General features: G+C 64.9%; 53 protein-coding genes and 4 tRNA genes (1 of these 57 only partly in view). 28 read left to right on the forward strand and 29 right to left on the reverse strand.

The features are described from left to right. Window positions 1–166: 166 nt before the first annotated feature. The 4 genes from xdhA to guaD all read left to right on the forward strand — a co-directional run bounded on the left by xdhA (window position 167) and on the right by guaD (window position 6421). Window positions 167–1630 (forward strand): xanthine dehydrogenase small subunit, encoded by a 1464-nt coding sequence (xdhA, locus tag PNI01S_RS01790; protein WP_084357318.1) that lies wholly within the window; start codon window positions 167–169, stop codon window positions 1628–1630. Then, window positions 1623–4013, forward strand: a complete 2391-nt coding sequence (xdhB, locus tag PNI01S_RS01795; RefSeq protein ID WP_084357319.1) for a xanthine dehydrogenase molybdopterin binding subunit — start codon at window positions 1623–1625, stop codon at window positions 4011–4013. Before xdhA ends, xdhB begins: the two co-directional genes overlap by 8 nt. Before the next feature lie 192 nt (window positions 4014–4205). Continuing rightward, the gene (gene xdhC / locus PNI01S_RS01800) at window positions 4206–5057 is read left to right on the forward strand and encodes a xanthine dehydrogenase accessory protein XdhC (RefSeq protein WP_024763906.1); all 852 of its coding nucleotides are present in this window, start codon (window positions 4206–4208) and stop codon (window positions 5055–5057) included. 59 nt (window positions 5058–5116) lie between these two features. Beyond that, complete coding sequence (gene guaD, locus PNI01S_RS01805) at window positions 5117–6421, forward strand: guanine deaminase (protein WP_084357320.1); 1305 nt, start codon at window positions 5117–5119, stop codon at window positions 6419–6421. A gap of 194 nt (window positions 6422–6615) precedes the next feature. Here guaD and PNI01S_RS01810 read toward each other — a convergent pair whose 3' ends face one another. After that, window positions 6616–7038, reverse strand: coding sequence for a universal stress protein (locus PNI01S_RS01810; RefSeq protein WP_024763904.1), 423 nt, complete (start codon window positions 7036–7038; stop codon window positions 6616–6618). Window positions 7039–7202: 164 nt separating this feature from the next. On the opposite strand from PNI01S_RS01810, the gene PNI01S_RS01815 reads away from it, so the two are divergent. The 4 genes from PNI01S_RS01815 to PNI01S_RS01830 all read left to right on the forward strand — a co-directional run bounded on the left by PNI01S_RS01815 (window position 7203) and on the right by PNI01S_RS01830 (window position 12391). Beyond that, window positions 7203–8126, forward strand: a complete 924-nt coding sequence (locus PNI01S_RS01815; protein WP_037017040.1) for a LysR family transcriptional regulator — start codon at window positions 7203–7205, stop codon at window positions 8124–8126. Window positions 8127–8289: 163 nt separating this feature from the next. Beyond that, on the forward strand, window positions 8290–9873 hold the full coding sequence (locus PNI01S_RS01820; protein ID WP_084357321.1) for an MFS transporter: 1584 nt from the start codon (window positions 8290–8292) through the stop codon (window positions 9871–9873). Window positions 9874–9884: 11 nt separating this feature from the next. Beyond that, window positions 9885–10952: an HlyD family secretion protein gene (locus tag PNI01S_RS01825; RefSeq protein ID WP_084357322.1), complete on the forward strand. Its 1068-nt coding sequence runs from the start codon at window positions 9885–9887 to the stop codon at window positions 10950–10952. Continuing rightward, window positions 10949–12391 carry an efflux transporter outer membrane subunit gene (locus PNI01S_RS01830; protein ID WP_084357323.1) on the forward strand — a complete coding sequence of 481 codons (1443 nt, stop codon included), beginning with the start codon at window positions 10949–10951 and terminating at the stop codon, window positions 12389–12391. The genes PNI01S_RS01825 and PNI01S_RS01830 overlap by 4 nt, the downstream gene beginning before the upstream one ends. Window positions 12392–12530: 139 nt before the next feature. Here PNI01S_RS01830 and PNI01S_RS01835 read toward each other — a convergent pair whose 3' ends face one another. Then, a complete protein-coding gene (locus PNI01S_RS01835; RefSeq protein WP_037017034.1) occupies window positions 12531–13307 on the reverse strand; it encodes a GntR family transcriptional regulator in 777 nt (258 codons plus the stop codon). A gap of 395 nt (window positions 13308–13702) precedes the next feature. On the opposite strand from PNI01S_RS01835, the gene PNI01S_RS01840 reads away from it, so the two are divergent. Beyond that, entirely contained in the window at window positions 13703–15049 is a 1347-nt protein-coding gene (locus tag PNI01S_RS01840) for an NCS2 family permease (protein WP_037017031.1), read from the forward strand. A gap of 97 nt (window positions 15050–15146) precedes the next feature. Here PNI01S_RS01840 and PNI01S_RS01845 read toward each other — a convergent pair whose 3' ends face one another. Both PNI01S_RS01845 and uraH read right to left on the reverse strand, forming a co-directional pair. Next, window positions 15147–16940 (reverse strand): ATP-binding protein, encoded by a 1794-nt coding sequence (locus PNI01S_RS01845; RefSeq protein ID WP_084357324.1) that lies wholly within the window; start codon window positions 16938–16940, stop codon window positions 15147–15149. A gap of 163 nt (window positions 16941–17103) precedes the next feature. Next, window positions 17104–17457: a hydroxyisourate hydrolase gene (gene uraH / locus PNI01S_RS01850; RefSeq protein ID WP_037014064.1), complete on the reverse strand. Its 354-nt coding sequence runs from the start codon at window positions 17455–17457 to the stop codon at window positions 17104–17106. Between the two features lie 408 nt (window positions 17458–17865). Here uraH and puuE point away from each other — a divergent pair, with 408 nt between their 5' ends. The 5 genes from puuE to PNI01S_RS01880 all read left to right on the forward strand — a co-directional run bounded on the left by puuE (window position 17866) and on the right by PNI01S_RS01880 (window position 23001). Continuing rightward, window positions 17866–18801 (forward strand): allantoinase PuuE, encoded by a 936-nt coding sequence (gene puuE / locus PNI01S_RS01855; RefSeq protein ID WP_024763898.1) that lies wholly within the window; start codon window positions 17866–17868, stop codon window positions 18799–18801. Continuing rightward, on the forward strand, window positions 18798–19313 hold the full coding sequence (uraD, locus tag PNI01S_RS01860; protein ID WP_015477806.1) for a 2-oxo-4-hydroxy-4-carboxy-5-ureidoimidazoline decarboxylase: 516 nt from the start codon (window positions 18798–18800) through the stop codon (window positions 19311–19313). Before puuE ends, uraD begins: the two co-directional genes overlap by 4 nt. 69 nt (window positions 19314–19382) lie before the next feature. Next, window positions 19383–19889: an ureidoglycolate lyase gene (locus tag PNI01S_RS01865; protein ID WP_024763897.1), complete on the forward strand. Its 507-nt coding sequence runs from the start codon at window positions 19383–19385 to the stop codon at window positions 19887–19889. 53 nt (window positions 19890–19942) lie between these two features. After that, window positions 19943–21280 carry a urate hydroxylase PuuD gene (locus tag PNI01S_RS01870; protein WP_024763896.1) on the forward strand — a complete coding sequence of 446 codons (1338 nt, stop codon included), beginning with the start codon at window positions 19943–19945 and terminating at the stop codon, window positions 21278–21280. Window positions 21281–21654: 374 nt separating this feature from the next. Further along, complete coding sequence (locus PNI01S_RS01880; RefSeq protein WP_024763895.1) at window positions 21655–23001, forward strand: nucleobase:cation symporter-2 family protein; 1347 nt, start codon at window positions 21655–21657, stop codon at window positions 22999–23001. Window positions 23002–23108: 107 nt separating this feature from the next. Here the strand turns inward: PNI01S_RS01880 and PNI01S_RS01885 are convergent, their stop codons facing one another. After that, the gene (locus PNI01S_RS01885; protein ID WP_420902299.1) at window positions 23109–24752 is read right to left on the reverse strand and encodes a methyl-accepting chemotaxis protein; all 1644 of its coding nucleotides are present in this window, start codon (window positions 24750–24752) and stop codon (window positions 23109–23111) included. Between the two features lie 64 nt (window positions 24753–24816). After that, on the reverse strand, window positions 24817–25158 hold the full coding sequence (locus tag PNI01S_RS01890; protein ID WP_084357326.1) for a hypothetical protein: 342 nt from the start codon (window positions 25156–25158) through the stop codon (window positions 24817–24819). A gap of 180 nt (window positions 25159–25338) precedes the next feature. Here PNI01S_RS01890 and dusA point away from each other — a divergent pair, with 180 nt between their 5' ends. Continuing rightward, window positions 25339–26343, forward strand: coding sequence for a tRNA dihydrouridine(20/20a) synthase DusA (dusA, locus tag PNI01S_RS01895; protein WP_084357327.1), 1005 nt, complete (start codon window positions 25339–25341; stop codon window positions 26341–26343). Between the two features lie 62 nt (window positions 26344–26405). Then, window positions 26406–27326, forward strand: a complete 921-nt coding sequence (gene tal / locus PNI01S_RS01900) for a transaldolase (protein ID WP_024763891.1) — start codon at window positions 26406–26408, stop codon at window positions 27324–27326. A gap of 65 nt (window positions 27327–27391) precedes the next feature. Here the strand turns inward: tal and rssC are convergent, their stop codons facing one another. The 4 genes from rssC to PNI01S_RS01920 all read right to left on the reverse strand — a co-directional run bounded on the left by rssC (window position 27392) and on the right by PNI01S_RS01920 (window position 30826). Continuing rightward, complete coding sequence (gene rssC, locus PNI01S_RS01905) at window positions 27392–27874, reverse strand: anti-sigma factor antagonist RssC (RefSeq protein ID WP_017517513.1); 483 nt, start codon at window positions 27872–27874, stop codon at window positions 27392–27394. After that, a complete protein-coding gene (gene rssB, locus PNI01S_RS01910; RefSeq protein WP_024763890.1) occupies window positions 27871–29055 on the reverse strand; it encodes a two-component system response regulator RssB in 1185 nt (394 codons plus the stop codon). Before rssB ends, rssC begins: the two co-directional genes overlap by 4 nt. A 181-nt stretch (window positions 29056–29236) precedes the next feature. Next, window positions 29237–29941 (reverse strand): MlaA family lipoprotein, encoded by a 705-nt coding sequence (locus PNI01S_RS01915; RefSeq protein WP_084357328.1) that lies wholly within the window; start codon window positions 29939–29941, stop codon window positions 29237–29239. A gap of 168 nt (window positions 29942–30109) precedes the next feature. Further along, window positions 30110–30826: a UTRA domain-containing protein gene (locus tag PNI01S_RS01920; RefSeq protein ID WP_037014071.1), complete on the reverse strand. Its 717-nt coding sequence runs from the start codon at window positions 30824–30826 to the stop codon at window positions 30110–30112. A gap of 112 nt (window positions 30827–30938) precedes the next feature. Here PNI01S_RS01920 and pcrP point away from each other — a divergent pair, with 112 nt between their 5' ends. The 3 genes from pcrP (at window position 30939) to PNI01S_RS01935 (ending at window position 32602) form a co-directional block, all read left to right on the forward strand. After that, entirely contained in the window at window positions 30939–31682 is a 744-nt protein-coding gene (pcrP, locus tag PNI01S_RS01925) for an HAD superfamily inactivated hydrolase PcrP (protein WP_065085064.1), read from the forward strand. Beyond that, the gene (locus tag PNI01S_RS01930; RefSeq protein ID WP_024763886.1) at window positions 31679–32260 is read left to right on the forward strand and encodes a phosphonate degradation HD-domain oxygenase; all 582 of its coding nucleotides are present in this window, start codon (window positions 31679–31681) and stop codon (window positions 32258–32260) included. The genes pcrP and PNI01S_RS01930 overlap by 4 nt, the downstream gene beginning before the upstream one ends. 78 nt (window positions 32261–32338) lie before the next feature. Further along, on the forward strand, window positions 32339–32602 hold the full coding sequence (locus PNI01S_RS01935) for a DUF4404 family protein (RefSeq protein ID WP_024763885.1): 264 nt from the start codon (window positions 32339–32341) through the stop codon (window positions 32600–32602). A gap of 70 nt (window positions 32603–32672) precedes the next feature. Here the strand turns inward: PNI01S_RS01935 and queF are convergent, their stop codons facing one another. From queF to PNI01S_RS28580, 5 genes are all read right to left on the reverse strand, one after another. Next, window positions 32673–33503, reverse strand: a complete 831-nt coding sequence (gene queF / locus PNI01S_RS01940) for an NADPH-dependent 7-cyano-7-deazaguanine reductase QueF (protein ID WP_084357329.1) — start codon at window positions 33501–33503, stop codon at window positions 32673–32675. Between the two features lie 213 nt (window positions 33504–33716). After that, window positions 33717–34424 (reverse strand): copper resistance protein B, encoded by a 708-nt coding sequence (locus tag PNI01S_RS01945; protein WP_024763883.1) that lies wholly within the window; start codon window positions 34422–34424, stop codon window positions 33717–33719. A 9-nt stretch (window positions 34425–34433) separates the two neighbouring features. Then, window positions 34434–36113 (reverse strand): copper resistance system multicopper oxidase, encoded by a 1680-nt coding sequence (locus tag PNI01S_RS01950; protein ID WP_084357330.1) that lies wholly within the window; start codon window positions 36111–36113, stop codon window positions 34434–34436. Window positions 36114–36123: 10 nt separating this feature from the next. Continuing rightward, the gene (gene copI / locus PNI01S_RS01955) at window positions 36124–36666 is read right to left on the reverse strand and encodes a copper-resistant cuproprotein CopI (RefSeq protein ID WP_024763881.1); all 543 of its coding nucleotides are present in this window, start codon (window positions 36664–36666) and stop codon (window positions 36124–36126) included. Window positions 36667–36837: 171 nt separating this feature from the next. After that, a complete protein-coding gene (locus tag PNI01S_RS28580) occupies window positions 36838–36969 on the reverse strand; it encodes a co-regulatory protein PtrA N-terminal domain-containing protein (RefSeq protein ID WP_256576505.1) in 132 nt (43 codons plus the stop codon). Between the two features lie 126 nt (window positions 36970–37095). Here PNI01S_RS28580 and PNI01S_RS01960 point away from each other — a divergent pair, with 126 nt between their 5' ends. Together PNI01S_RS01960 and PNI01S_RS01965 are read left to right on the forward strand one after the other, a co-directional pair. After that, complete coding sequence (locus PNI01S_RS01960) at window positions 37096–37776, forward strand: heavy metal response regulator transcription factor (RefSeq protein WP_024763880.1); 681 nt, start codon at window positions 37096–37098, stop codon at window positions 37774–37776. Then, the gene (locus PNI01S_RS01965; protein ID WP_084357331.1) at window positions 37773–39089 is read left to right on the forward strand and encodes a heavy metal sensor histidine kinase; all 1317 of its coding nucleotides are present in this window, start codon (window positions 37773–37775) and stop codon (window positions 39087–39089) included. The genes PNI01S_RS01960 and PNI01S_RS01965 overlap by 4 nt, the downstream gene beginning before the upstream one ends. Window positions 39090–39292: 203 nt before the next feature. Here the strand turns inward: PNI01S_RS01965 and PNI01S_RS01970 are convergent, their stop codons facing one another. The 4 genes from PNI01S_RS01970 to PNI01S_RS01985 all read right to left on the reverse strand — a co-directional run bounded on the left by PNI01S_RS01970 (window position 39293) and on the right by PNI01S_RS01985 (window position 42514). Beyond that, window positions 39293–40072, reverse strand: a complete 780-nt coding sequence (locus tag PNI01S_RS01970) for an ABC transporter permease (RefSeq protein ID WP_024763878.1) — start codon at window positions 40070–40072, stop codon at window positions 39293–39295. Continuing rightward, entirely contained in the window at window positions 40069–41001 is a 933-nt protein-coding gene (locus PNI01S_RS01975) for an ABC transporter ATP-binding protein (RefSeq protein WP_084357332.1), read from the reverse strand. The genes PNI01S_RS01970 and PNI01S_RS01975 overlap by 4 nt, the downstream gene beginning before the upstream one ends. A 106-nt stretch (window positions 41002–41107) precedes the next feature. Next, the gene (locus PNI01S_RS01980) at window positions 41108–41725 is read right to left on the reverse strand and encodes a glutathione S-transferase (RefSeq protein ID WP_065085070.1); all 618 of its coding nucleotides are present in this window, start codon (window positions 41723–41725) and stop codon (window positions 41108–41110) included. Window positions 41726–41854: 129 nt separating this feature from the next. Further along, window positions 41855–42514 (reverse strand): transglutaminase-like domain-containing protein, encoded by a 660-nt coding sequence (locus PNI01S_RS01985; protein ID WP_084357333.1) that lies wholly within the window; start codon window positions 42512–42514, stop codon window positions 41855–41857. Window positions 42515–42754: 240 nt separating this feature from the next. Between PNI01S_RS01985 and PNI01S_RS01990 the strand changes: the two genes are divergently transcribed. The 4 genes from PNI01S_RS01990 to PNI01S_RS02005 all read left to right on the forward strand — a co-directional run bounded on the left by PNI01S_RS01990 (window position 42755) and on the right by PNI01S_RS02005 (window position 46933). Continuing rightward, a complete protein-coding gene (locus tag PNI01S_RS01990) occupies window positions 42755–45247 on the forward strand; it encodes an acyl-CoA dehydrogenase (protein WP_084357334.1) in 2493 nt (830 codons plus the stop codon). Between the two features lie 119 nt (window positions 45248–45366). Continuing rightward, window positions 45367–45783, forward strand: coding sequence for a PA2816 family glutamine-rich protein (locus PNI01S_RS01995; protein WP_024763872.1), 417 nt, complete (start codon window positions 45367–45369; stop codon window positions 45781–45783). 74 nt (window positions 45784–45857) lie between these two features. Further along, window positions 45858–46268, forward strand: coding sequence for a PA2817 family protein (locus tag PNI01S_RS02000; RefSeq protein WP_024763871.1), 411 nt, complete (start codon window positions 45858–45860; stop codon window positions 46266–46268). A gap of 143 nt (window positions 46269–46411) precedes the next feature. Then, window positions 46412–46933, forward strand: a complete 522-nt coding sequence (locus tag PNI01S_RS02005; RefSeq protein WP_065085072.1) for a DUF3592 domain-containing protein — start codon at window positions 46412–46414, stop codon at window positions 46931–46933. 54 nt (window positions 46934–46987) lie between these two features. On the opposite strand, the gene PNI01S_RS02010 is transcribed toward PNI01S_RS02005, so the two are convergent. The 6 genes from PNI01S_RS02010 to PNI01S_RS02035 form a co-directional block, all read right to left on the reverse strand. After that, window positions 46988–48028, reverse strand: a complete 1041-nt coding sequence (locus PNI01S_RS02010) for a TerC/Alx family metal homeostasis membrane protein (RefSeq protein ID WP_084357335.1) — start codon at window positions 48026–48028, stop codon at window positions 46988–46990. Window positions 48029–48083: 55 nt separating this feature from the next. Continuing rightward, window positions 48084–48767, reverse strand: coding sequence for an HAD-IB family phosphatase (locus tag PNI01S_RS02015; RefSeq protein ID WP_256576506.1), 684 nt, complete (start codon window positions 48765–48767; stop codon window positions 48084–48086). Window positions 48768–49133: 366 nt separating this feature from the next. Next, window positions 49134–49209, reverse strand: a tRNA-Gly gene (locus PNI01S_RS02020). Window positions 49210–49282: 73 nt separating this feature from the next. Continuing rightward, window positions 49283–49358: transfer RNA gene (locus tag PNI01S_RS02025), tRNA-Gly, on the reverse strand. Window positions 49359–49443: 85 nt separating this feature from the next. Beyond that, window positions 49444–49519 (reverse strand) — tRNA-Gly (locus tag PNI01S_RS02030). Window positions 49520–49521: 2 nt separating this feature from the next. Further along, a tRNA-Glu gene (locus PNI01S_RS02035) sits at window positions 49522–49597 on the reverse strand. A 215-nt stretch (window positions 49598–49812) separates the two neighbouring features. On the opposite strand from PNI01S_RS02035, the gene PNI01S_RS02040 reads away from it, so the two are divergent. Continuing rightward, the gene (locus tag PNI01S_RS02040; protein ID WP_024766963.1) at window positions 49813–50583 is read left to right on the forward strand and encodes a hypothetical protein; all 771 of its coding nucleotides are present in this window, start codon (window positions 49813–49815) and stop codon (window positions 50581–50583) included. Between the two features lie 48 nt (window positions 50584–50631). Beyond that, window positions 50632–51294 carry a glutathione S-transferase family protein gene (locus PNI01S_RS02045; RefSeq protein ID WP_084357337.1) on the forward strand — a complete coding sequence of 221 codons (663 nt, stop codon included), beginning with the start codon at window positions 50632–50634 and terminating at the stop codon, window positions 51292–51294. Window positions 51295–51350: 56 nt separating this feature from the next. Here the strand turns inward: PNI01S_RS02045 and msrC are convergent, their stop codons facing one another. After that, a complete protein-coding gene (gene msrC, locus PNI01S_RS02050) occupies window positions 51351–51833 on the reverse strand; it encodes a free L-methionine (R)-S-oxide reductase MsrC (protein WP_084357338.1) in 483 nt (160 codons plus the stop codon). Continuing rightward, the gene (locus PNI01S_RS02055; protein WP_084357593.1) at window positions 51830–52726 is read right to left on the reverse strand and encodes an ATP-binding protein; all 897 of its coding nucleotides are present in this window, start codon (window positions 52724–52726) and stop codon (window positions 51830–51832) included. Before PNI01S_RS02055 ends, msrC begins: the two co-directional genes overlap by 4 nt. A gap of 93 nt (window positions 52727–52819) precedes the next feature. Between PNI01S_RS02055 and PNI01S_RS02060 the strand changes: the two genes are divergently transcribed. After that, window positions 52820–55186: an ATP-binding protein gene (locus PNI01S_RS02060; RefSeq protein WP_084357339.1), complete on the forward strand. Its 2367-nt coding sequence runs from the start codon at window positions 52820–52822 to the stop codon at window positions 55184–55186. A 1-nt stretch (window position 55187) separates the two neighbouring features. Here the strand turns inward: PNI01S_RS02060 and PNI01S_RS02065 are convergent, their stop codons facing one another. Then, window positions 55188–55658, reverse strand: coding sequence for a MarR family winged helix-turn-helix transcriptional regulator (locus tag PNI01S_RS02065; RefSeq protein WP_037014219.1), 471 nt, complete (start codon window positions 55656–55658; stop codon window positions 55188–55190). Further along, window positions 55658–56101: the 3' portion of a glutathione peroxidase gene (locus PNI01S_RS02070; protein ID WP_084357340.1), read on the reverse strand. It continues 39 nt past the right edge of the window; the window shows 444 of its 483 coding nt (coding positions 40–483); its start codon lies off the right edge, out of view; the stop codon is at window positions 55658–55660. The genes PNI01S_RS02065 and PNI01S_RS02070 overlap by 1 nt, the downstream gene beginning before the upstream one ends.

Genomic DNA, 56101 nt, shown 5'->3' on the forward strand with positions numbered 1-56101 from the left:
TCCGCTGACCTTGTAGGAGCGAGAAGCCACTCTCTCCCTACCACTTGTCATGCCGGAAAAACTTTCTGACTATTCGGACAGAAATTTTATTGACTCAAAAGTCAGCTTTCCATAAATTCGCCATCCAGTGCCCTACCAAAAACAAGAATCAGCCTGGAGGCAAGCCTTGATCAGGTTCCTGCTCAATCGCGAGCTGCGCGTCGAAGACCGCCTCGATCCCAATCTCACCGTGCTCAACTACCTGCGCCAGACCCTGGGCAAAACCGGCACCAAGGAGGGTTGCGCCTCCGGTGACTGCGGCGCCTGCACCGTGGTGGTCGGCGAGCTGGTCGGTGAAGAAGGTGCCGAGCGCATCCGCTACCGCACCCTCAACTCCTGTCTCACCTTCGTTTCCTCGCTGCACGGCAAGCAGCTGATCAGCGTCGACGACCTCAAGCACCGCGGCGAACTGCACGGCGTACAGCAGGCCATGGTCGACTGCCACGGCTCGCAGTGCGGCTTCTGCACCCCCGGCTTCGTCATGTCGCTGTTCGCCCTGCAGAAGAACAGCGCGGGCGAAACCGCCGACGAGCGCAAGGCCGAAGCCCATGAAGCGCTGGCCGGCAACCTGTGCCGCTGCACCGGCTACCGCCCGATCCTTGATGCCGCCGAGCAGTCCTGCTGCCAGAAGCAGCCCGACCAGTTCGACGTCGCCCAGCCGGAAATCATCGCCCAGCTCAAGGCCATCGCGCCCAACGAAACCGCCGAGCTCAACAGCGGCGACAAGCGCTGCCTGCTGCCGCTGACCATCGCCGACCTGGCCGACCTCTACACCGCCAACCCGCAAGCACGGCTGCTGGCCGGCGGCACCGACCTGGCCCTGGAAGTCACCCAGTTCCACCGCGAACTGCCGGTGATGATCTACGTCGGCCATGTCGAGGAAATGAAGCGCGTCGAAGTCTTCGACGACCGTATCGAGATCGGCGCGGCGACTCCGCTGACCGACTGCTATGAAGCGCTTTCCCGCGACTACCCGGACTTCGGCGAGTTGCTGCACCGCTTCGCCTCGCTGCAGATCCGCAACCAGGGCACCCTGGGCGGCAACATCGGCAACGCATCCCCCATCGGCGACTCGCCGCCGCTGCTGATCGCCCTCGGCGCGCGCCTGGTGCTGCGCAAGGGCGCCGAACGCCGCGAACTGCCGATCGACGAATACTTCATCGACTACAAGGTCACCGCGCGCCAGGAAGGCGAGTTCATCGAACAGGTGATCATCCCCCGTCCGCAGGCCAACCAGGCGTTCCGTGCCTATAAGGTCTCCAAGCGCCTGGACGACGATATTTCCGCCGTGTGCGCCGCCTTCAGCGTCACCGTCGAGAACTGCAAGATCACCGCCGTACGCACCGGTTTCGGCGGCATGGCCGCGATTCCGAAGCGCGCCAAGGCCTGCGAGGCTGCGCTGCTCGGCCAGACTTTCAACAGCGCCACCTTCGAACGCGCCGCCCAGGCTCTGAGCGAAGATTTCGCGCCGCTCACCGACTTCCGTGCGAGCAAGGAATACCGCCTGCTCACCGCGCAGAACCTGCTGCGCAAGTGCTTCCTGGAGCTGGAAGCCCCTCAGGCCGTGACCCGGGTGACCCACTATGCATAAGCCGCAAAAAAGCCAGGAAGAACTCACCGCGCTGTTCCGCGCCGACCTCACCACCGGCGTCGGCCGCAGCGTCAAGCACGAAAGCGCGCCCAAGCACGTCAGCGGCGAAGCGCAGTACATCGATGACCGACTGGAATTCCCCAACCAGCTGCACGTCTACGCCCGCATGAGCGACCGCGCCCACGCGCGCATCACCAAACTGGACGTCAGCCCCTGCTACCAGTTCCCCGGCGTCGCCATCGCCATCACCAAGGATGACGTGCCCGGCCAGCTGGACATCGGCCCGGTGGTCGCCGGCGACCCGCTGCTGGCGGACGGCAAGGTCGAGTACGTCGGCCAGATGGTCATCGCCGTCGCCGCCGACAGCCTGGAAACCGCGCGCAAGGCGGCCATGGCCGCGATCATCGAGTACGAGGACCTGGAACCGGTGCTCGACGTGGTCGAAGCGCTGCGCAAGAAGCACTTCGTGCTCGACAGCCACCAGCACAAGATCGGCGACTCCGAGGCCAAGCTCGCCACCGCGCCGAACCGCATCCAGGGCACCCTGCACATCGGCGGCCAGGAGCACTTCTACCTGGAGACGCAGATTTCCTCGGTGATGCCCACCGAAGACGGCGGCGTGATCGTCTACACCTCCACGCAGAACCCCACCGAAGTGCAGAAGCTGGTGGCCGAAGTGCTGGGCATCTCCTTCAACAAGGTGGTCATCGACATGCGCCGCATGGGTGGCGGCTTCGGCGGCAAGGAAACCCAGGCGGCCGCTCCGGCCTGCCTGTGCGCCGTGATCGCGCGCCTGACCGGCCGCCCGACGAAGATGCGCCTGCCGCGCGTCGAAGACATGCAGATGACCGGCAAGCGCCACCCGTTCTATGTCGAGTACGACGTGGGCTTCGAGGACGACGGCCTGCTGCACGGCATCAACATCGAGCTGGCCGGCAACTGCGGCTACTCGCCGGACCTCTCCGGCTCCATCGTCGACCGCGCGATGTTCCACTCGGACAACGCCTACTTCCTCGGCAACGCCACCGTGAACGGTCACCGCTGCAAGACCAACACCGCGTCGAACACCGCCTACCGCGGCTTCGGCGGCCCGCAGGGCATGGTCGCCATCGAGGAGATCATGGACGCCGTCGCGCGCCATCTGGGCAAGGATCCGCTGGACGTGCGCAAGCGCAACTACTACGGCAAGGACGAGCGCAACGTCACCCACTACTACCAGCAGGTGGAACACAACCTGCTGCAGGAGATGACCGAGGAACTGGAAGCCAGCGCCGAGTACGCCAAGCGCCGCGCCGAGATCCGCGCGTTCAACGCCAGCAGCCCGGTACTGAAGAAAGGCCTGTCGCTGACCCCGGTGAAATTCGGCATCAGCTTCACCGCCACCTTCCTCAACCAGGCGGGCGCGCTGATCCACATCTACACCGACGGCAGCATCCACCTGAACCACGGCGGCACCGAGATGGGCCAGGGCCTGAACACCAAGGTCGCCCAGGTGGTCGCCGAGGTCTTCCAGGTCGACATCGACCGCGTGCAGATCACCGCGACCAACACCGACAAGGTCCCCAACACCTCGCCCACCGCCGCGTCCTCCGGTGCCGACCTGAACGGCAAGGCCGCGCAGAACGCCGCCGAAATCCTCAAGCAGCGCCTGGTGGAATTCGCCGCCAGGCACTGGAAGGTCACCGAGGATGACGTCGAGTTCCGCAATAACCAGGTGCGCGTGCGCGACCTGATCCTGCCCTTCGAGGAACTGGTGCAGCAGGCCTACTTCGGCCAGGTATCGCTCTCCTCCACCGGCTTCTACCGCACGCCGAAGATCTACTACGACCGCAGCCAGGCGCGCGGCCGGCCGTTCTACTACTTCGCCTACGGCGTGTCCTGCTCGGAAGTGATCGTCGACACCCTCACCGGCGAGTACAAGATGCTGCGCAGCGACATCCTCCACGACGTCGGCGCCTCGCTGAACCCGGCCATCGACATCGGCCAGGTGGAAGGCGGCTTTGTCCAGGGCATGGGCTGGCTGACCATGGAAGAACTCGTCTGGAACGCCAAGGGCAAGCTGATGACCAACGGTCCGGCCAGCTACAAGATTCCGGCCATCGCCGACATGCCCATTGACCTGCGGGTGAAGCTGGTGGAGAACCGCAAGAACCCGGAGCAGACGGTGTTCCACTCCAAGGCTGTCGGCGAGCCGCCGTTCATGCTGGGCATCTCGGTGTTCTGCGCGATCAAGGACGCCGTGGCCAGCCTGGCGGACTACCGCGCCCAGCCGCAGATCGACGCCCCGGCCACCCCCGAGCGCGTGCTCTGGGGCGTGGAGCAGATGCGCAAGCTGAAGCTGGCCCAGGCCGAGAAAGCACCGGCTCAGGTCGAGCCGGCGTGATGTGACCATGGGGCACCGCTGGCAGGGAGAGACGTCCCCACTTCCGTCCTCCGCCCTGCCAGCGGTGCCCCACCCTAACTCCAAATTGTAGGAGCGAGCTTGCTCGCGAACCGCCAAGCCACAGAGCTGCCGGGAAACCCGTTCGCGAGCAAGCTCGCTCCTACAGAAAAGCCACCTCCGAGGTTCGATACGATGAACTGGATCAGTGCCCTCGCCGACCTGCAACAGCGCGCCGAAGCCAGCGTGCTGGTGACCATCATCGAAGAACGCGGCTCGACTCCGCGCAACGCCGGCTCGAAGATGGTCGTCAGCGCCGACAAGATCTACGACACCATCGGCGGCGGCCACCTCGAATTCAAGGCCATGGCCATCGCCCGCGAGATGCTGCTGGCTCGTGAGCGCGAGCCGAAGCTGGAGCGCTTCAGCCTCGGCGCCAGCCTCGGCCAGTGCTGCGGCGGCGCCACCGTGCTGCTGTTCGAACCCATGGGCCAGCCCCAGGCGCACATCGCCGTGTTCGGCGCCGGCCATGTCGGCCGCGCCCTGGTACCGCTGCTTGCCAGCCTGCCGTGCAAGGTGCGCTGGATCGACTCGCGAGAGGCCGAATTCCCCGGCCATATCCCCGAGGGTGTGACCCGTGTGATCAACGAGGATGTGATCGACGAGATCGACGAAATGCCTGCCGGCAGCTACTTCATCGTCATGACCCACAACCACGCCCTGGACCTGGAGCTGACCGCGAAGATCCTCGAGCGCAACGACTTCACCTACTTCGGCCTGATCGGCTCGGACACCAAGCGCGCCAAGTTCGAACACCGCCTGCGCGACCGCGGTTTCGCCGCCGACACCGTGCAGCGCATGCGCTGCCCCATGGGCATCGGCGAGGTGAAGGGCAAGCTGCCAGTGGAGATCGCCGTGTCCATCGCCGGCGAAGTCATCGCCACCTACAACGCCACCTTCGGTCAGCAGACCAGCCAGGGCGAGAACACCGTGGCCAAACTGTTACCCACGAGCCGCCGTGCACGCACTGCCGAAAGCGGCGCCTGAAATTTCCGCCCCGGCGCCCACACGCGCCCCGGCCCCGAAACACGACTGAAGAGAGATCGATGAGCACTCAAGCCAAAGCCTACCGCGCCAGTATCCTGCACAGCGTCGCCGACCCGGCCGAAGTCGGCGTGGAGCAGTCCTACCAGTATTTCGAGGACGGCATCCTGCTGGTGGAAGACGGCAAGGTCGCCCGCCTCAGCCATGCCGCCGAACTACTGCCGCAACTGGGCGGCGTGGAAGTGGTCGAGTATCGCGATGCGCTGATCACCCCCGGCTTCATCGACACCCACATCCACTACCCGCAGACCGGCATGATCGCCTCCTACGGCGAGCAGCTGCTGGACTGGCTGAACACCTACACCTTCCCCACCGAGAAGCAGTTCGCCGACCCGGCCCACGCCGCCGATGTGGCCGGTATCTTCCTCAAGGAACTGCTGCGCGCTGGCACCACCACCGCGCTGGTGTTCGGCACCGTGCACCCGCAGTCGGTGGACGCGTTGTTCGGCGCTGCGGAAAAGCTCGACCTGCGTCTGATCGCCGGCAAGGTGATGATGGACCGCAACGCCCCGGACTACCTGACCGATACCGCCGAAAGCAGCTACACCGACAGCAAGGCCCTGATCGAGCGCTGGCATGGCAAGGGCCGCCTGCTCTACGCCGTGACCCCGCGCTTCGCCCCCACCAGCACCCCGGAACAGCTCGACGCCGCCGGCCGACTCCTCAAGGAATTCCCGGGCGTGTACCTGCACACGCACCTGTCGGAAAACCTCAAGGAAATCGAGTGGGTCAAGGAGCTGTTCCCGGAGCGCAAGGGCTACCTGGACGTCTATGACCACCACGGCCTGCTCGGCCCGCGCTCGGTATTCGCCCACGGCGTGCACCTGTGCGACGGCGAATGCCAGCGCTTGGCGGAAACCGGCTCGGCCGTGGCCTTCTGCCCGACCTCCAACCTGTTCCTGGGCAGCGGCCTGTTCGACCTGGCGAAGCTGGAGAAGCACAAGGTGAAAGTCGGCCTGGGCACCGACGTCGGCGCCGGCACCAACTTCTCCCAGCTGCAATCGCTGAACGAGGCCTACAAGGTCATGCAGCTGCAGGGCATCAAGCTCGACCCGTTCAAGTCGCTGTACCTGGCCACCCTCGGCGGCGCCCGCGCGCTGGAACTGGAAGACAAGGTCGGCAGCTTCGCCCAGGGCAACGAGGCCGACTTCGTGGTCCTCGACTACAAGGCCACCCCGCTGCTGGGCTACCGCCTGCAGCAGGCGAAAACCCTGGAGGAGAAACTCTTCGCACTGGTCATCCTCGGCGACGACCGTACCGTGAAGGAAACCTTCGCGCACGGCCGCAACGTGCATCGCCGCGGTTGACCCCTTACGGCTTCGGCGCCGGGTCCTCGCTCAGGACCAACCCGGCGCCGGGGCCGCTTTTCTTTCTGTTTCGCACACCCCTCTCCCACAGGGGTGCCGCTCTCCCCGGCCAGCGCAGGAGCGGACTCTATCCGCGCTTGGCCTGTCGAGCGCTGCGTTGGGCGGGTTCGCACGGCCCAGAGCCAACAGGTACGCTACTCCCGCACCTCGACTAGCACCGGACACGGCGCCCGCTCGATCACCCGCTGCCCCACCGATGGATCGAGCAAGCGCTCGATGCGCCCCAGGTGACGATGGCCGATCACAATCAGGTCGCACTCCAGCCGCTCCGCCTCGCGCAGGATCGCCCGCGCCGGATCACCGGCCACCACCGCTCCCGTCGCCACGCACGGCTGCAACTGCACCACGGCATCATCCACCAGCGCCTGGGCCTCGTGCTGCTCCTGCTCCGCCGGCGGGTACTCCAGCGCATCCTGGCGCGGCATGGCGAAAGCGCGGTCCACGGCGCATACCACATGCACCACCGCATCACTGCACCGCGCCAGCTCGGCGGCGCTGGCAATGATCCGCGGCGACTGCGCCGCGCCGTCGATGGCCAGAAGAATCCGCTTGAACATGCCTTTCTCCTTCATGAAACGAAATCCGCCGCCATTCTTCGGGCCAGGGCGCGCACCGTAAAGGCACGCAAAACGTAATTAACCATTGCGTCAAACGCACGCTTGCCCATCAAGCCCGTCGCAATGGAACATGAATAGCAACGCGCCCATCCTTCGGAGTCACCATGGCCCTGCCCGATCTCAACCTGCTGGTCGCCCTCAACATCCTGCTCGAAGAAGGCAGCGTGGTCGGCGCCGCGCGGCGCATGCACCTCAGCCCGCCGGCGATGAGCCGCACCCTGTCGCGCATCCGCGAAGCGGTGGGCGACCCGATCATGGTTCGTGCCGGGCGCAACCTGGTGCCGACGCCTCGCGCACTGCAGTTGCGCGAGGAAGTCAGCGACCTGGTGGAACACGCCATGCGCCTGTTCAACGCCAAGGAAAACCTGCGCATGGACCAGTTGGAGCGCTGCTTCGTGCTGCGCTCCAACAACGTGCTGGTGGGCGGCTTTGCCTCGCGCATGCTGGCGGTGATGAAGGAAGAAGCGCCTCGCTGCAGCCTGCGCATTGCCCCGGAAGCGGACTTCGATGACGAAGCCCTGCGGCAGAACCGCATCGACCTCTATATCGGCGCCACCTCGACGCTGGAGCCGGAAATCCGCACGCAGACGCTGTTCACCACCAACTTCGTCGGCCTGGCGCGGCGCGACCACCCGATATTCGACGACGAGATCACCCCGGAACGCTTCGCTTCCTTTCCTCAGATCAGCGTGTCCCGCCGCGGCCGAGCCATCGGGCCGATCGACGAGGAACTGGCGAACCTCGGCCTGCGCCGCGAGATCCGCCTGACCGCGCCGACTTTCCACTCCTCGATCTTCGCCCTGCTGGAATCCGACCTGGTACTGCCCATCGCCGAGCATTCGCTGTGGCGCCTGGACCGCCTGGGCTTCGCCCTGCGCCAGTTCGACATCCCGCTGCCGCTCAAATCCGTGGTGATCCTCCAGGCCTGGCACCCGCGCTTCGACAACGACCCGGCGCACAGCTGGCTGCGACAGACGGTGAAGCGTGTGTGCATCGAATTGCGCGAGAGCTCCGGCCTGCTGAGCTGATTGCGCGACAAGTGCGCTAAACGCACTGATTAGCTGCAATCATTTCAATTTCCACAGCTATCGACCTTCCCTAGACTCGGTCGCAAATACCCGAGTTGATTCCTATGCCTTGCACCGAACCGCCTGCCGGCGGCGGCATCGGCCACCCCCGTGGAGGCCGGCCATGACCGCGCTCGCCCCGATTTCCGCTGCCCATCCGCAACCGGCCAAGCCAGCCACGCCAGCTGCTGCCCAGCCGTTCGGCCTGCGCATCGTGGTCGGCATGCTCGGCGTGCTGATCGCCTCCCTCAGCGCCGGGCTCAACGAGAAGGTCACGGACCTGGCCATGACCGACGTGCGCGGCGCACTGTCCATCGGCCATGACGAAGGCACCTGGCTGCTCGCCCTGTATTCGGCGGCGCAGGTCGCCGCCATGGCCTTTGCGCCCTGGTTCTCGGTCACCGTCTCGCTGCGCCGCTTCACCCTCGGCGCCATCGCCGCCTTTGCCCTGCTGGCACTGCTCTGCCCCTTTGCGCCGAACGTCGAGACGCTCTACCTGTTGCGCCTGCTGCAAGGCTTCGCCGGCGGCTGCATGCCGCCAATGCTGATGACCGTGGCGCTGCGCTTCCTGCCGCCGGGTATCAAGCTTTACGGCCTGGGTGCCTATGCGCTGACCGCCACCTTCGCGCCCAATCTCGGCATGCCCCTGGCGGCGCTGTGGACCGAATTCGTCGGCTGGCACTGGGTGTTCTGGCAGGTCATTCCACTCTGCGCCGTGGCGCTCGCTGCCGTCGCCTGGGGCATCCCGCAGGACCCGCTGCGCCTGGAACGCTTGCGTCAGTTCGACTACCTGGGCCTTTCACTTGGCTTGCCGGGCATCCTCATGCTGGTGATCGGCCTCTTGCAGGGCGAGCGCCTGGACTGGTTCGAGTCGGACCTGATCACCCTGCTGGTGATCGGCGGCGCCGGGCTGCTGGCGGCGTTCTTCGTCAACGAGTGGACGCATCCGCTGCCGTTCTTCCGCCTGGACATCCTCAAGCGGCGCAACTTCACCCACTCGCTGATCACCCTCGCCGGCGTGCTGGTGGTGCTCGGCGCGTGCTCCGGCGTGCCGGCGTCGTACCTGGCCTCGGCCCACGGTTATCGCCCGCTGCAATCGGCGCCAATGGCGCTGCTGGTGGCGCTGCCGCAGCTGATCTCCCTGCCGCTGGTGGCCGCGCTGTGCAATATCCCACGCGTGGATTGCCGCTGGGTGCTGGCCATCGGCATCAGCCTGTGCGGGCTCTCGGCCTTCGGCATGAGCCAGCTGACCAGCGAGTGGACGCGGGAGAACTTCTACACCCTGCTGGCGCTGCAGATCATCGGCCAGCCGATGGCCGTGGTGCCGCTGCTGATGTCCGCCACCAGCGTCGTCGCGCCCATCGAAGGGCCGTTCGCCTCGGCCTGGTTCAACAGCGTGCGCGGCTTCTCCGCAGTGCTGGGCAGCACCATCGTCACGTTCCTCATGACCTGGCGCGAGCACTACCACTCAAACCGCCTGGTCGACCACCTGGGCAACGCCTCGCAAGCCCTCGGCCTGCGCCTTGAACAACTGGGCGGCGCCGAGAACGTCAGCCGGCTGGCCGGGCAGGTGCGCGGTCAGGCCGGCGTGCTCGCCGCGTCCGAAACCCTGCTGGCGATGTCCTGGCTGGCCGCCGCCCTGCTCGTCCTGATTCCCCTGATGCCGCTGCGGGTCTACCCGCCGCGCCCCGTCGTTCCTGCTCATTGAAAGGTCTGCCCATGTCGAAACTGAATTCCCGTCGCGGCAGTCTGGCCCTGGTTGCCGTGCTGCTGCTCGCCCTTGTCGTCTACCTGCTGCTGCGCCTGCTCGGCCCGAGCCGTGAGCAGAGCACGGACGATGCCTACGTCCACGCGGACTTCACCCTGGTGGCGCCGAAGGTCGCCGGATTCATCGAGGAAGTGCTGGTGGACGACAACCAGTCGGTGAAGGCGGGGCAGGTCCTGGCGCGCATCGACGCCCGCGACTACCGCACCGCGCTGGCCGCTGCCGAAGCCGACGTGCTGGCCGCCGAGGCGCGTCACCACCACGTCGCTGCCGACCTGGAACGCCAGCAGGCAGTGATTGCCCAGACCGCGGCCCAGGTACAAGCCGACCTGGCCGCGCTGACCTTTGCCTCGCAGGAACTCAACCGCTACCAGCACCTCGCCAGCCAAGGCGCCGGCACCTTGCAGAACGCCCAGCAGGCGCGCTCGCGTGTCGACTCGGCGAAAGCCGTGCTCGACAAGAACAAGGCCGCCGCCCTCGCCGCCCGCAAGCAACTCGACGTGCTGCTGGCCCAGCAGGCCGAAGCCCTCGGCGCGCTGAAACGCGGCCAGGCGCAGTTGCAGCAGGCGCAACTGAACCTGTCGTATACGGAAATCCGTGCCCCCTTCGACGGCATGGTCGGCCGCCGTGCCGTGCGCGTGGGCGCCTACACCACGCCGGGTAATGCATTGCTGGCCGTGGTGCCGCTGCAGGATGCCTATGTGGTCGGCAATTTCCAGGAAACCCAGCTCACCGACGTGCAGCCCGGCCAGTTGGTCGAGATCAGCATCGACACCTTCCCCGGCGAGAAACTGCGCGGCCACGTCGACAGCATCGCCCCGGCCACCGGCCTGAGCTTTGCGCCGATCGCGCCGGACAACGCCACCGGCAACTTCACCAAGATCGTCCAGCGCATCCCGGTGAAGATCGTCCTCGACGCCGACCAGCCGCTGCGCGACAAGCTGCGCGTGGGTATGTCGGTCATCGCGCGGATCGACACCGGCAAGCACGCAGACGGTGAGCAGAAGGTGGCCGTGCAATGATCGCCACACGCGCGCCTCTCTTTCTGGCTCTGCTCGCACTCGGCGCCTGCAGCGTCGGCCCGGACTTCCAGCGCCCGGACGATGCCGACGCAGTGAACTGGTCCGCCCGGCGTGGTGATACACCGAGCCAGGCACTCAATGCGCCGCTGGAAGCGCAGTGGTGGACGCTGCTGGGCGACCCGCAGCTCAACGACCTGCAACGCCGAGTGGCGAATGCCAACCTCGACCTGCGCGAAGCCGATGCGCGCCTGCAGCAGAGCCGGGCGATCCGCCAGGCACTGGGCGGCGATGCCGTGCCCAACATCGGCGCAGACCTGGGCTACCAGCGCAAGCGCAACAGCGAGGTCGGCCTGAACGACCCGTCCGGCAAAGCCGGCAAGGACAACTTCAACCAACTCGACGGTGGCTTCGACCTGTCGTGGGAGCTGGACTTCTGGGGCCGCGTGCGCCGCGAGCTGGAGACCGCCGACGCCAACGTGCAGGCCACCGAGGCAAGCCGCCGCGACGTACTGGTTTCGGTGCTCGCCGAGACCGCACGCAACTACCTGCAACTGCGCGCCGAGCAAGACCTGGAAGCCATCATCCGCAGCAACCTCGAGATCGCCCAGCGCAGCCTGGACCTCACCCGCCTGCGCCGCGCAGACGGCGTCGCCACCGGGCTGGACGTGGCCGAAGCGCTGACCCAGGTGGCCAGCATCGAGGCACGCCTGCCCGACAGCCAGAAGCGCCAGGCGCGAATGATCAACGCCCTGGGCTACCTGCTTGGCGAAGCGCCCGGCGCACTGCAAGCTGAGCTCGCCCAAGCCAAGCCGGTGCCGCAGCCACCGCGCAACGTGCCAGTCGGCCTGCCCTCGGAACTGGCCCAGCGCCGCCCGGACATCCGCCGTGCCGAGGCAACGTTGCACGCCGCTACCGCCAGCATCGGCGTGGCCAAGGCGGACTTCTACCCGCGCATCAGCCTCAATGGCAGCTTCGGTTTCCAGGCGTTGCAGTTGTCGAACTTCGGCGACTGGAACAGCCGCACCTTCGGCATTGGCCCGAGCCTGTCGCTGCCGATCTTCGAAGGCGGCCGACTGAAGGGCATGCTCGCCCTGCGCGAGGCGCAGCAGCAGGAATCGGCCATCGCCTACCGCCGCACCGTGCTCAACGCCTGGCGCGAAGTGGACGATGCGCTCACCGACTACGCCGCCGACCAACGCCGCCTGGCCAGCCTGGACAGCGCTGCCGAACACGGCCGCACCGCCCTGGCCAACGCCCGCGAACAATACAAGGCCGGTGCGGTGGACTTCCTCAACGTGCTCAGCGCCCAGCGCGAACTGCTGGCCACCGAGGAACAGCAGGTGCGCGGCCGCGAAGCCGTGGCGACCACCCTCGTGCTGCTCTACAAGTCACTGGGTGGTGGCTGGCAGCAGGCCGAGGAAAGCGCCCAATCCCTGTAGCAGCGAGCTTGCTCGCGAACGCATCGCACCTTGAGACGCCGGCGTGCGTCGGATTGGCGAGCAAGCTCGCTCCTAGGAAAGCGCCCCGTGCAGAAACGAAAAAGCCCCGCAGATGCGGGGCTTCTTTCTGGCTCGGCGATCAGGCCGCCGAGTCGGCGTCCGCCTTGCTGCGGCGCGGCTTCTTCTTGCCGGCCAGCAGGTGCGAGAAAACCGCGTGCAGGTCGCCGGAGGCGCCGTCCACGTCCAGGTTCAGCTTGTCGTCGATGTGCGCCATGTGGTGCATCATCAGGGTCACGGCCTTTTCCTTGTCGCCCTTCTCGATGGCGTCGAGGATTTCGTTGTGCTCGTCGAACGAGCAATGCGAGCGGCCGCCACTTTCGTACTGGGCGATGATCAGCGAGGTCTGCGACACCAGGCTGCGCTGGAACACCACCAGCGGGGCGTTCTTCGCCATCTCGGCCAGCTTGAGGTGGAATTCGCCGGAGAGGCGGATGCCGGCGCCACGGTCGCCACGGGCAAAGCTGGACTGCTCCTGCTTGACCATGTCGCGCAACTCGGCCAGAGCGTCACCGCTGGCGTTGTCCACGGCCAGTTCGGTGATCGCGCGCTCGACGGTGCGGCGGGCGAAGAGGATCTGCCGGGCTTCGTCGATGCTCGGGCTGGCCACCACCGCACCACGGTTCGGGCGCAGCAGCACGACCTGCTCGTGGGCCAGGCGCGACAGGGCGCGACGGATGATGGTGCGACTAACGCCGAAGATTTCACCCAGGGCTTCTTCGCTCAGCTTGGTACCGGGCGCCAGACGCTGCTCGAGGATGGCGTCGAAAATATGCGCGTAGACGATTTCGTCCTGAGTGCCGCTGCGCGCCTTGCCATTGCGCGGCTGCTTCCTGATCTGTTGCAACTGGTCGGTCATCGGAGTCGAACCCTGCTCAGCCGGTGCGAACCGGCGCGAAATCCGTGGGGGCTGGAGTGAAGCTGGCCGCGGGCCAGGCATGGCGCACAGTGTACACAAAGTGGCCACTATCGTGCAGCCGTCATGATCGACTCGCCGGCAACCCCAGAGCCCCAGGGCACAGGAGCTTGGCCAAGGCCAACCTGCGACCATTCCGACGCTTTGCTTGTAAAAATCTTTCAGCAAGACACTAAACATTATTTGAACTTTTTGTACACAACTGCATAATCGCGGCGTGACTTCCTGACCCAAAGGTCAACATTCACACCCTCACAACTCTTTCCGTTAGCGCAAGGGACGCAGGTGAACCAGCCGACGGCAAGGGACCAACAACAAGAGCGTTGAGGAGTACCGCTGTGGAAAGCACCAAACAAGAACAACAAGCCTTTGCATCCAGTCCCCCCGCCACCGGCCTGCTCGAACGCCTGTTCAAGCTGAGCCAGCATGGCACCACCGTGAAGACCGAACTCGCCGCGGGTCTCACGACTTTCATCACCATGGCGTACATCATCTTCGTCAACCCCAACATCATGGCCGACGCGGGCATCGATCACGGCGCCGCCTTCGTGGCTACCTGCCTGGCCGCCGCGCTGGGCTGCTTCCTCATGGGCCTGTACGCCAACTGGCCGGTGGGCCTGGCGCCGGGCATGGGCCTCAACGCTTTCTTCACCTACACCGTGGTCAAGACCATGAACTACAGCTGGGAGATCGCACTGGGTGCAGTGTTCATCTCCGGTATCGCGTTCATGATCCTGACCTTCTCGCGCATTCGCGAGTGGCTGCTCAATAGCATCCCGGTCAGCCTGCGCTTCGCCATGGGCGCCGGCGTCGGCCTGTTCCTCGGCCTGATCGGCCTGAAAACCGCCGGCATCGTGGTTGCCAGCCCCGCCACCCTGGTTCACCTGGGTGACCTGACCAGCCCCGGCCCGCTGCTCGCCGCCATCTGCTTCCTGATGATCGCGGTGCTGGAATACCGCCGCGTGTTCGGCGGCATCCTGATCAGCATCCTCACTGTCACCGTGGCCGGCATCGCCTTAGGGATAGTCAAGTTCGGCGGCGTGTTCTCCATGCCGCCGAGCCTGGCGCCGACCTTCCTGGCGATGGATATCTCCGGCGCGTTCAACGTGACCATGATCAGCGTGATCCTGGCCTTCCTCTTCGTGCATATGTTCGACACCGCCGGCACCCTGATGGGCGTAGCCCAGCGCGCGCACCTGGTGCGCGAGGACGGTCGCATCGAGAACCTGTCGAAAGCGATGAAGGCCGACAGCACCTCCAGTGCCTTCGGCGCGGTGCTCGGCGTACCGCCAGTGACCAGCTACGTCGAGAGCGCGGCCGGTGTCGCCGCCGGTGGCCGTACTGGACTGACCGCCGTGGTAGTCGGCGTGCTGTTCGTCGCGGCGATGTTCTTCGCCCCGTTGGCCGGCATGATCCCCGCCTACGCCACCGCCGGCGCGCTGATCTACGTTGCGATGCTGATGATGGGCGGTATGGCCCACATCGACTGGAACGAGCACACCGAGACCATCCCGGCGATCGTCACCGTGATCATGATGCCGCTGACCTTCTCGGTCGCCGACGGTATCGCGCTGGGCTTCGTGACCTACGTGGCGATGAAGGTATTCACCGGCCGCCACAAGGACGTGACCATCAGCCTGTACGCGCTGTGTGCGATCTTCGTGGCGAAGTTCATCTTCCTCTGAGCCGCCGCCGCGTCTGATAGAAACTAAGACCCCGGCGATTGCCGGGGTTTTGGTTTCCGTTCGCGGCCTGATCAAATCCTGAACCGCTGTATCGTGATCAGGACGAGGCGTCAGGGACCCTCACTTTGAAACTGAACTCCGTGCCGACGCCCAGGCGACTCTTGACGCTAATGTCGCCCCCCATCAGTGTCACCAGGCTTTTGCACAAGGCCAGCCCCAGTCCAGACCCCCCTTGTCCGATACGCAGCCCATCGAGATCATAGGAAAACGGCTCGAAAAGATGCGCCAACTCGACATCGGAAATGCCAACTCCCGTGTCGATCACATCCACCTGAACCTCTACCATTCCCTGGCCCTTCCCCCTGGCGCAAAGCCGCACAATCACGCTTCCCTGCTCAGTGAACTTGACCGCGTTGCCCAACAGATTCTCCATTATCTGCCGCAGACGTGGCGCGTCGCACCAGACTCGCGGCTGCAGAGCAAGGTCGAAGTTGGTTTCCAGGCTTATTCCCTTGGAGGCGGCAGAGTCGGCTACCGATTCAACCTGACGGGAGACCAGCGTTCGTAAATCGGTCTCTTCCATGTTCAATTGAAGCCGCCCGGATTTGGCCCGATTGAGTAACTGCAGGTCGTCCAGAACATGCAACAGATTGCTGGCCTGCGAGCGGGCGACCAGCAGGGGTTCGCGCCGGCGCCTGGCGTCGTCCTGATTCAGTGCAAGGTCAATCATGGCGACAATGGTCTGGATAGGTCCCTGCATCTCGCTCCCCATCCCCGCCAGGAACTGCGTCTTTCCCCTGCTGATGGATTCAATGCGGGCATTGGCATTGCGCAACGCGCGGACCAGATCATCCTGGTCGGTGATATTGATCGCCCCGCAAATAGCACCCAGCAACGTTCCGGTGCCGTCTCGATACGGCCGCCCCCAATGATGGAATACCCTGCGGCCCTTGACCGTACGCAACTCGACATCCGAGTCGTAAGGTTCGCCTCGCGCAATATTCGCAATCATCCTTTCGCGAAGAAAGTCCCACTCATTGGAGTCGCTAAAAACCCCCAACTCGCCGACCCAACTGCCAACGACGGCCTCCAGGGGCAACCCCAGATAGCTCAACGCCGTTGCATTGCAGTAGCGCACCCGACCATCCAGCCCACGCACGCTCATCGGGTAGGGAAGCGAGTCGATCATGTGGCGCAGAAGCTCGAATTCCCGCTTCTGCTCATCGTCAAGCTCCGATTCACCTCCCCCCTCTTCCTTTGCGCCTCCCTCGACCAGCCCGTGGCGCCGGCCGATATCGACCAGCTCCACCAGCGATTTGGCGTGCAGCTTCTGCATAAGACGCACCTTGTAGGTGCTCACGGTCTTGTCGCTGATGGACAACTGATCGGCGATGGCAATGTTGCTCAAGCCTTGGGCCAGCAATTGCAGCACGCTCAGTTCACGCACCGAAAGGTCCTTGAGCAGACCGCCATGCCCCGCCTCCTCCGCAGCATTCACACTGCCCAGGGCGTGGCTGGGGAAGTAGCTGTGCCCCTGGGCGATGGCTCGCACCGCCTCGCGCACGGCCTGCGGGTCCTCCTGCTTGCTGACGAAGCCGGCAGCGCCGGCCGTCAGGCAGCGGCCGGCGAAATACTCGGAGTCCTGGGAAGTGAGCACCAGCACCTTGACCGGCGACTCCTGGGCCACCAGGCGTTGCAGTACCTCCAGGCCACCCAGCCGCGGAATCGACAGTTCGAGGATCATCAGGTCCGGCTTGCACAGGCGCGCCTGGTGCAACGCATCGGGGCCGTTGTCCGCCTCGCCGACTACCTCGTGCCGGTCCGCCTCCATCATCAGGCGCAGCGCATGGCGGGTAACCGGTTGTTCATCGACGATCAGGATTCTGCTCATGCCACTTCTCACGAATTCGGTATCTCTCCTTCTAGTCCAACTACCGCGTTTGCGCCCATAAAACCCAGGCATATTGCTGAATGACGGGCAAAAAAAAGCCCGCAGTGTGGGCGGGCCGAGGAAGACTCCACGAAGAGTCCGGGGGAAGACCTACGGGCGGGGACTAGCTACCGCGATAGGTGGAATAGCTGTAGGGGGAAATCAGCAGCGGCACATGGTAGTGGTCGCTTTCCGAGGCAATGCCGAAGCGCAGCACGACCTGGTCGAGGAACGCCGGCTTGGGCAGCTCCACGCCACGGGCGCGGTAGTAGTCGCCGGCATTGAACAGCAGCTGGTAGACGCCGGCGCGGAAATCCTCGCCCTGCAGCAGCGGCTCGTCGCAGCGGCCGTCATCATTGGTCACGCGGGTGGCGATCAGCTCGAGCTGCTGGCCCTCGACACGGAACAGTTCGATCTTGATGCCATGGCCCGGGCAGCCGTGGGCGGAATCCAGTACGTGAGTGGTCAAGCGTCCCATGGGCTATCGGTGTCTGACGGCGGCGCCGGCGGACACCTTCCTCCTCTGTCTTGTTGATCGATATCGGCGCACTGCTCCATTGAACAGTACGCGGGTGCTTTTGGTCGGACCGAATATACCCAGCGACATGATCAATTGTATACAAAAAAGTGTTCCATCACGGCAAAAAGCAGCTTTTCCCGAACCTGTACCGGCGTGCAGAAGCAGCCAACCATCAGCCGCAGACTGCGCCATTGCATGGCATCCAGCGCATTCGCAGCAACCGCGGGGGAGGCCGATGGATTGAAACGACCGTTGCGCGGATTGTATTTACAGACCGCCCGACATTTTGTATACAATGCACACATCACGGCAGCGCACGGTCTACCGACCCGGCGCCGACCGCCAACCACAAGAAGGAACACTGCAGTGAGCGCTGACTATCCACGCGACCTGATCGGTTACGGCAACAACATTCCCCACCCGCACTGGCCGAACGATGCGCGCATCGCCCTCTCCTTCGTCCTCAACTACGAGGAAGGCGGCGAGCGCAACATCCTGCACGGGGATGCCGAGTCCGAAGCCTTCCTCTCCGAGATGGTCGCCGCCCAGCCGCTCAAGGGCGAGCGCAACATGTGCATGGAATCGCTCTACGAATACGGCAGCCGTGCCGGCGTATGGCGCCTGCTCAAGCTCTTCAAAAAGTACGACCTGCCGCTCACCGTGTTCGCCGTGGCCATGGCCGCCCAGCGCCACCCGGAAGCGATCCGCCAGATGGTCGCCGACGGCCACGAGATCTGCAGCCACGGCTACCGCTGGATCGACTACCAGTACATGGACGAGGCGCAGGAACGCGAACACATGTTCGAGGCCGTGCGCATCCTCACCGAGCTGACCGGCCAGCGCCCGCAGGGCTGGTACACCGGCCGCCTGGGCCCGAACACCCGCCGCATCGTCCGCGAGGACGGCAACTTCCTCTACGACTCCGACACCTACGACGACGACCTGCCCTACTGGGACCCGGCGAGCACCGCCGAGAAACCGCACCTGGTGATCCCCTACACGCTGGACACCAACGACATGCGCTTCACCCAGGTGCAGGGCTTCAACAAGGGCGACGACTTCTTCGAATACCTCAAGGACGCCTTCGACGTGCTCTACGCCGAGGGTGCCGAGGGCGCGCCGAAAATGCTCTCCATCGGCATGCACTGCCGCCTGCTGGGCCGTCCGGCGCGCATGGCCTCGCTGGAGCGCTTCATCCAGTACGTTAAGGGTCACGAGAAGGTGTGGATCACCCGCCGCGTCGACATCGCCAAGCACTGGCACGAGAACCACCCGTTCAAAGCGCAGGAGAACAAGGCATGAGCCGCTTCCAGACCCTGACCCCGGCCAGCCTCGACCGCGCCGCCTTCGTCGCCACCTTCGCCGACATCTACGAGCACTCCCCGTGGGTCGCCGAGAAGGCCTATGACCTGGGCGTCGACGACAGTCTGAACGACATCGAACTGCTGCAGCAACGCATGGCCGACATCCTCCTGTCCGCCAGCCATGAAGCGCAGCTGGCGCTGATCAACGCGCACCCGGACCTCGCCGGCAAGGCCGCGATCCGTGGTGAGCTGACCGCCTCCAGCACCGCCGAACAGGCCGGTGCCGGTATCCAGGACTGCACCGCCGAAGAATTCGCCCGCTTCACCGAACTCAACGATGCGTACAAGGCCAAGTTCGGCTTCCCCTTCATCAAGGCGGTGAAGGGCAGCAACCGCCACCAGATCCTGGCTGCGTTCGAAGAACGCATCCACAACACGCCGGAGCAGGAGTTCCAGACCGCCCTGGCGGAGATCAACAAGATCGCGATGTTCCGCCTGCAGCAGCTCTGAGCCAGCGGACCTTCACTCCCCCTCCCCTGGGAAGGGGCCCATGCGAATAACGAAATAAGAAGACCAGCCATGCGTACCCTGAAGATCGAGCCATTGACCAAGGAAGCCTTCGCCCCGTTCGGTGATGTCATCGAGACCGAAGGCAGCGACTTTTTCATGATCAACAACGGCTCCACCCGCCGTTATCACAAGCTCGCCACCGTCGAAACGGCGCAGCCCGATGACCAGGCGATCATCAGCATCTTCAGCGCCGAATCCCTGGAGATGCCCTTGCGCATCCGCATGCTGGAACGTCACCCGCAGGGCAGCCAGGCGTTCATTCCGCTGCTCGGCAACCCCTTTCTGATCGTGGTCGCGCCCCTTGGCGATGTACCTGTATCGGGCCTCGTCCGCGCTTTCCTGTCCAACGGCAAGCAGGGCGTCAATTACCACCGCGGCGTCTGGCACCACCCGGTGCTGACGATCGAAAAGCGGGATGACTTCCTGGTGGTCGATCGCAGCGGTTCTGGCAACAACTGCGACGAGCATTTCTTCACCGAGGACGAACAGCTCCTCCTCGACCCCCAAGCAAACTAATAAGAGAGGCCCGCCTGCCGCGACGGCGGCACCCGGGCAAGAGGTAAAAAACTGTGGAAGCACATCTCATCGAATGGCTGAACCTGCTGGTCCGCTGGGTCCACATGATTGTGGGCATTGCCTGGATCGGCGCTTCGTTCTACTTCGTCTGGCTGGAGAACAACCTCAATCGCGCCAACCCGCGCGAGGGGCTTTCCGGTGATCTCTGGGCGATCCATGGTGGCGGCATCTACCACCTGGAGAAGTACAAGCTCGCCCCGCCGAAAATGCCGGACAACCTGCACTGGTTCAAATGGGAGGCCTACTCCACCTGGATGTCGGGTGTCTGCCTGCTGACCATCGTGTTCTACCTGAACCCGACCCTGTACCTGATCGCCCCGGGCAGCGACCTGGCTCCGGCCGCCGCCGTGGCCATCGGCATCGGCTCGCTGATCGCCGGCTGGTTCGTCTACAGCACCCTGTGCGATTCGCCGCTGGGCAAGAAACCCGCCCTGCTCGGCGCCATCCTGTTCGGCCTGCTGGTCCTCGCCGCCTACCTGCTCAGCCAGGTGTTCAGCGGTCGCGGTGCCTACCTGCACGTGGGCGCCATCATCGGCACCATCATGGTGGGCAACGTGTTCCGCGTGATCATGCCGGCCCAGCGCGCGCTGGTTAAGGCCATCGAGGAAGGCCGCGAGCCCGACCCGGTACTACCGGCAAAAGGCCTGCTGCGTTCGCGCCACAACAACTACTTCACCCTGCCGGTGCTGTTCATCATGATCAGCAACCACTTCCCGAGCACCTACGGCAGCCACTACAACTGGCTGATCCTGACCTGCATCGCGGCTCTGGCAGTGATCGTGCGTCACTACTTCAACACCCGCCACGAAGGCAATGGCATGGCCTGGGCCCTGCCCGCCGGCGCCGTCGGCATGATCGCCCTGGCCTTCGTCACCGGCCCGAACTGGCCAACCAGCGACGCCTCCTCTACCGCGCAAGCTCAGAAGATCGAGTACCAGCCGCTGCCGGAAACCGCCGTTGGCGGCAAGACCCCGGCCGAACGCGCCAAGGACGAGGAAGCCGCCAAGGCCGCTGCCGCCCAGCAGGCTCAGGCCGCTCCGACCCAGGCGTCCACCGCCGCGGGCTCGACCGAAGGCTTCGACAAGGTCCATCACGTCATCCAGGAACGCTGCGCCGTCTGCCACTCGGCCAAGCCGACCAGCAATCTGTTCAGTACCGCGCCGGCCGGCGTGATGTTCGACACCCCGCAGCAGATCCAGCAGCTCGCCCCGCGCATCCAGGCGCAGGCCGTGGCTTCGCAGGTCATGCCGCTGGGCAACATCACGCAGATGACCCCGGAAGAGCGCAAGCTCGTTGGAGACTGGATCTCCAAGGGTGCCCAGGTTAATTGAGCCTGCGGCACGGCCAGAAGAACCGCACCTTCGGGTGCGGTTTTTTTATGTCTGTACAAAAGTCCGGCATGGCTCGGCGGGTCCGCGATTGCCATCCGCTGCCCCCTTGAAACAAAAAATGTAGTCCACTCGACCAATGGCTACAGAATTGCTGAAACCAGGAAACACGCGACCTAGAGCCATCCAGCACTGCAGAGACAAAACATGACCGACGAGTTGTATACAAAAATCGATTGAACGTAATACACATCGCGTTTATAAAGTCCCGCACCGCTTCACCCGCTCGGCCCCGGGGGTGAGATCGGCCAGTACTTCCCGGTTGTCGTGCCCGTCCGGCAACCAGCGACTGACAACAATAAAAACCGAGGTGTTGCATGTCCGTGGTAACTGAGCGCTCCCCTACCGGCTCGCCCGTCGACCAGCGTTTGCCCTTGCTGCAGCTGCTGCTGGTCGGCTTCCAGCACGTTCTCCTGATGTATGGCGGCGCCGTCGCCGTACCACTGATCGTCGGCCAGGCCGCCGGTCTCTCCCGTGAAGAAATCGCCTTCCTGATCAACGCCGACCTGCTGGTCGCCGGCATCGCCACGCTCGTGCAATCGCTCGGCATCGGCCCGGTGGGCATCCGCATGCCGGTGATGATGGGCGCCAGTTTCGCCGCCGTGGGCAGCATGGTCGCCATGGCCGGGATGCCCGGTGTGGGCATGACCGGCATCTTCGGCGCGACCATCGCCGCCGGCTTCTTCGGCATGCTCATCGCGCCGTTCATGAGCCGCATCGTGCGCTTCTTCCCGCCGCTGGTAACCGGCACCGTGATCACCTCCATCGGCATGTGCCTGTTCCCGGTGGCGATCAACTGGGCCGGCGGCGGCAAGGCAGCCGCCAACTTCGGCGCCATCGAATACCTCGCCCTGTCCTCCTTCGTGCTGGCAGTGATCCTGCTGATCAACCGCTTCCTGAAGGGCTTCTGGGTCAACGTCTCGGTGCTGATCGGCATGCTGCTGGGCTACATCATCGGCGCCAGCATGGGCATGGTCAGCCTGGACGGCATCGAGCAGCGCCCGTGGTTCGACATCGTCACGCCGCTGCATTTCGGTGCCCCGGAATTCCACCTGGCTCCGGTGCTGTCGATGTGCCTGGTGGTGGTGATCATCTTCGTCGAGTCCACCGGCATGTTCCTCGCCCTGGGCAAGATCACCGAGACCGAAATCTGCCCCAACCGCCTGCGCCGTGGCCTGTTGTGCGATGCCAGCGCGTCGTTCGTCGCCGGCTTCATGAATACCTTCACCCATTCCTCGTTCGCCCAGAACATCGGCCTGGTGCAGATGACCGGCGTGCGCAGCCGCTACGTCACCGCCGCCGCCGCGCTGTTCCTGATCGCCCTGTCGCTGCTGCCCAAGGCCGCCTTCCTGGTCGCCTCGATTCCGCCCGCCGTCCTGGGCGGCGCCGGCATCGCCATGTTCGGCATGGTCGCTGCCAGCGGCATCCGCATCCTTCATGAGGCGGACATCGTCGATCGCCGCAACCAGTTGCTGGTGGCGGTGAGCATCGGGATGGGAATGGTGCCGGTGGTACGCCCGGACTTCTTCGCCGCGTTGCCCCAATGGATGGAGCCGATCACCCATAGCGGCATCGCGATGACCGCGATCTGGGCCGTGGTGCTGAACATCCTCTTCAACATACTCGGCGAACAAGGCCGCGACGCCCTCTGCGGGCATCACTGAAACCCTTTTGCGGGCGCCCCGGGCGCCCGCACCCAAGCCGCGTCCAACTCCTTCGCGGCTTTTTTTCGCCTGCGATTCTTAGTAGGAACGGGCTAGCCCCTGGAGCCTCAGGCTTCCGGCCGGTAGCCCAGGCGCAGGCCGCCCCACTGGCGCCCACGCACGTAGATCGGCACCGAGAGGTCGTGCATCAGCTCGCCGGTATCGCGGCAGTAGGTCTGTAGCAGCATGGGCTGGTTGTGGCTGCCGCAGCGCACCCCGGTGCGGTCGTTGAACAGGCGCTTGCTGCGGCTCTTCAGCATGTCCACCTGCAGGTCGCCGCTGGGCGGATGGCTGAACGCCTGGTTGTGCGTCGGCACGTAACCCTCGGCGGTACAGGCGATGGCGAACACCAGCCCTTCATGGCGTTGCAGCAGGTTTTCCTGGATGCGCGGCAGCACCTCATCGGTGTAACGGTCGAAACGCGTACGGAATTTCTGCGGCCGAGTGCCCGGCATCGGCTGGTAGTCGCGGTCGAACAGATCCTCCGGGCCGATGCGCCCCGTGTCGATATCCGCCTCGAAACGCGCACCGATGGCCTGCGCACCGGCGCGGGCAAGGTCATAGACGCGCTGGTGATAGTCGTCCAGCGCCACCTCAGCCAGGCGCTCGCTGATCATCTCCGCCTGGGTTTCCAACTGCACCGCCGCGTCCGCCAACCGGTGCGTCTGCTCGTCGCTGGCGCGCAGGTCGCCGCGCACCTGCTCGACGGCGGCGAACAGGCTGTCCAGCTGGTTACGGTTGATCTCCGCGCCTTCGGCAATCTCGGTGATCTGGGTCTCCACCGTGGCGGCCAGCCCGGCGATGTCCTGCAACTGCCGGCCAGTACTTTCCACCTGGCTGACGCCCAGGCCCAGGTCATCGGTGAGCTGGCGAATCTGCTCCACCACCTCGCCGGTCTGGCGCTGGATATCCTCGATCATCTGCCCGACTTCGTCGGTAGCCTCGGCGGTGCGTCCAGCCAGGCCGCGCACCTCTTCGGCGACCACCGCAAAGCCGCGCCCATGCTCGCCCGCGCGAGCCGCCTCGATGGCGGCATTGAGCGCGAGCAGGTTGGTCTGGCTGGCGATGGACTGGATCACCTGGGTCACGCGCTGGATGTCCTCGCTGCGCGCATTCAGCGTCTCGATCAGCACGCGGCTGGCACTGGCGCGCTGGCTCAGCTGGCGCATGCAATCGATAGCGGCGTGCAACTCGCTGCGCCCGGCATCGCTGCCGGCGCGGGCGAGCGTGGCTGCCTCCTTCGCCTGGCGGGCCAGGTTCGACGTAGCCCGCTCGGTATGGATCATCACCTCGGCGCTGCCGACAATCTGCTCGGCCGCCACCACCTGGGACTCCAGCTTCTCCACCAGGCGCTGCACCGAGAAGGACACCCCGGCGGCGGACAGCGCATTGCGACTGGTGCCCTGGGACAGCTCGCGGGTCAGCTCCGCGACATCCGGCAGCACCGCCAGCGCACCGGCCGGCGCCGCCCGCTCGGGAACGAACCATGGCCCCCAGAGCAGCACCGCGGCCAGCAGCAGGCACAACGACAACGGCCAGCCGCCCAGCGCCTGGGCGATGAACAGCAGCACCAGGCCGCACGTCTGCAGGGTAAGGATGAGGACGATACGCGGGCGCGCGATATCCATGGCGGCAGCTCTCTTCTGGCGGGCCCTACCGCTGCACAGCGCAGGCACGCTGCCGGGAAGCCCGATTATTCTTGTCAGAGCCATTAGGCCGCCTGCTTCACGCGGCGGCTATCGTTCCTTAGTGGTAGACGAGGCGCTGCTTGAGTCGCTACAGGCAGCTGCGCGCCGCCAGGATGATCGCATCGTCCGGGCTCGGCGAATGGTGGCGATAGAGCACCACATCACTCCCCTTGTCCGCTGCCGTAGCCTCCAGCAACGCCTCGGGGCTATCGCTCGCTGTGGCCGGCATCACCAGCCGGTAGCCAAAGCGGATTTCCTTCACCGACGACGACGAGCGGATCTCCCGCCATTTCGGCAACAGGCAGGTCATATAGACCGAGGGCGACTTGGCGCTTTCCATCCGCAACCCTGGCGCCTCCTCCTTCAGCTTGCCCGGCGAGGAACAGGCCGCCAGCAGGATCAGCGGGAGCATCAGCAATAGGCGTTTCATCGAATGAGATCCTTCTGTCAGGAACCCAGAGGGTAGCAGCTGCGTCGATGCTGACCGCTAGGCCAAGACAGACCGCCCGCCGGTTTCCGTGCGCGGAGCGGGCAACCCCGGTAAAATCTCCGCCCTTTCCGCGGTGCGAACGATTTCGCGCCCCCAAGCGAAGCCAGATACGAAGCACCGATGACCACTGCCGCTCCGACCGCCACTACCCGCCCCGAGCCTTCCCGCCGCTTCAGCGTGGCGCCGATGATGGACTGGACCGACCGCCACTGTCGGTTCTTCCTGCGCCAGCTCTCCAGCCATGCCTTGCTCTACACGGAGATGGTCACCACCGGCGCCATCCTCCATGGCGATGCCGCGCGCTTCCTGCGTCACGACGAGTGCGAGCACCCGCTGGCCCTGCAACTGGGCGGCAGCAATCCGGCGGACCTGGCGGCGGCGGCGAAGATGGCCGAAGCAGCTGGCTACGACGAAGTGAACCTGAACGTCGGCTGCCCCAGCGACCGCGTGCAGAACAACATGATCGGCGCCTGCCTGATGGGCCACCCGGCGCTGGTGGCGGAGTGCGTGAAGGCCATGCGCGATGCGGTATCGATCCCGGTAACGGTCAAGCACCGCATCGGCATCAACGGCCGCGACAGCTACGAAGAGCTCTGCGACTTCGTCGGCCAGGTGCGCGACGCCGGCTGCCGCAGCTTCACCGTGCACGCGCGCATCGCCATCCTCGAAGGCCTGTCGCCCAAGGAAAACCGCGAAATCCCACCGCTGCGCTACGACATCGCCGCGCAGCTCAAGCGCGACTTATCGGAACTGGAAATCGTCCTCAACGGCGGCATCAAGACCCTGGAAGAATGCCGCGAGCACCTGCAGGTGTTCGATGGCGTGATGCTCGGCCGCGAGGCTTACCACAACCCCTACCTGCTGGCCCAGGTGGACGCCGCGCTGTATGGCTCGTCGGAGCCGGCCATCACCCGCGCGCAAGCCCTGGCGCGAATGCGCCCGTACATCGAGCGGCACATTGCCGAAGGCGGCGCAATGCACCATGTGACCCGCCACGTCCTTGGCCTGGCGCAGGGATTCCCTGGCGCACGGCGCTTCCGCCAACTGCTCTCGGTGGACGTTCACAAGACCAAGGATTCGCTGGGGTTGCTTGATCAGGCGGGAGAACTTCTCGCCGGTCACTGAGTCCCGTTGAGTGGCGCATCGGCCTCGGGTAAGGTCGATGCACTCTCTACGGAAGACGCGCCATGACCTCCAAGCTGGAACAACTCAAGCAATACACCACGGTTGTCGCCGATACCGGCGATTTCGACGCCATTGCCCGCCTGAAGCCGGTGGATGCCACCACCAATCCGTCGCTGCTGCTGAAGGCTGCCGCCCTGCCCCGCTACGCCGAGCACCTGGCACGCGCCACCGAAGGCGCGCAGGGTGACGCCGGCCTCGCCTGTGATCGCTTCGCCGTCGCCGTGGGCAAGGACATCCTGGGCGTGATTCCGGGGCGCATCTCCACCGAGGTTGACGCCCGCCTGTCCTTCGATACCGAAGCCACGCTGCAGCGCGCCCATCGCCTGATCGACCTGTATGACCAGCAAGGCATCGGCCGCGACCGCGTGCTGATCAAGATCGCCTCCACCTGGGAAGGCATCCGCGCTGCCGAGCAACTGGAGCGCGAAGGCATCCAGACCAACCTCACCCTGCTGTTCTCCTTCGCCCAGGCCGCCGCCTGCGCCGACGCCGGTGTGTTCCTGATCTCGCCCTTCGTCGGGCGCATCTACGACTGGTACAAGAAGGCCAATAACCGCGACTACGTCGGCGCGGAAGATCCAGGCGTGCAGTCCGTTTCGCGCATCTATCGCTACTACAAGGCCAACGGCTACGACACCGTAGTGATGGGCGCCAGCTTCCGCAACCTCGGCCAGATCGAGCAGCTCGCCGGCTGCGACCGCCTGACTATAAGCCCGGACCTGCTGCAGCAATTGGCAGATGCCCAGGGCGAGCTGCCGCGCGCGCTGCAGCCCGGTGGTGGCGAGGCGCGCCAGGTTCTGGACGAGAGCACCTTCCGCTGGCAAATGAACGAAGACGCCATGGGCACCGAGAAGCTGGCCGAAGGCATCCGCCTGTTCGCCCGCGACCAGGAAAAGCTCGAGGCGCTGCTCGCCAACCGCTGAAAACTGCGGACGAGCAAATGCAAACCGGCGCCCCAGGGCGCCGGTTTGCATTTCAGCTCATCGAATCAGTGGCGCTCGAGCGCGCTCACCAGATCGTGGAAGGCCTCGCGGTTGGTCTCGTTCAGGCCCATCAGGATACGGTGGGCCTCGAGCACCTTGCCGCGCACCACCTCCTCGGACTGGTCCTGGGGAGGCAGATCGGTCAGGCAATCCGAGCACGGAATCGGGCGATCAACGATGTTGAACACCTGATCGAAGCCCATCGACTGCAGCAACCGGGTGATGTCCGCGTTGGTGGTGACCAGCGTGGGCAACAGTCCGACCTTCTGCCGCGAGAGAATCGACAACTTCGCCAGGAGGCCCAGCGTGGTGCTGTCGATGCTCTGGGTTTCCGTGAGATCGATGATGATCGCCGAGAAATTCAACGCGGCGAAGATTTTTTCAATGGTGGCATCCAGCGCCGAACACAGGGTCAGTCGGACTTCGCCCACGAACTTCAGGACGAATGAGCCATCCTGCTCGGCGAACTGGATTTTACCGGTACTCATGCAAGGTTCCTGCTCAACACCAGCAAGGCAATATCATCCGGCATCTCGGACAACTTGGCCAGTCCGAAGACTTGACGCAGGCCATCCAGAGTTCCGCCGGCGGCGACGACCTGCTCGGGCAGTGCCGTCTCCTTTTCTTTCAGCGTAGCTCCCGGAAGGACATCGAGAATGCCGTCCGAGAACAGGGAAAGACTGAAGGATTTGGGAAGATCGAGGACATGATCCTCGTAAGTCGCTTCGTCGAACAGCCCAACCGGCAGGCCTCTGCCTTCCAGGTAACGGGCTTCGCCGTCGACATAGAGCACAGGCAACGGCAGGTGCCCGCCGATGCTGTAGGTCAGGCGGTCGGTATCCAGGTCGATCACGCCGCCGAGCATGGTCACGTGCTTGCCCAGGTTGCAGTTGATCAGCCCGCGGTTGATGTGGCCGAGGACGTCCGACGGCTTGAATTCCGGCAGCATGTCGTTGCGCTTGGACTCGTACAGCAGCCGCGTGGTCATGAACTTCAGCAGCACGGTGACGAAGGCGGACGAGGCGCCGTGCCCCGAAACGTCGGCGAGATAGAAGCCGATGCGGCGGGCGTCGACACGGAAGTAATCGACAAAGTCACCCGACAGATACAGCGACGGGATGATCTGGTGGGAAAACGCCAGTCCTTCGGACTCCCAGGGCGTTTCCGGCAGCATGTTCATCTGCACCTGGCGACCGGCGTTCTGGTCTTCCTGGAGCAGGTTCAGGCTGGCCTGCAGTTCGCGGTTGGCGGTTTCCAGCTTTTCGCGATAGCGGCGGTTTTCCGAGCGCAGGAAGGCGCGGTCCAGGGCACGGCGTACCGAGTGTTCCAGGACGGCAAGGTCTTCCAGCGGCTTGATCAGGTAGTCGGCGGCACCCAGGCGCAGGGCTTCGACGGCATCGCTCATCACACCGGCACCGGACAGCACGATCACCGGGGTTTCCACCGCCATCTCGCTGACGCGACGGATCAGCTCGAGGCCGTCCATCTGCGGCATGCGCAGATCGCAGATCACCAGGTCGGGGAGTTGGTGTTCGAAGACCTTCAGGCCTTCCAGGCCGTTGGTGGCCTGTGTGACCTTGAATCCGCTGTCTTCCAGGTAGGCGGCGAGGCTTTCGCGGACGACGTCGTCGTCATCGATAATCAGCAGCGAGGCACTGGCTTTGTGCATGGGTCATCCAGGCAAACGGCGCCGGGGTTGTGGTTTGGCGCTCATTCTAGGGAACAGCGGCGCGGGTCGGTCGCGACAAGGCGCAGACAGTACTCCCATCCGCTCAAGGGTTCAAGCAGCCGCAGCCCGCGCCACGAAAGGCGGGGGCTGGAGGACAGGAGCGGGCTGCGGGCAAGGCGGATCAGAAGTCGTCTTCGACCTCGCCGTCCTTGACCTTGAACTCGCGGTTCTGCAGGTAGGCGTTGCGTATGAAGGTGTATTTGTCGCCGCTGATCAGCTTCTCGGACTTGAGCAGGTCGGCGCGGGTATCGACCACGTTGACGCCGCGCAGGCTGTTACGCACCGATACATTGTCGATGTAGGGATACGGGCCGGTGTAGGCATCCGGGATCAGCGAAGGCGCATCGCGCAGGGTGCTCGGGCCCAGCAGCGGCAGCATCACGTAAGGGCCGCTGCCCACGCCGTAATGGCCGAGGGTCTGGCCGAAGTCTTCGTCGTTGCGGCGCAGGCCCATGTGGGTCGCGACGTCGATGAAGCCGGCCAGGCCGAAGGTAGTGTTGAACAGCAGGCGGCTGGTGTCGACGCCGGCATCGCGGAACTTCAGTTGCAGCAGGTCGTTGACCAGGTTGCGCACGTCACCGATGTTGCCGAAGAAGTTGTGCACGCCGTCTTGCACGACGTTCGGTGTGACGTACTGGTAGCCCTGGGCCAACGGCTTGAGGGCGTAGGTGTCCAGTGTGTCGTTGAAGGTGAAGATCGGGCGGTTGACGCTTTCCCACGGGTCGTCTTCGCTGGCGGCCTGTGCCAGGTACGGGATCGTGGCCAGACCGGCGGCGGCGAGCAGGCTGAAGCAGCGTTTCGTCCATTGGACGCCTAGTGGGCGCATCGGGAGTTCTCCAGTGAATGTCTTTCGGGCCAGCCATGGCGGCCCCGCTGTGCGGGCAGATTATATAGAGGCCGAAGAGTTTTGCGGACCCGAACCGATCTCGCAGGATTTCGATTTGGATCACGCTCTGCCGTTTCGCTTGCCTTCAACAGAAAGCATAGTGCCACTTCAGTCCGGATACCGTGCGTCGATGACAATTTCCAGTGCATCGGAACGCCAGAACTCCTGGTCCCACTCCACCATCCGGCCACCGTCGACAAAGCTTGCGCGCTCCACGTGCAGTCCTGGCGCGCCCGGCGTCAGTTGCAGCGGTGTCGCCCGCGCAGCCACCAGCGCCGTGGAATGCATGGCCAGCTCGGAACGTGACAGGCTGAGTCCCAGCTCCTCGCGCAGTACGCGGGTAAGCGAGGTGTCCAGACCATGGTCGAGCAACCCGGGGCACCAACTGGCATCCAGGGTGATTTCCTCCAGCATTACCGGGCGTTCGTCGACCCAGCGTCGGCGCAGGATATGAAACACCTCGGCCCCTTCATCCAGCCCCATGCGTCGAGCGATAGCGGGCCCGGCGGTACGGCGTTCAGCCGCCAGCACTTCGGTACGCGGCACCCGCCCCTGGGCCTGAACGTAATCCATGAAGCCCGTGGTACGGGTCGGGTTGTAGCGGATGCGCGGCGGTGAGACGAACCAGCCGCGGCGATTCTCGCGGTAGAGCACGCCTTCTGTTTCCAGCTGTTGCAGCGCCTCACGCAGGGTTACGCGGGTGCAGCCGAAGCGTTCGGCCAGCTCGCGCTCGGCGGGCAGGCGCTCGGTGAGGGTGTCGTTGGCGATGTCCTGCGCCAACTGGTCGCGAATGCGCAGGTAATGGGGCATGGGTTCGACCGGCATGGGTGTCTTCCACAAAAAGGCGCGGCGATTATAACGGGCAGCAGGGGGACTTCATCGGACCGTCACAATGGCTCGCTAGTCTGGCCTAGACCAATTATCAGAAAAGCCCACCATGCCTGCGACTGCCGACCTTCCGCGCTTCACCACCCTGCTGTTCGGACTGTCCGGTGATCTGGTGGACTTCGGCGCAAGGACGCTGCCGGTTGCCCTGCAACGTAGTTGCCCCGATTGTCCGCCGGAGCGCCTGACCTCCGCCCTCGCCCTGCCCCCGCAGCAGGCGCTGGATCTGGCCCTGGGCCACGATGCCGACGCCCCCGAGTGCGACTTGTTCCAGTCGGCCCTGGACGAAGCCGCCCAGGCCCACGCCGAGGTGACGCCCGGCGCGCTGGATGCCTTGCAGTCACTGCACCGGCGCGGTATTCCCTGCGGCTGGCTGGATGAGCTACCCAGGGCCACCACGCTGCATCTTGCTGCCGCGCTGGACGAACACCTTGCCACCGGCCTGGATATCGCCGGCCGCCAGTGGCCGGCGCCAGACTCCTGCTGGCAGGCACTGATGCAGCTTGGCACGCCATTACTGGACGGCTGCGTGCTGGTCAGCGGCCAGCCGCGCCTGCTCCAGGCAGGCCTGAACGCCGGCCTGTGGACCATCGGCCTGGCCGCCAGCGGCCCACTGTGCGGCCAGGCGCCGGGAGACTGGGACGCCCTGGGCAACCTCGACCGCGACCGCCTGCGCGCACAGGCCACGCTGGGCCTGTACCGGCTCGGTGTGCACTCGGTCATCGATCACCTGGGCGAGCTGGACTCCTGCCTGCAGGACATCGCCGGCCGCCGCCTGAAAGGAGAAAAACCATGAAGCACGAACGCCACCGCTTTCTCGACGAGCTGGCCGAGCGCTTCGCCAGCCACGGCGCCGAACCTTACGGTGAGGCCGTCAGCCAGGCCGAGCACGCGTTGCAGTGCGCCACCCTGGCCGAGCGCGCCGGCTGTTCCGACAGCCTGGTGATCGCCGCCCTGCTCCACGACATCGGCCACCTCTATGAAGATCCGCAACTGATCGATGAACAGGACCAGCGGCACGAGGAGTTCGGCGCCAACCTGCTGCGCGAGCTGTTGCCCGAAGCCGTCTGGCAGCCGATTCGCCTGCACGTAGCCGCCAAGCGCTACCTCTGCGCGGTGGACCCGGCCTACCACGCCGGCCTGTCCACGGCCTCGCGGCAGAGCCTGGCGCTGCAGGGCGGGCCGTTCGATGAACGCGGCTCCAGCGCCTTTCTCAACGCGCCCTTCTCCCAGGACGCGCTGACGCTGCGCCGCCTGGACGACCTGGGCAAGGACCCGGCCATGCGCACGCCGGAGCTGGAGCACTTCTTCCCGCTGCTCGAACGTCTCCTGCGCGTTGATCGGCATCAGGCAAGGGTGCGCGCGGCGAGTTAAGCTCAAAGGCATGGCGATGGACCTTTTCCCCGTCGGGCGAGGTCCATCTTTGGGTACGTACCGCAGAAGGACACCACCATGCCGACACAACGCCTCCAGGAAGAACTTCAGGCCCTGCGCGACCAGCTGGAGCGCCAGCCGCCGTTGAACGCGGAGGAGCGCGAATCGCTGCAAGCCCTGATCAAGGACATCGAATTGCAGCTGGCCAACGAAGAGGCGCTGGCCGACGAGACCCTGATGGACAACGTCAACCTGGCCGTCGAGCGCTTCGAGGCGAGCCATCCGACCTTGGCCGGCACGCTTCGCTCCATCGTGCAGAGCCTGGCGAACATGGGCATCTGAAGCTCCCAGACATGAAAAACCCGGCCATGGCCGGGTTTTTTGTATCCGCGATTGACAGGCGCGCCAGCAACTACTGACGCACCAGCCGGCGATTGTCCGGCTGCACGGCTTCGCTGCTGCGGTACGGGTTGATGTCCAGCCCACCACGGCGCACGTAGCGTGCATAGACGGTCAGGCGAGTCGGCTGCAGCAGGCGCTGCAGGTCGAGGTAGATGCGCTCGACGCACTGTTCGTGGAAGTCCTGGTGCTGGCGGAACGAGACGACGTAGGCCAGCAGGCTTGCGGCATCCAGCGCCGGGCCGGCGTACTCGACCACCAGGGTGCCCCAGTCCGGCTGGCCGGTGACCGGGCAGTTGGATTTGAGCAGGTGGCTGTAGAGCACTTCGTCGACGCGACGAGTGTCATCGCAGCTCAGCAGTTCCGGGCGCGGGTGGTCGTAGCTCTCCACCGCAACGTCCAGATCATCGACACAGGTGCCTTCGATGACGGCAACGCCCTCGCCTGCCACTTCGTCCAGGCTGCGTACGCGCACACCGACCGGCGCGCCAGCGGCGGTAGACAAGTCGCGCTCCATCACCGCACGCACGGCTTCGGCGCTGTCGAAGGCGGTCTGGTTCAGCGAGTTGAGGTAGAGCTTGAAGGACTTGGACTCGATGATGTTAGGCGACTGCGCCGGGATCGAGAACTCGCCGATGGCCACCACCGGCTTGCCCGATGCGGTCAGCCAGGACAGCTCATAGCAGTTCCACAGGTCCACGCCCTGGTACGGCAGGGTGTCCGCGGTCAGGCCCAGCTCCGCCCACTTGGTGGAGCGCGAGATCGGGAAGAGCAGCTCCGGCGCGTAGGTGGAGACGTATTCGCTGGATTTGCCCAGGGGCGAGTGTTCGGCGGGATGCTGCATGTGAGGACCTGCTGGATCGACGTTGCGGGCGGTGGCGCGAGGCGGCGAGTGTATACAAATCCGCCTCGCCTTTCAGCAGCCGGCGGACGAACCAGGCCCTTCGCCGCGACACCCGCCCTGCAGGAGCGAGCTTGCTCGCGAACCGTCATGGCGATAACGCCGCCGGGAAATCCGTTCGCGAGCAAGCTCGCTTCTATGAAGAGCAACCTACCCTCAGAACCACATCCGCACGCCCGCGACCCAGTAGCCCTCCTCGTCATCCTCGCCTTCGGCGCGGGCGATGTCGCCGCTGCGGCCATAGGTCTTGCTCCAGACATAGCCGAAATAAGGGGCGAACTCGCGACGGATTTCGTAGCGCAGGCGCAAACCCGCCTCCAGCTCGCTGCCGCCCGCGCCCACGCCGATATCCCGGTCATCGGCCAGCGCCAGGTTGTATTCCAGCGATGGCTCGAGGATCAGCCGCTGGGTCAGCAGCAGCTCATACTCGGTCTCCAGGCGCAGGGATGGATCGCCGCGCTCGCTGAGAAACAGGTTGGCGTCCACCTCGAACCACTGCGGTGCCAGGCCCTGGATACCCAGCACGGCGTAAGTACGTGACGGTCCCGGCTGGTCGTCATGGCGCACACCCACCTGCCAGTCCCAGAAATCCGCGACCATTCGCTGGTAGAGCAGCTGCACCTCATTGTCGGTGGTCGGGCCGCCGGCATCGCGCTCGCCTTCCAGCTTCAGACGGAGCTTCTGGTAATCGGTGCCGTACCAGCCCTGGGCTTCCCAGCCCAGGGCCTGGTCGTTGCCGTGGAAGCGGCTTTCCAGGCGCTGGATCAGCAGCGAGCCCATCGGCATGTCGTCCATCTCGGCACTTTCTGCGGGCAAGGCCAGGCCCAGGGTCGCCGCGCAGGCCACCGTTGCAATGCGTTTCATGGCGGGTCCTCAGAGGCTGGCGCTGGCGGGTGCCGGCTCGACGATGACCTTGCGCATCATGCCGGCGGCCATGTGGTAGATCAGGTGGCAGTGGAAGGCCCACTCGCCCAGCGCGTCGGCCGGTACGTCGACGTCCAGGGTGCTGCCCGGCGCCACGCTGACCACATGCTTGAGCGGGTTGAAGCGGCCATTGCCCTTGTCCAGCTGCATCCACATGCCGTGCAGGTGCATGGGGTGGGTCATCATGGTGTCGTTGACGAAGCGGATGCGCACGCGCTCGCCGTAGGTCAGGCGGATCGGCTCCGCCTCGGAGTACTTCTTGCCGTCGATGGACCAGAAGTAGCGCTCCATGTTGCCGGTCAGGCGAAACTCGATGGTGCGATCCGGCGCACGGTAGTCGGCGTAGGGACGCATGGCTTTCAGGTCCGCGTAGACCAGCAGGCGATTGCCCGGCTCGGCCGGTTGCGGGGTCAGACCGCTGCCGGGGGCGTAGTCGGACTTCGGCGCCGCGGCGCCCATGGTCGAATGATCCATCCCAGCCATCTGCGAATGATCCATGCCGGCCATTTTGGAGTGATCCATGCCGGCCATGTCCGAACCTTCCGGATGTCCCATCGCCATGCTGCCGTGATCCATGCCTCCGTGGCTCATGCCCATATCGGCCATGGTCAGCAACGGCCGCTCGCGCAGAACCGGCACCTCGGCGACCAGCCCCTCGCGCGGCGTCAGGGTGGCACGGGCGTATCCGCTGCGGTCCATCGCTTCGGCGAAGAAGGTGTAGGCGCGGTCTTCCTGCGGCTGGACAATCACGTCATAGGTTTCGGCCACGGCGATACGCAGTTCGTCCACCGTCACCGGCTGCACGTCGTTGCCGTCGGCCTGCACCACAGTCATCTTCAGGCCGGGAATGCGCAAGTCGAAATAGCTCATGCCCGAGCCGTTGATGAGGCGCAGGCGCACTCGCTCGCCAGGCTTGAACCGGCCGGTCCAGTTCTGTTCGCTGTCCTGACCATTGACCAGGAAGCGAAAGCCGGCGATGTCGGCGATGTCCGTCGGTGTCATGCGCATGCCGCCCCAGTCCAGGCGGTCGCGCAGGGTCGCCAGAAAACCATTCGCACTGGAGTCGGCGATGAAATCCCCCAGGGTTCGCTGGTTATGGTTGTAGTAGTCGCTCTGCTTCTTCAGGTTGGCGAACACGGTTTCCGGCTTCGTGTCGTGCCAGTCCGCGAGCAGCAAGGTGTACTCGCGGTCATAGCGGTAGGGCTCGCGCGACTTCGGTTCGATCACCAGTGGGCCATAGAGGCCCTCGATTTCCTGGAAGTCGCTGTGGGCGTGGTACCAGTAGGTGCCGGACTGCTTCACGGTGAAGCGGTAGGTGAAGGTCTCGCCGGGCTTGATACCCGGAAAGCTGATGCCCGGCACGCCATCCTGGGTGTAGGGCAGGATCAGCCCGTGCCAGTGCAGCGAGGTGTCGCGGTCGAGGGTGTTGGTGACGCGCAATTCGACGTCCTCGCCCTCCTTGAAGCGCAACTCCGGCGCGGGCGTCCGGCCGTTCACCGTGAGCGCCTTGCGTGCGCCATCGGACAGTTTCAACTCGCCCTCGCCAATCGTCAGGTCATACACGCCCGCCTGCACCGCCAACGGTGCCAGCAGCAGCGCCCCCAGAGCCCAATCCCTTGCGCGAATCATCTTGGCGCGCTCAAGGCTTGACGGTCAGTTTGCCGACCATGCCAGCCTGGTAATGCCCCGGAATGTTGCAGGCGAACTCCAGGCTGGTGGCCTTGCTGAAGGTCCAGGTCAGTTCGGCGCTCTTGCCCGGCTCCACCAGCACGCTGTTGGGATCGTCGTGCTTCATCATCGGCATGTCGCCATGGCCCATCTTGCTGTGGTCCATCTGGCTCATGTCGTGCTGCATGCCGGTGGGCGTGAGCATCCCGGTATCCATCATCTGCTGCATTTCCTTCTGGTGGCCGGCGTGCATGGCGGCGCTTCCCAGGTTGAATTCGTGCAGCAGGCTGCCCGTGTTGTGGATGACGAAGCGCACGGTCTCGCCCGGCTTCACGTCGATGCTCTCCGGCTCGAAGAACATCTCGCCCAGCTTGATCTCCACGGTGCGGGTGGCCTGGGCGGCCTGGGCCGGCTTGCCGAAGTCGTAGGTGTGCCCGGTATCGGCCAGGGCCGGCAGGCTGAAAGCGGCGGCGAGGCCGAGGGCGGAAGCTTGGAGCAGATGACGCAGGGACATGGCGAATCTCCTTTCTGGAATGGTGGCCATGGTCGCTGTCGGCGGCTGAGGGTTACCTGTCGGGAAGATTACAACTCTGTCAGCTTGGCGCTCGCTTGCCCGATACCGGGTATAAAGAGGGCGAAAAAAGCCCGCCGAAGGGCGGGCAAGGGGCAGCACGATGAAGCGAAATCAGCAGACCTGGCGCGCCTTGGCGGCCTGTTCCTGCATGCGCTGGAAGGTGATGTCCCCTCCTCCGTCAGCCCAGGCTGGCGTGACAGGGAACAACAGCACGGCAAACAGCGTGGAGATGATCAGATGCATGGCAGCCTCCTCAATGACGCTTGAAAATGAATGCGCTGCCAGTCTGCGATACCGACACTGTCAGTTCGCTGACCGCCCCATTACCTTGAGGACAGCCGCGCCCCGAGCGCCTGAATGGATACCCGGATGAAACTCCTCATCGTCGAAGACGAACCCCGCATCGGCCAGTACCTGCAACAGGGCCTGAGCGAGGCCGGCTTCGCCGTCGACCTGACCGCCGATGGCGACGAGGGGCTGCAACTGGCCCTGGCCGCCGAGCACGACCTGCTGATCCTCGACGTGATGCTGCCCGGCCGCGACGGCTGGCAGATCCTCCAGGCGGTGCGCCAGGCCGGCAGCGCGGTGCCGGTGCTGTTCCTCACCGCCCGCGATGCCGTGGAAGACCGCGTGCGCGGCCTGGAACTGGGTGCCGACGATTACCTGGTGAAACCCTTCGCCTTCGTCGAACTGCTCGCCCGCGTGCGCACCCTGCTGCGCCGCGGCGGCCAGCAGATTCAGGAAACCACCCTGCAACTGGCCGACCTGGAGCTTGACCTGCTGCGCCGCCGCGTACAGCGCGCCGGCAAGCGCATCGACCTGACCGCCAAGGAGTTCGCCCTGCTGGAATTGCTGCTGCGCCGCAGCGGCGAGGTGCTGCCCAAGTCGCTGATCGCCTCCCAGGTGTGGGACATGAATTTCGACAGCGACACCAACGTCATCGAGGTCGCCATCCGCCGCCTGCGCGCCAAGGTCGACGACGACTTCCCGCAACGCCTGATCCACACCGTGCGCGGCATGGGTTACGTGCTGGAAGAGCGCGAAGCATGAGCGCCCGCCTCTCCCTCGGCCTGCGCCTGAGCCTGCTGTTCGCCGCCTGCACCGCCGCCGTGTCGTTGCTGGCCGGCCTCATTTTCAGCCGCGCCAGCGAGGCACACTTCATCGAACTGGACCAGCAGTTGCTGAGCGGCAAGCTGGCGATCTTCCGCGACGTACTGAATGGTGTCGGCAGCGCTGAACAACTCGCCCCCCACGACGCCGAACTGCGCCGCGAACTGGAGCGCCATCCCGACCTCGGCCTGCGCCTGCAGGGCCCTGACGGCCAACGCTGGTTCTGGCAACTGCCCGCCATGAACATGGCCAGCGACGAAGCCCCCGCCTACCGCGAACTGCAAGCGCCGCTGGATGCCGGGAATCCGCAGGGTGCGCAACTCACCCTGATCCTCGACATCACCCATCACCAGCACTTCCTGCAGCGCATGCAGCGCCTGATCTGGATGACCATGGGTTTCTCCGCCCTGGCCACCGCGCTGCTTGGCGCCTGGGCGGCCCGCGCCAGCCTGCGCCCCTTGCGGCGCATGAGCGAAGTGGCGGCCCAGGTCAGCGCGCACTCGCTGACGACCCGCCTCGACGCCGGGCAGATGCCGCAGGAGCTGCGCGGCCTGGCCGGCGAACTGAACGCGATGCTGGCGCGCCTGGAAGAAGCCTTCCAGCGCCTGTCGGCCTTCTCCGCCGACATCGCCCACGAGCTGCGCACGCCCCTGACCGGGCTGCTGACCCAGACCCAGGTAGTGCTCTCGCGCTCGCGCGGTCTGGAGGATTACCGCGAAGCGCTGCACGGCAACCTGGAGGAGCTGGAACGGCTCACCGCGATGGTCAATGACATGCTGTTCCTGGCCAAGGCCGACCACGGCCTGCTCGCGCCGAACCGCCAGGTTCTGGCTCTGGCCGCCGAAGTGGACGAACTGCTGGAGTTCTACGGACCGCTGGCCGAGGAAAAATCCATTCGCCTGGAGCGCGACGGCGAGCTGTCGGTACAAGGCGACCGTGCCTTGCTGCGCAGGGTACTGGCCAACCTGCTGGACAACGCCCTGCGCTTCACCCCGGACGGCGGGCAGATTCGCGTACGCCTGGAGCCGGGCCGCCTGAGCGTGGAAAACCCCGGCCGGGAGATTCCCGCCGCGCGCCTGCCGCGCCTGTTCGACCGTTTCTACCGCGCCGACCCGGCCCGCCGCGAGGGCCAGGGCGAGCACGCCGGACTGGGGTTGGCGATCTGTCGCTCCATCATCCGCGCCCATGGCGGGGAGATTCGTTGCGAGTCGGCTGGTGGGTGGACGCGGTTCGTTATCGAGTTTCCCGCTTAAGAGCCCCTCACCCTAACCCTCTCCCAGAGGGAGAGGGGACTGTACGGAATAGGCGGAAACCAAGGCATCAGCCGGCACGCGCGGCTCCCTCTCCCTCCGGGAGAGGGCTGGGGTGAGGGCAAACCAATGCAGCGAAGTTCCAGCTGGCCCAAAAAACTAAAAGGCCCCAACCGGGGCCTTTTGGCATCAGCGCAATGCGTCACTCACTGGCGCATCCCACGCCCGCTCACCAGCAGGCGCACGCAGAACACGTAGAGCAGCACGGTAGCCACCAGCATGAAGATCACCGCGGTGCCGATGCGGATGTCCGACACCCCGAGAATGCCATAGCGGAAGGCATTGACCATGTGCAGGATCGGGTTCGCCAGCGACACGGTCTGCCAGAACGGCGGCAGCAGCGTGATCGAGTAGAACACCCCACCCAGGTAGGTCAGCGGCGTCAGCACGAAGGTCGGGATAATCGAGATATCGTCGAAATTACGGGCGAATACCGCGTTGACGAAGCCACCCATGGAGAAGATCGCCGCCGTCAGCACCACTACCAGAACGGTGATGCCCAGGTGGTGGATCTGCAGGTCGGTGAAGAACAGCGACAGAATGGTGACGATCACGCCCACCGCCAATCCGCGCAGAACACCACCGCAGACGAAGCCGAGGAGGATGGTGTGCGGCGACACCGGCGACACCAGCAACTCCTCGATGTTGCGCTGGAACTTGCTGCCGAAGAAGCTCGACACCACGTTGCCGTACGAGTTGGTGATCACCGACATCATGATCAGGCCGGGCACGATGTACTGCATGTAGGTAAAGCCGCCCATATCGCCGATCTGCCGGCCGATCAGGTTGCCGAAGATGACGAAGTACAGAACCATGGTGATCGCCGGCGGCAGCAGGGTCTGCGGCCAAATACGCAGGAAGCGGCGGACTTCGCGGTAGACGATGGTGTTGAGGGCGACCCAGTTGGCGCGCAGTTCGTGACTCATACCGCCACCTTCGACAGATTCTTCTCCACCAGCGACACGAACAGCTCCTCCAGCCGGTTGCTCTTGTTGCGCAGGCTCAGGATCTGCACGCCCTGGGCATTGAGCTGGACGAACAGACCGTTGATCCCCAGGGATTTGTCCACCTGCACTTCCAGGGTGTGGTCATCCACCAGCCGCGCCGGATAGCCTTCGAGCCTGGGCGTCTCGCTGAGCGTGCCCTGCAGGTCGAGGTAGAAAGTCTCCACATGCAGCTTGTTCAACAGCTTGCGCATGCTGGTGTTCTCCACGATGGTGCCGTGGTCGATGATCGCGATGTTGCGGCACAGCTGCTCGGCCTCTTCCAGGTAGTGCGTGGTGAGGATGATGCTGATGCCTTCGCCGTTGAGCTCGGTAAGGAAGTTCCACATCGAGCGGCGCAGTTCGATGTCCACGCCGGCGGTGGGTTCGTCGAGGATCAGCAGGCGCGGCTCGTGGACCAGCGCGCGGGCGATCATCAGGCGGCGCTTCATGCCACCGGAGAGCTCGCGGGAGGCGGAGTTGCGCTTGTCCCACAGGCCCAGCTGGGTCAGGTACTTCTCGGCGCGCCCCTTGGCCACGCTCATCGGGATGCCGTAGTAGCCGGCCTGGGTGACGACGATGTCGAACACCTTCTCGAACTGGTTGAAGTTGAATTCCTGGGGCACCACGCCCAGGCAGCGCTTCAAGCCGTAGGGATCCTTGTCCAGGTCATGGCCGAACACATTGACCGTGCCGCTGGTCTTGTTCACCAGGGTGGAGAGGATGCCAATGGTGGTGGATTTGCCGGCGCCATTGGGGCCCAGCAAGGCAAAGAAATCGCCCTCGGCGACGTCCAGATCGATGCCCTTGAGGGCCTGGAAGCCGTTGCCGTAGGTCTTCGTCAGTTGACGGATGGACAGCGCGGAACTCATGGGTTTTCCCGTTGCAAGTCGGTGGAAAGACGCACGTCTCTGGAAAAAGGCCTGCTTGATAAGGGCACGCCGCGAGGATTGCAACCTTCGGGGCACGCGCAGGGACTCAGGTCAGTTCGGTCATCACGGCGTCACGGTAGGCCGGGCGTGCCTTCAGGCGCTCGTACCAGGCCTTGAGATGCGGCTGCGCCGGGCGCTCGATGGGCATTTCGAACCAAGCATAGATGAAGCAGCCCAGAGGAATATCGCCGATACCGAACTGTTCGCCAGACAGGTATGACTGCTTTGCCAGCACCGCCTCGGGAATTGCCAACAGACCCGCGCAGATATCGAGGGCAGCCTGGATGGCAGCCGGGTCGCGCTGTTCCGGCGGGGTGCGCACGGTCCCCCAGAATACGGTGCGGAACGGCGCGGCCAGGGACGAGGTGGTCCAGTCCATCCACTTCTCGGCGCTGGCGCGCTGCTGCAGGTCCTGCGGGTACAGGTCCGGGGCGTAGCGCGCGGCGAGGTAGCGGACGATGGTGTTGGACTCCCAGAGGACGAAGCCCTCATCCTCCAGGGTCGGCACCACGCCATTGGGGTTCAGGGCACGATAAGGCGCGTCATTGACCACACCGAACGCGCCGCCGGCGTCGATCCGCTCATAGGCCAGACCCGCCTCCTCCGCGCACCAGAGCACCTTGCGCACGTTGGAGGAATTCTTCCGGCCCCAGATCTTCAGCATACTGCGCCCCTCTTGTTGTCGTCATTCGATGGTCACGCGCCCAACGGACGCGATTTCGGATGACGGCACACTACCGGCAACGGCGCGAGGAAAAAAGACACAGCTACTGATGGTCACTATCGATTGCGTTCATGCTTTGGCTGCTTCACTGCGCATGTCGCCCTGCAGCGGTGCGTCTTCACCGGTGAACAGATGCGGGTAACACTGCCGGAGGTAACCGAAGAAAAACGCCTCGGGCACGTCGGGGAACTGCCCGTGGTCGCGCAGGTACTCCATATGCCGCTCGCCGTCGCGATTGAACGGGTGGAAGACGCTGTCGTTGCGCCCGTCGAACTCCAGCGGCAGCACGCCGAAGGCCTCGCACAGGCCGATATCGAAGGCCGGCGTGGCCTTTACCCAGCAGCCTTCGAGGAACAGCTCGGTGTAGCCGTGCATGGCGAATACCTCGCTGCGCAGCAACTCCAGCAGGCGCGGCGTGGCCAGGTGGTTCTTCACATCGGCCAGGCCAATGCGCGCGGGAATCCCGCAGTGCCGGGCGCAAGCGGCCAGCAACGTGGCCTTGGGCACGCAGTAGGACTGCCCGCTTTCCAGGGCGTGACTGCCCTTGAGGGTCTGCGGGTCGCGGCTGAACACGTAGGGGTTGTAGCGAATCCCGTCGCGCACCGCGTAATAGAGCGCCACCGCCTGCTCCAGCGGCGTACCGCCGTCGCCCCGATGATTTAGAGCGAACTCGATTACCCCGGGGTGGTCACTATCAACGAAGCGGCTGGGCTTGAGGTACTGCTGCATGGCTCTGTCTCCGGGCTGGTCGTCCTTGATGGCGCCACCAGTCTAACCAGCCGGATCGGCTCCCCGACAAGGCGATCCGGCCAAGCTGTCCGGCCATGCGGCCATCGGTCCCGCTCGGCCAGCTAAGCTTCCGGTGCATTGTGAAGGGTGTTCACGCCCGTCGCTTTGCGCGCGCATTGTTCGTCACCAAGCCCACCACGGCGCGCTGCCGCCGGGGCGGGCTGTCATGGAGGAATCCGCATGCTGCTCGTCTGGTTACTCGTCCTGATCCTCGGCGTTGCCTGGCTCGCGCACCGCCGCGCCTCGCCGCTCAAGGCCCTCGGCATCGTCGCCGTGTACCTCGTGCTGATGAGCCTGTTCAGCCACGCCCACGGCTGGATGGTGCTGTTCTGGCTGATCTGGGCCGTGGTCGCGGTGACGATTCTCGCCACCGACCTGCGCCGCAGCCTGTTCACCTCGCGGCTGTTCGCCTGGTTCAAGAAGACCCTGCCGCCGATGTCCGAGACTGAACGCGAGGCCATCGAGGCCGGCACGGTCTGGTGGGACGGTCAACTGTTCAGCGGCCGCCCGGACTGGCATACCCTGCTCGCCTATCCCCGCGCGCAGTTGACCGAGGAGGAGCAGGCGTTCGTCGACGGCCCCACCGAACAGCTCTGCGCGATGATCAACGACTACCAGGTCGGCAAGGACATGGACCTGCCGCCCGAGGCCTGGGCCTTCATCAAGGACCAGGGCTTCTTCGGCCTGATCATTCCCAAGGAATACGGCGGCAAGGGCTTCTCCGCCTTCGCCCACTCCCAGGTGGTAATGAAACTCGCCACCCGCAGCGGCGACCTCGCCTCCACCGTGATGGTGCCCAACTCCCTCGGCCCGGCCGAACTGCTGCTGCACTACGGCACCGACGCCCAGCGCCAGCGCTACCTGCCGCGCCTGGCCACCGGCGCAGAAATCCCCTGCTTCGCCCTGACCAGCCCGCAGGCCGGTTCCGATGCCGGCGGCATGACCGACGTCGGCGTGGTCTGCAAGGGCCAGTGGGAAGGCCAGGAAGTCCTCGGCCTGCGCCTGACCTGGGAAAAACGCTACATCACCCTCGGCCCCGTCGCCACCCTCCTCGGCCTGGCCTTCAAGTGCCATGACCCGGACCACCTGCTGGGCGAGGAAGAAGACCTCGGCATCACCCTGGCGCTGATCCCTACCGACACCGACGGCGTGCAGATCGGCCGCCGCCACGTGCCGCTGGGCGCCGCCTTCATGAACGGCCCCAACTCCGGCAAGGATGTATTCGTGCCGCTGGACTACATCATCGGCGGCCAGGAAATGATCGGCAAAGGCTGGATGATGCTGATGAACTGCCTGTCCGTGGGGCGCTCGATTTCCCTGCCGGCAGTCGGCACCAGCGCCGCCAAGGCCGGCAGCTACGTCAGCGGTCGCTATGCGCAGGTACGCGAGCAGTTCAACGTGCCGCTGTCGGCCTTCGAGGGCATCCAGGAAGCGCTCGCGCGCATCGGCGGCAACGCCTGGCTGATGGACAGCGCACGCATCCTCACCGCCAACGCGGTAGACCTGGGCGAGAAACCCTCGGTGCTCTCGGCCATCCTCAAGTACCACCTCACCGAACGTGGTCGCGAATGCATCGCCCACGCCATGGATATCCATGGCGGCAAGGGCATCATCATGGGCCCGAACAACTACCTGGGCCGCTCCTGGCAGGCCGCGCCGATCTTCATCACCGTCGAGGGCGCCAACATCCTCTCGCGCAACCTGATGATCTTCGGCCAGGGCGCGATCCGTTGCCATCCGTACGTTCTCAAGGAAATGGAACTGGCGCGCCGCGAAGACCAGGACCAGGCCGAGCGTGAGTTCGACGAACTGCTGCTCGACCATATCGGCTTCGCCGTCAGCAACGCCGCCAGCAGCCTGCTGCTGGGCCTGGGCTTCGGCAGCTTCGACCAGGTGCCGGGCGACCGCGTCAGCCGCCCGTACTACCGCGCGCTGAACCGTCTCGCCGCCTCCTTTGCCCTGCTCGCCGACTTCAGCATGATGATGCTCGGCGGCGAGCTGAAGCGCCGCGAGCGCCTGTCGGCGCGCCTGGGCGATGCGCTGAGCCACCTGTACCTGGGCTCCGCCGCGCTCAAGCGCTACCACGACCTGGATAACCCGGATTACCTCCACCCGCTGCTGCGCTGGGCCATGGAGGAAAACCTGGAGAAGGCCGAAGCGGCGTTGGCCGACCTGATCGACAACTTCCCCGACCGTGCCTTCGCCTGCCTGCTGCGCGTGCTCGTGCTGCCGCTGGGCCGCCGCCACCGTGGCCCTGGCGATGCGCTGGATGCCGAGATCGCCGATATCCTCGGCCGCCCGCTGAGCGACCCGGCGCTGCAGGAGATCCTTGCCGGCGCCTACCTGCCCAGCGGAGAGGACGATCCGGTCGCCAAGCTCACCATCGCCTACGACCAACTTGCCGCCGCCGCACCGCTGCAGAAGAAACTGCACAAGGCCCTCAAGGAACACGGCGTTGATCCCAAGCCAGGCCAATCGCCCATCGACGCCGCCCGCGAGGCCGGCGTGCTGGAGGCGACCGAGGCTGAAACCCTGCATGCCGCCGAGCGCGCCCGCCGCGCGGTGATCGATGTGGACGATTTCTCCAAGGAAGAACTGGCCGGAAAGACATCCGCCAGCGAGAAATCGAACAAGGAGAACCCGGCGAGCAAACCGACCACCACCACAGACTGATCTACAGGCTTCACGCATAGGGCGCCTTCGGGCGCCCTTTTCCTTGTCCGACGCAAAGCAATGCCGAGCGCAATGATCAGGTGCACACTGGGGGCAACCCTGTCATGGAGATACCTCCCATGCGCCGATTCCTCCTTCCGCTGCTGGCGATCTTCCTCGTCGGCGCCGCCCAGGCCGATCCCTGGCTCTATCCCAGCCGCCCGCGCCCGGCCCCCACGCCCAGTCCGGTCATCGACCCCATCCAGCAACAGCAGGACAGCCTGCGCCGCCAGTCCGAGCTACGGCAGAACGAACTGGACCGCCAGCGCCTGAACTACGAGGACCAGCGCCTGCAGATACAGCAGGACAACCTCAAGCGCCAGCAGGACAGCCAACGCCGCTGGGACGAACAGCGCCGGCAGAGCGACCAGATGATCCAGCGGCAGAAGAGCGAACTGCAGCAGGACCAACTGCAACAGCAGCAACGCATCCTCGACCAGCAGCGCCAGCAGATCGACAACCAGCGCCGGCAGATCCAGATGCGCCCGATCCGCTGATCATCCCCGGCGGCAGCAGGGGCGAAACCCGATATACTCCGCAGCCGTTTGAATACAGCTCCAGAGGAACTCCCATGGCCAGCGCCTATCTCGACCACCACATTGCCCTGCTCAACCACCTGCGCATGATCCTCGGCGCGCTGGGCGAAGCCGAGCAGGTTCCCGAGGACAACCACGGCCTGTTCCTGGAACGTTTCGACGAACTGATGCTGGAATTGCCGCGCGACCCCGAAGGCGCCCAATACCTGGGCCAGGACCTGATCAGCCAGGTCTTCCACCGTTACCCGCAGATCGCCCACCTGGTGCCGCGCGACCTGCTGTGGTTCTTCGGCGGCGACTGCCTGCATTTCATGCCCGACGAAGAACTGCAGATGTACCAGCAGCTCGACGAGCGCCGCTTCGAAGCAGAAGAAAACGGCGAACCCTTCGACTGGAACCGCGAGAAGCAGGTACTGGCCCTGCCGGACGACTCGCCCAAGCACTGATCCCCGCCTGGCGCGGCGACTGCCGCCGCGCCACGGACATTCTGTCCAGCGCCCGCCGCGCGCGGTCGACAAACTGACAAGGACACCCGGGGCGCCCCGCCCGTAGCCTTTTGTTACTTATTCAAACAAAGGCAGGGAACGTCATGCTCAGCTTCAAGATCTCGCAAGGGGCCCACGACAAGGTCCGCCGCGTCTCCAGCATCATCTGCACCCTTTTCTCCATCGGCTTCGTCGTGGTGATGTGCCTTACCGCCATCGGCGACCACCTGCGCGCAAAACGCATCCTCGCCGACCATTCCGTGGTCAGCGCGCCGCTGGTGCTGGACGAAGTCACCGAGGAGCGCGGCCGTCGCGGGCGCACCAAGGAGATGTACCACTTCACCTACCAGTTCGAAGTGAAGGGCCAGCCCTACATCGGCCGCTTCGACGTGGCCGGTAGCAACGCCGACAAGTACCCCGAAGGTACCGTGCTGCAGATCGCCTACGCCAACGCCGACCCGGCGCACTTCGACCGCCTGGACCGCCTCCAGGACCTCTCCGACACCGGCGGCATGTTCACCCGCCTGGGCGTGGGCCTGCTGGGGGCCGCGCTGATCGGCTTCATCATCCACCTGCTGGCCACCCGCCGCCTGTTCGTCCCCCGCGAGGAGCCAGCAGCAGCCTGAGCCGGCACAACGAGAAAAGCCCGCATTCGCGGGCTTTTTTCATGCCGGGCAGGATCAGCGTTCGGAAGCTTCCCCCTCGACCTCCTCCTTCTGCGGGAACAGCAGGCTCGCCACAATCCCCACCGCCAGAACCGCCAGCACGACCACCAGGCTGGTGTTGGCATCGATGCTGTAGCCGTGATGGAGCAGGGAGTCCGTGGCATTCAGCCCCAGCTTGGCGGCAATGAAGAACAGCAGCACCACCACCGACTTCTCCAGGTGCACGAGGTAGCGCTTGAGCGCTTCAAGCACGAAATACAGCGTGCGCAGCCCGAGGATGGCGAACAGCATGGCCGAGTAGACGATCAGCGGCTCGCGGCTCACTGCGATCACTGCCGGAACCGAGTCGAAGGCGAACAGCACGTCCGACACCTCGACCACCACCAGGCAGAGGAACAGTGGCGTGGCAAACAGCGCACCCTTGGCGGCCAGGCTGAGGCCCTTGTGCTCCGGCTTGCACACTTCCACCTCGAGCTGCTTGCGCGCCACGAAGAAACGCCCGCCCAGCAGCTTCGGCCAGACCGGGAACAGCTTGCTGGCGAAGCGATAGGCCAGGTGCCGGGAATAGTCCTCCTCGCCGTCATCGTCGCCGCCACCCCTGAGCATCATCACGCCGGTCCAGGCGACGATCGCGGCAAAGACGATCTCCACCCACGGACCGAACGCCAACAGCCCCGTACCGATGGCCACGAAGATGGCGCGGAACACGATGGCGCCGATGATTCCCCAGTACAGAACGCGGTGGCGCAGGCCATCCGGCACCTTGAACCAGGCGAAGATGGCGATGAAGACGAACAGATTGTCGACGCTCAGCACCTTTTCCAGCGCATAGCCGGTAAGGAACAGACTGGCCACCTGGGAACCATGCTGGACGTAAAGGAACCCGGCGAAGCTCAGGGAAATGGCGACCCAGAAGATTGACCAGCCCGCCGCCCCCGCCAGGGAGATGGGCTTGTTGTCGCGGTGGCTCACCATGTCCAGCAGAAGGGCCGCCAGGGCAAGCCCGACAAAGACCGCCACGGTCAACGGGGGGAAACCAATATGTGTCTGTTCCACGATTGCGACTCTCGATAATGAAATGTCGGCCGGATCGATCCGGCCACCCTTCGGATCAGGTGGCGGGCCGGTCTGCGCCGATCTTTCGCCGCCAGCGCGGATGGAAGGCCCGCCAATGCGGGTCCTGTGCGGCGCGCAGCAGCGCATGGTCGCCCTGGGTGTCGCCCCAGGCGCGCAGCCGGTAAGCCGTCAGGGGGCCGTACTCGGCCTGCAGGCGCAGCACCTTGTTCTCGGCGCGGCAATTGCCGCCGGCGATGCGGCCGGTGATACGGCCATCGATCACCTCCAGTTCGGTGCCGATCAGCCCCACGCCCAGGCGCTCGGCGAAAGGTCGCAGCACCAGCGCAGGGGACGCCGAGCAAAGCGTCACTTCGGCCCCGGACGCCAGTTCTGCGGCCACGCCGCGCAACCCTTCCGGCCGCAGCAGGTAGCCCCAGACGAACCGGCAGTAGGCTTGCGCACGGACGGCAAGCCATTGCGCGTCGATACCTCCGAGAAAAACCGCGAGGAGGCGCGCCTTTAGCTCATCGCGGCTGATCCGGCGCAAGAGGAAAGCCAGGCTCGGCAGCAGCATGGCGGACAGGCGTCGGACGAATCCGAGCGTACCGAAGGCGAACCAGAGGAACGGCAGGAAGCTGTCATGGCGGGTCAAGGTGCCGTCGAAATCGAATACCGACAGGACACCGCCTCCGCCCGCGCTCGATTGACGCCCATGGCGGCCAGACTCGGGGCGATCCATTGACTCCCACATCCGCATGACCACCTCACCTGAGCGCCCCACAATCTCCATCCCCGCCGCCGACAGGCGGCACGAACGAGCCCCGCTCCATCGCACAACGATCGAGCGCTGGCATTCTCGGGTACCTGTCTGAGGCGACAAACGAGAATCCCCTCAGGGCTGCGTCGGAATTTTCCTCAATACAGGCGCCAGAGCGGATTTGCCGGTAGATAGCGGGGAAGCCCCAAGCCCACGGCGGAGCAATGAATGCAGAAGAGAGGCCAAGGATGGCAGCCGGAATTCGGCCCGTAGAGGATGGTGCGCGGCGGCGGTAAGATTTTCATCGCACAAACGAAAACGCCGCCCCGAAGGGCGGCGTTTCGATTCTGGAGCGGGAAACGAGACTCGAACTCGCGACCCCGACCTTGGCAAGGTCGTGCTCTACCAACTGAGCTATTCCCGCATCAACTTGCAGTAACCTTCAGCTTGCGCCTCAGGTTAACGAAAACGCCGCCTAGAGAGGCGGCGTTCCGATTTGGAGCGGGAAACGAGACTCGAACTCGCGACCCCGACCTTGGCAAGGTCGTGCTCTACCAACTGAGCTATTCCCGCATCAACTTGTTGCAACCTTCAGCTTTCGCCGAAGGGTAACGCCATTTCATCTTTCGGTCACTGCCAGAGGCAATGATCGAGAATCTGGAGCGGGAAACGAGACTCGAACTCGCGACCCCGACCTTGGCAAGGTCGTGCTCTACCAACTGAGCTATTCCCGCAATGGCGTCCCCTAGGGGACTCGAACCCCTGTTACCGCCGTGAAAGGGCGGTGTCCTAGGCCACTAGACGAAGGGGACGCGGCCCGGAACTTAACATCTTTCCGACTTCGTCGCTGCGGCAAATTCTGCGTTTCGCGTCGAAGTGGCGCGCATTCTAGGGAGGCTTTGAAGGGTCGTCAACCCTTCAGAGAAATTATTTTTAAATCAAAGACTTCTGGGTAAAAACCGAGCTGCCGCTATCAGCAGTATCACTAAGACATTACACTCGCGGAAAACATCCGGAGCACTCCACGGTGTCGCCAATCGTCATTACGGTCCTGGTTCTCGTCGGTATCGCCCTGCTGGTCGCTATCGGCTACATCAACCATCTGGTGGAAAACCGCAAGCTGGAGCAGGCGCGCCTGAAGGCCGATCTGGCCGACCGCTGCCGGCGCTGCGCCGATGTTTCCGAATCCCTGCCCGGCCAATTCATGTCGCCGGCACTGAAGCTGCTGCTCAGCGGCTTCGAACTGAGCCTCAGCGAACGCCTGCTGGCCGTCGACAAGCAGAACGCTGCGCTCAGGCAGCGAATTGAAGAGCTGCGCGGCCTGGTGGCCAAGGGCGAGTCCATTCCGGTCAAGAATGCGCCACAACCGATCCTCACCGAGGCCAAGGCCAAGGACGTGCGCTTCCTCTTCGAAGCGCTGCATGCCCAGCTTACCCGCTGCGCCCAGGACAACATGCTGCCTCGGGTGGAAGCGCAGAAATGGGTGAAGGAAATCCGCCACCTGCTCACCCTCCTCCATATAGAGTTCTTCGGCAACCTCGGCCAGCAGGCGCTCCAGCAGGGCCAACCGCGGCAGGCACGCCTGGCCTTCGAGCGCGGCGCACAGTACCTGCAGAAGCAACCGGAGATCGGCCGCTACCAGGCGCAGCTCAAGCAGATGGAAGCCCAGCTGGCCCACGCCAACGCTCTGGTACTGGAAACCTCCCAGCCCGCCGTGGATGAACAGAGCGAACTCGGCGACGGCCTCAAGGCGCTGGACGAAGACGATATCTGGAAGAAGAAGAACCTTTACGACTGATCCGTCGTCGAATCACCAACCCGGCCACCTTCGCCCCAGGAGCCTTGCATGAGCCTCGTCGTCTTCGGCGCCCCACTGTCCCCCTTCGTTCGCAAAGTCCGCCTGTTCGCGGCCGAGAAAGGCTTCGATTACCAACTGGAGAACATCAACCCGTTCAACCAGCCGGACTGGTACCGCGAACTCAACCCGCTGCGTCGCGTACCGGCGATCCGCGATGGTGACTTCACCCTCGCCGACTCCAGCGTCATCTGCCATTACCTGGAAGACCGTGACCCGCAGCGCGACCCGCTGTGCGGCACAGGCGCCGAGTCCCGCGCACGGATCAACTGGCTGGAGAAGTACGCCGACTACGAGCTGGCGCCGCTGACCACCTTCACCGTGTTCCGCAACCGCCTGCTCAAGCCGCTGATGGGCAAGGTCTGCGATGAAGTGGCGGTCAAAGGCGCCATGCAGGAGAAGCTCCCCGAACACTTCGACTACCTGGAGAAGTGCCTGGGCCAGCAGCAATGGTTCGTCGACGACCGTTTCAGCCTCGCCGACATCGCCATCGCCTGCCAGTTGGTAAACCTGCGCCACGGCGAGGAAGAACTGGACGCCCAACGCTGGCCGAAGCTGGCAGCGCATTTCGAGCGTACCCTGGCCCGCCCTGCCCTCGCCGAAATCGTCCAGGGCGAGCTGCAGATCATCGCCAAGATCATGGCCAAGCGCTGATCTTCCTGCATGAACGAAAAAGCCCCGCCTAGGCGGGGCTTTTTCATGGGCGCGGATCAGCAGTCGGAGAGGCGCAGGAAAATCTCCACCAGGCGTTCGATACCTGCCTGGTCCTCCTCACTGAATCGGCCAACCTTCGGGCTGTCCAGATCCAGCACGCCGATCAGGCGGCCGTCCTTCACCAGCGGCACCACCAGCTCGCTGTTGGAGGCGCTGTCACAGGCGATGTGGCCGGGGAATGCGTGCACATCTTCGACACGCTGGGTCTCCCGGGTGCGCGCCGCGGCGCCACACACGCCCTTGCTGAAGGGAATGCGCGCGCAGGCGACCTTGCCCTGGAACGGGCCGAGCACCAGCTCTTCATTGCGGTTCAGGTAGAAGCCGGCCCAGTTCAGGTCCGCCAACTCGTTGAACAGGAACGCGGAAAACTGCGAGGCGTTGGCGATGAAATCGCGCTCGTCGGCAAACAGCGACTCCGCCTGGGCGGCCAGCAGCGCGTAGCCGCCAAGGCCGGCACCGGCCTGTTGCAGATCGATCATGGGGTCTCTCCTTCCAGCAATTGTCTGCCCACCCAGTAGCGGGCGAATTGATAGGCACAGCGGCCATTACGGTTGCCGCGCCCGAGCGCCCAGCGGATGGCTTCCTTCTCCAGCGCCTCGTCCCAGGTCCAGGCAGCGAGCCCGGACTTCTGCGCGAGCACCTCGACCCAGTGACGCACCACGCTGAGGAAGTGCTCCTGGGTGAAGGGATAGAAGGACAGCCACAGGCCGAAACGGTCGGACAGGGCGATCTTGTCTTCGACGGCTTCGTTGGGGTGCAACTCGCCATCGACCATCTTCCAGTTCTCGTTGTCGCTCTGCTTCTCCGAGACCAGATGGCGACGGTTGGACGTGGCGTAGAGCAGCAGGTTGTCCGGCGCCTGCTCCAGCGAGCCGTCGAGCACGCTCTTGAGGACGCGGAAATCGCCTTCGCCGGCGTCGAACGAGAGGTCGTCGCAGAACAGCACGAAGCGCTGCGGCAGCCCCTGGATCTGCTCGACCACGCGCGGCAGGTCGGCGAGGTGGTCGCGCTCGATCTCGATCAGGCGCAGTCCTTCGCCGGCCAGCTCCGCCAGCAGCGCGCGGACCAGCGAGGACTTGCCGGTGCCTCGGGCGCCCCACAGCAACGCATGGTTGGCCGGTTGGCCCGCAACGAACTGCCGGGTGTTGCGCGCCAGTTGCTCGCGCTGCCGGTCGACGCCCAGCAGGTCGTCCAGGCGCAGGTCGAGGCTGACCTTGAGCGGTTGCAGGTAACCGCTGCGGCCGTCGCGATGCCAGCGCGCCGCCAGGCTGTGCTGCCAGTCCAGCGTTTCGCGGACGGCGGGCAGCAAAGGCTCCAGGCGCACCATCAGCGCTTCGGCGCGGGCGAGAAAATCGTTCAGACGAGAATCCACGCGGGTCTCCATATTCTTCGACGCGGCTCTACGGGTTGAGAACCGGGAATTTCTTCGCCTTCGGGCTATCCCGACAGACGGTTCCGATGGGCTATGCTACGCCGCAGGAAAGCTTCTGCGAGGCGACGCTCCGCAACCATGGATATTGCGCTCACTCATCGCCTCTCGTTCAAGCAGGCCAGCCTGACGGTGCTGGTGGCGTTCATCCTGGGCACCTTGCTGAGCCTCATCCAGGTAGGCGTCGATTATGCCAGCCAGGACGCCTCCATCAACCGCGAAGTGCGCGCCCTGCTGGACGTCAGCCACAACCCCGCCGCCCGCATCGCCTACAACATCGACGCCGAACTGGCCCAGGAACTGGTCGTGGGACTGCTGCGCTCGCCTGCGGTGATCCGCGCCGAGATCATCGATAACGCCGGCGTGCCCCTGGCCAGCGCCGACCGACCACCGGCGGAAAGCCACCTGCGAGGCCTGAGCGATTTCCTCTTCGGCCAGCAGCGCACCTACGAGGAACCGCTGTTCGTCGAGCATGCCCCAGCAGAATCGCTCGGCGTGCTGCGCCTGGAGATCGACACCTTCGTCTTCGGCAACGACTTCCTGCGCCGCGCCGGGATGACCTTCATTTCCGGCTTCATCCGCAGCCTGATGCTCTCACTGATCCTGCTGGTGCTCTTCTACGCGCTGCTGACCAAGCCCCTGGTGAGCCTGATCGAAGCCCTGTCCCGCCACGACCCGCGCTCGCCCTCCCGCCTGCGACTGCCCTGCCCGCGAGGCCATGAGCGCGACGAGATCGGTGTGCTGGTGGAGGTCACCAATCGCCAGCTCAACCGCATCTCGGTGGAGATGGAACAGCGCCGCGAGGCGGAGGACCGCCTGACCCAGTATCTGGAAGAACTGGAAAGCATCGTCGCCGCGCGCACCGCCGAATTGAAGGCAGCCAACGCGCGCCTGACCCTGTCCAACCAGGAACTGGAGCAGGCCCGGCAGAACGCCCTGGCCATGGCCCAGGCACGTGGCAGCTTCCTGGCCAACATGAGCCACGAGATCCGCACGCCGCTCAACGGCCTGCTGGGCATGCTCGGCCTGGCGCTGGACGGCCCGCTCACCGCCGAGCAGCGCCAGCAGCTGTCCATCGCCCATGATTCGGGCAAGGTGCTGGTGGACCTGCTCAACGACGTACTCGACCTCTCCAAGTTCGAGGCCGGCCAACTGGAGCTGGAGCAGATCCCCTTCGACCTCGGTACCCTCGTGGAAGACACCGCCAGCCTGCTGTCGCAGAACGCCGGTCCCGCCGTGGAACTCACCTGTCTGATCAGCCCGCAGCTGCCGGCCCAGCTTTCCGGCGACCCGACCCGGGTGCGCCAGGTGATCAGCAACCTGCTGTCCAATGCCCTCAAGTTCACCCGCTTCGGCCGTGTGGATGTCCGCGTCGATCCTCTGGACCATGGCGTGCGCATCAGCGTCCGCGACACCGGCATCGGCGTGGCGCCCGAGGCCCTGCAGAAGATCTTCCAGCCCTTCACCCAGGCCGACGCCGGCATCGCCCGCCAGTATGGCGGCACCGGGCTGGGCCTGGCGCTGACGCGCAAGCTCTGTGAGGCCATGCAAGGCGAGCTGAGCGTCACCTCCGAACCGGGCCTGGGCAGCGAGTTCGCCGTCACCCTGCCCCTGACGACGCTGGAACCCGCACAACCGCTGGCGCAACTGAACGGCAAGCTGATCGTGCAGTGCGCCGCCAGCAGCGGGCTGGCCGCGCTGCTGCAGAGCTGGCTGCCGGCATGGGGCGTGGACTACCAGCGCCTGGACATCGACGCCAGCCTGGCCGGAGTGGAGCTGGACGCGCTGCTCTCGGATTGCCCGGACTGCCTGATCGGCCTGCGCCAGAACGTCACCAAGCCGGTGTTGCTGGTGACGGCCTATGGCAACTTCCTCGAGCCCGAGATGGCCCAGCGCCTGGCGCCCTTGCGGCAGCTGGCGCGCCCGCTGTCGCGCGCCGTGCTCTACCAGGCACTGAAACAGGCTTTCGAGCACCAGCCTCTACCCACGGCAAAAGCGCCGGGCACTGCGGCACTGGAGCAATTCTCCGCCCGCGTGCTGCTGGTGGAGGACAACCCGGTCAACCAACTGGTCGCGCGCGGGCTGTTGCAGAAACTGGGGTGCCAGGTGGGCATCGCCAACAATGGCGAGGAGGCGTTGCAGCAGCTCGCCAGCGCCGAATTCGACCTGGTGCTGATGGACTGCAACATGCCGGTGATGGACGGCTACCAAGCCACCCGCGAGATCCGCGAGAGCGGCCGCTGGCCGAGCCTGCCGGTGATCGCCCTGACCGCCAATGCCCTGCCGGACGAGCGCGAACGCTGTCGCGCCGCCGGCATGGACGATTACCTCGCCAAGCCTTTCCACCGCGACGAGCTGGCCGCCATCCTCGAACGCTGGGCCGGTCCCCGGTCGCGCGGCTGACTCAGGCGTCCAGCTGGGTCAATTGCCGCAGCAGGCCGTCCAACTGCTCGCGCAGGCCATCGGTGACGCTCAGGTCGATACCACTGCGACACAGCAGTTCCTCCCGCAGCGGCAGCACCTTCTCGCGCAATGCCGCCCCCTCCGCCGTCAGGCCCAGGTGCACCTCACGCTCGTCATGCTGCGCGCGACGGCGCTGCACCAGGCCCAATTGCTCCAGACGCTTGAGCAGCGGCGTAAGGGTGCCGGAGTCCAGCATCAACCGCTCGCCCAGGGCCTTCACCGAAGGCTGCTCCGGCGGCTCGGCCTGCCACTCCCAGAGCACCAGCATGGCCAGGTACTGCGGGTAGGTCAGGCCGAGCGCTTCTAGCATCGGCCGGTAGCCACGGATCACCGCGCGGGACACGGCGTACAGGCGGAAGCACAGCTGGTTGTCCAGCTGCAGTTCGGCCGGCAGGGATACAGCATCTTTCATCACAGCAGCGCTTCGATCTCGGCGGACAGTTGCTCGGGCTTGGTGGTCGGGGCAAAGCGCTTGATCACCTTGCCATCCTGGCCGATGAGGAACTTGGTGAAGTTCCACTTGATGCCCTGGCTGCCCAGCAGGCCCGGCGCGCGCTTCTTCAGTTGCACATAAAGCGGGTGGGCCTCGGCGCCGTTGACGTCGATCTTCTTGAACAGCGGGAAGCTCACGCCGAAATTCAACTCGCAGAACTGGGTGATTTCCCCTTCGTTACCGGGCTCCTGCTTGCCGAACTGGTTGCAGGGGAAACCGAGTACCACCAGGCCCCTGTCCTTGTACTGCCGCCAGAGCTTCTCCAGCCCCTTGTACTGCGGAGTGAAGCCGCACTGGCTGGCGGTATTCACCACCAGCAACGCCTTGCCGCCGAAATCGGCGAGGGTCTTCTGTTCGCCCTT

Origin of the sequence: Pseudomonas nitroreducens NBRC 12694 (assembly GCF_002091755.1) — a bacterium.
In the GTDB taxonomy this organism is placed as follows: Bacteria; Pseudomonadota; Gammaproteobacteria; order Pseudomonadales; family Pseudomonadaceae; genus Pseudomonas; species Pseudomonas nitroreducens.

Excerpts from the sequence above, each read along its gene's own strand:
- rssC (WP_017517513.1), bottom strand. The coding sequence starts at position 27,874 with ATGAGTACCGGTAAAATCCAGTTCGCCGAGCAGGATGGCTCATTCGTC.
- PNI01S_RS01935 (WP_024763885.1), top strand. The coding sequence starts at position 32,339 with ATGCCGACACAACGCCTCCAGGAAGAACTTCAGGCCCTGCGCGACCAG.
- PNI01S_RS01845 (WP_084357324.1), bottom strand. The coding sequence starts at position 16,940 with ATGAGCAGAATCCTGATCGTCGATGAACAACCGGTTACCCGCCATGCG.
- PNI01S_RS01995 (WP_024763872.1), top strand. The coding sequence starts at position 45,367 with ATGCGCCGATTCCTCCTTCCGCTGCTGGCGATCTTCCTCGTCGGCGCC.
- dusA (WP_084357327.1), top strand. The coding sequence starts at position 25,339 with ATGACCACTGCCGCTCCGACCGCCACTACCCGCCCCGAGCCTTCCCGC.
- PNI01S_RS01950 (WP_084357330.1), bottom strand. The coding sequence starts at position 36,113 with ATGATTCGCGCAAGGGATTGGGCTCTGGGGGCGCTGCTGCTGGCACCG.
- PNI01S_RS01835 (WP_037017034.1), bottom strand. The coding sequence starts at position 13,307 with ATGACCGACCAGTTGCAACAGATCAGGAAGCAGCCGCGCAATGGCAAG.
- PNI01S_RS01930 (WP_024763886.1), top strand. The coding sequence starts at position 31,679 with ATGAAGCACGAACGCCACCGCTTTCTCGACGAGCTGGCCGAGCGCTTC.
- xdhB (WP_084357319.1), top strand. The coding sequence starts at position 1,623 with ATGCATAAGCCGCAAAAAAGCCAGGAAGAACTCACCGCGCTGTTCCGC.
- PNI01S_RS02065 (WP_037014219.1), bottom strand. The coding sequence starts at position 55,658 with ATGAAAGATGCTGTATCCCTGCCGGCCGAACTGCAGCTGGACAACCAG.
- PNI01S_RS01880 (WP_024763895.1), top strand. The coding sequence starts at position 21,655 with ATGTCCGTGGTAACTGAGCGCTCCCCTACCGGCTCGCCCGTCGACCAG.
- PNI01S_RS01810 (WP_024763904.1), bottom strand. The coding sequence starts at position 7,038 with ATGTTCAAGCGGATTCTTCTGGCCATCGACGGCGCGGCGCAGTCGCCG.
- tal (WP_024763891.1), top strand. The coding sequence starts at position 26,406 with ATGACCTCCAAGCTGGAACAACTCAAGCAATACACCACGGTTGTCGCC.
- PNI01S_RS01945 (WP_024763883.1), bottom strand. The coding sequence starts at position 34,424 with ATGAAACGCATTGCAACGGTGGCCTGCGCGGCGACCCTGGGCCTGGCC.
- uraH (WP_037014064.1), bottom strand. The coding sequence starts at position 17,457 with ATGGGACGCTTGACCACTCACGTACTGGATTCCGCCCACGGCTGCCCG.
- PNI01S_RS01865 (WP_024763897.1), top strand. The coding sequence starts at position 19,383 with ATGCGTACCCTGAAGATCGAGCCATTGACCAAGGAAGCCTTCGCCCCG.
- PNI01S_RS01815 (WP_037017040.1), top strand. The coding sequence starts at position 7,203 with ATGGCCCTGCCCGATCTCAACCTGCTGGTCGCCCTCAACATCCTGCTC.
- pcrP (WP_065085064.1), top strand. The coding sequence starts at position 30,939 with ATGCCTGCGACTGCCGACCTTCCGCGCTTCACCACCCTGCTGTTCGGA.
- PNI01S_RS02060 (WP_084357339.1), top strand. The coding sequence starts at position 52,820 with ATGCTACGCCGCAGGAAAGCTTCTGCGAGGCGACGCTCCGCAACCATG.
- PNI01S_RS02000 (WP_024763871.1), top strand. The coding sequence starts at position 45,858 with ATGGCCAGCGCCTATCTCGACCACCACATTGCCCTGCTCAACCACCTG.
- PNI01S_RS01830 (WP_084357323.1), top strand. The coding sequence starts at position 10,949 with ATGATCGCCACACGCGCGCCTCTCTTTCTGGCTCTGCTCGCACTCGGC.
- uraD (WP_015477806.1), top strand. The coding sequence starts at position 18,798 with ATGAGCCGCTTCCAGACCCTGACCCCGGCCAGCCTCGACCGCGCCGCC.
- guaD (WP_084357320.1), top strand. The coding sequence starts at position 5,117 with ATGAGCACTCAAGCCAAAGCCTACCGCGCCAGTATCCTGCACAGCGTC.
- PNI01S_RS01920 (WP_037014071.1), bottom strand. The coding sequence starts at position 30,826 with ATGCCGGTCGAACCCATGCCCCATTACCTGCGCATTCGCGACCAGTTG.
- PNI01S_RS01960 (WP_024763880.1), top strand. The coding sequence starts at position 37,096 with ATGAAACTCCTCATCGTCGAAGACGAACCCCGCATCGGCCAGTACCTG.
- PNI01S_RS01890 (WP_084357326.1), bottom strand. The coding sequence starts at position 25,158 with ATGAAACGCCTATTGCTGATGCTCCCGCTGATCCTGCTGGCGGCCTGT.
- PNI01S_RS01915 (WP_084357328.1), bottom strand. The coding sequence starts at position 29,941 with ATGCGCCCACTAGGCGTCCAATGGACGAAACGCTGCTTCAGCCTGCTC.
- PNI01S_RS02005 (WP_065085072.1), top strand. The coding sequence starts at position 46,412 with ATGCTCAGCTTCAAGATCTCGCAAGGGGCCCACGACAAGGTCCGCCGC.
- PNI01S_RS01885 (WP_420902299.1), bottom strand. The coding sequence starts at position 24,752 with ATGGCTCTGACAAGAATAATCGGGCTTCCCGGCAGCGTGCCTGCGCTG.
- PNI01S_RS01985 (WP_084357333.1), bottom strand. The coding sequence starts at position 42,514 with ATGCAGCAGTACCTCAAGCCCAGCCGCTTCGTTGATAGTGACCACCCC.
- PNI01S_RS01975 (WP_084357332.1), bottom strand. The coding sequence starts at position 41,001 with ATGAGTTCCGCGCTGTCCATCCGTCAACTGACGAAGACCTACGGCAAC.
- msrC (WP_084357338.1), bottom strand. The coding sequence starts at position 51,833 with ATGATCGATCTGCAACAGGCCGGTGCCGGCCTTGGCGGCTACGCGCTG.
- PNI01S_RS28580 (WP_256576505.1), bottom strand. The coding sequence starts at position 36,969 with ATGCATCTGATCATCTCCACGCTGTTTGCCGTGCTGTTGTTCCCTGTC.
- queF (WP_084357329.1), bottom strand. The coding sequence starts at position 33,503 with ATGCAGCATCCCGCCGAACACTCGCCCCTGGGCAAATCCAGCGAATAC.
- PNI01S_RS01970 (WP_024763878.1), bottom strand. The coding sequence starts at position 40,072 with ATGAGTCACGAACTGCGCGCCAACTGGGTCGCCCTCAACACCATCGTC.
- PNI01S_RS02045 (WP_084357337.1), top strand. The coding sequence starts at position 50,632 with ATGAGCCTCGTCGTCTTCGGCGCCCCACTGTCCCCCTTCGTTCGCAAA.
- copI (WP_024763881.1), bottom strand. The coding sequence starts at position 36,666 with ATGTCCCTGCGTCATCTGCTCCAAGCTTCCGCCCTCGGCCTCGCCGCC.
- PNI01S_RS01965 (WP_084357331.1), top strand. The coding sequence starts at position 37,773 with ATGAGCGCCCGCCTCTCCCTCGGCCTGCGCCTGAGCCTGCTGTTCGCC.
- PNI01S_RS01990 (WP_084357334.1), top strand. The coding sequence starts at position 42,755 with ATGCTGCTCGTCTGGTTACTCGTCCTGATCCTCGGCGTTGCCTGGCTC.
- PNI01S_RS02015 (WP_256576506.1), bottom strand. The coding sequence starts at position 48,767 with ATGGATCGCCCCGAGTCTGGCCGCCATGGGCGTCAATCGAGCGCGGGC.
- rssB (WP_024763890.1), bottom strand. The coding sequence starts at position 29,055 with ATGCACAAAGCCAGTGCCTCGCTGCTGATTATCGATGACGACGACGTC.
- PNI01S_RS01980 (WP_065085070.1), bottom strand. The coding sequence starts at position 41,725 with ATGCTGAAGATCTGGGGCCGGAAGAATTCCTCCAACGTGCGCAAGGTG.
- xdhC (WP_024763906.1), top strand. The coding sequence starts at position 4,206 with ATGAACTGGATCAGTGCCCTCGCCGACCTGCAACAGCGCGCCGAAGCC.
- PNI01S_RS01825 (WP_084357322.1), top strand. The coding sequence starts at position 9,885 with ATGTCGAAACTGAATTCCCGTCGCGGCAGTCTGGCCCTGGTTGCCGTG.
- PNI01S_RS01820 (WP_084357321.1), top strand. The coding sequence starts at position 8,290 with ATGACCGCGCTCGCCCCGATTTCCGCTGCCCATCCGCAACCGGCCAAG.